Here is a 56580-nt window from a genome sequence, read left to right as displayed (position 1 = left end):
CCTCGACCCCGGTCTGCGCGAGCGCCTGGACAACATGAAGAAGCTGATCGCCAACCTGTTCCAGCTGGTACGTGACGTGGCCACCGCCCTGCGACCGCCGATCCTGGATGCCGGCATCGCCTCGGCCATCGAATGGCAGGCCCGGCGTTTCGAGGCGCGCACGCAGATCCCCTGCCTGGTCGATGTGCCCGAACACCTGCCGCCGCTGAGCGACGCCAAGGCCACCGGGCTGTTCCGCATTCTTCAGGAGGCGCTGACCAACGTCATGCGCCACGCCGAAGCGCATACGGTGACGGTGCGTCTGGAGCTGCTGGGCGACAGCCTGCACCTGTCGATCAGCGATGACGGTCGCGGTTTCGATCCGGCCAGCGTGCGCGCCGATTCCTTCGGCCTGGTCGGCATGCGCGAACGGGTGCTGATGCTCGGCGGACAATTGAGCCTCGACAGCCGGCCCGGCGAAGGTACTCTGTTGCGCGTGCGGGTACCGCTGAGCGAGTGTGCGCCCGATGAATAGGAGGTTGAGCCCGTGATCCGAGTACTGGTGGCCGAAGACCACACCATCGTCCGCGAGGGCATCAAACAGTTGATCGGCATGGCCCGCGACCTTCAGGTGGTCGGCGAGGCGAGCAACGGCGAGCAGCTGCTGGAGACCCTGCGCAGCACGCCTTGCGAGGTGGTGCTGCTGGATATTTCCATGCCGGGCGTCAACGGTCTGGAGGCAATTCCGCGGATCCGCGCGCTGAGCCAGCCCCCAGCGATTCTGGTGCTGTCGATGCATGACGAAGCGCAGATGGCCGCCCGCGCTCTGAAGATCGGCGCTGCCGGGTACGCCACCAAGGACAGCGACCCGGCCCTGCTGCTCACCGCGATCCGCAAGGTCGCCGCTGGCGGGCGTTACATCGACCCCGATCTGGCCGACCGCATGGTCTTCGAAGTCGGCCTGACCGATTCGCGCCCGCCCCATGCGCTGCTGTCGGAGCGCGAGTTCTCGGTGTTCGAGCGCCTGGTGCAGGGCGAGGGCGTCAACGAGATCGCCGCCCACCTGGCGCTGAGCAGCAAGACCATCAGCACCCACAAGGCGCGGCTGATGCAGAAGCTCAACCTGCACTCGGTGGCGGATCTGGTGCGTTATGCGGTCGAGCACAAGCTGGTCTGAGAACCTGTTTAAAGTCTGCTGCGCGTCGGCACTGCCGCGTTAAAAACAGGCTCGGACTGCTCATTTACAGCTCGTAAACTCCGCGTCCTCGCCTGTTTTTGCCTTGCATTGCTCTAGCTCGCGAGACTTTGAACAGGCTCTGAGCGCGCTACTTATCCATCCGCGACAGCCTGCGCCGTGCGGCGCTGCATCATTTAGTGCTCGCCACGCTGGCGCTTATCCAATCGCGACATCGCTGTAGGGATTGCCCTACAAGCGCCTTTCCGCCTGCCTTATAGCAAAGTGTCAGCACGCCCGATTTCCAGGCTCCAACGCCGGTTCTAGTCTTGGCTCACGGTAGAACAACAGGCAGGTGCGGTGATGGGCGACACTTCTTCGAGCGACATCCTGGTCAGCTTTCGTGGCGTGCAAAAAAGCTACGACGGCGAGAACCTGATCGTCAAAGATCTCAACCTGGATATTCGCAAAGGCGAGTTCCTGACCCTGCTCGGGCCGTCCGGCTCCGGCAAGACCACCAGCCTGATGATGCTGGCCGGCTTCGAAACGCCCACCGCCGGTGAGATCACCCTGGCCGGCAAGCGCCTGAACAACGTGCCGCCGCACAAGCGCGATATCGGCATGGTGTTCCAGAACTACGCGCTGTTCCCGCACATGACGGTGGCCGAGAACTTGGCGTTCCCGCTGAGTGTGCGCGGCATGAGCAAGGCCGACGTCGGCGAGAAGGTCAAACGCTCGCTGTCCATGGTGCAGCTGGACGCCTTCGCCGGCCGTTATCCGGCGCAGCTCTCCGGCGGCCAGCAACAGCGCGTGGCCCTGGCCCGCGCCCTGGTGTTCGAGCCGCAGCTGGTGCTGATGGACGAGCCGCTGGGCGCGCTCGACAAGCAGCTGCGCGAACACATGCAGATGGAGATCAAGCACATCCACCAGCGTCTGGGCGTGACCGTGGTCTACGTGACCCACGACCAGAGCGAAGCGCTGACCATGTCCGATCGCGTCGCCGTGTTCCATCAGGGCGAGATCCAGCAGATCGCGCCGCCGCGCGAGCTCTACGAGTCGCCGCGCAACACCTTCGTGGCCCAGTTCATCGGTGAGAACAACCGCTTCGCCGGCGAACTGGTCGAGCGCACGGGCGACACCTGCACCGTGCAGCTGGGGCGCGGTGAAAAGGTCCAGGCCCTGGCCGTCAACGTCGGCCAGCCGGGCGACGCGGTGAGCCTGTCGATCCGCCCCGAGCGCATCCGCCTGAACAACGCGGCCGAGGGCTGCGACAACCGCTTCTCCGGGCGTGTCTCGGAATTCATCTACCTGGGCGACCACGTGCGCGTGCGCCTGGAGGTCTGTGGCAAGACCGATTTCTTCGTCAAGCACCCGATTGCCGAGCTCGATCCCGGGCTCGCGGTCGGTGATGTGATCCCGCTCGGCTGGCAGGTCGAGCACGTTCGCGCCCTCGATCCGCTGTCGGCGGAATGATCGGCGTTTTGCGCTTTACCACAGCACTTGGAGCCAACATAAAAATGTCGAAGCTATTTTCCCTTTCCGCGCTGACACTGGGCCTGGTTTGCGCTGCACAGGTTCAGGCTGCAGACCTCACCGTCATCAACTTCGGTGGCGCCAACAAGGATGCCCAGGTCAAGGCCTACTACCAGCCGTGGGAAGCGGCGGGTAACGGCAAGATCATCGCCGGCGAATACAACGGTGAAATGGCCAAGGTCAAAGCCATGGTCGACACCAACAGCGTGTCCTGGGATCTGGTCGAGGTGGAATCCCCTGAGTTGGCCCGTGGTTGCGACGAAGACCTTTTCGAAGAGATCGACTACGCCGTAGTCGGTGACAAGAAGGCCCTGGTGCCGGGCGCGGCGTCGATGTGTGGCGTCGGCTTCTTCGTGTGGTCGACCGTGATGGCCTACAACGCTGACAAGCTCAGCGCTGCGCCAACGAGTTGGGCAGATTTCTGGGACGTAAAGAAATTCCCGGGCAAGCGCGGCCTGCGCAAGGGCGCCAAATACACCCTCGAGTTCGCCCTGATGGCCGACGGCGTTGCGCCGAAAGACGTCTACAAGGTGCTGGCGAGCAAGGACGGCCAGGAGCGCGCGTTCAAGAAACTCGACGAGCTCAAGCCGTACATCCAGTGGTGGGAGGCCGGCGCCCAGCCGCCACAGTACCTCGCTTCCGGTGACGTGGTCATGAGCTCGGCCTACAACGGCCGCATCGCCGCCACCCAGAAAGAAGGCAGCAGCCTGAAGGTGGTATGGGACGGCGGCATCTATGACTTCGACGCCTGGGCCATCCCGAAAGGCGCCAAGAACAAGGATGAGGCCATGAAGTTCATCGCCTACACCCTGCAGCCGGAAAACCAGAAGACCTATTCGGAAAACATCGCCTACGGCCCGGTGAACCCGAAAGCCGTCGAGCTGCTGGACGCCAAGGTCGCCGCCGACCTGCCCACCGCACCGCAGAACATCGCCAACCAGGTGGCCATGGACGTGGCCTTCTGGGCCGACTTCGGCGAAGTGCTGGAGCAGCGTTTCAACTCTTGGGCCGCCAAGTAACGGCACGCAGCGGGGCAGGGTCTGAGTGCCTTGCCCCTTCGCTTCACGGAGCGCTGGCGTATCGGCGCTCCGGCTTCACCCCCGAATTCTCATTGGCTTCACCGGAGTTATCCCATGGCCCTAGCAGTGCCCAATGCCGAGGTCGCCGGCCCTACGCTCAAGCAGCGGCTGGCGCGCGCCGAGCGCATGAATCGCCTGAAATCCCAGGCGCTGATCCTGCCGTTGGTGCTGTTTCTCGTGTTTACCTTTCTGGTGCCGATCGTGGCGCTGCTCAACCGCAGCGTGGATAACCCGGACGTGGTCGGCTCGCTGCCGCGCACCGTCGAAGCCATCGACAGCTGGGACGGCCGCGGCCTGCCCGAAGAGCCGGTCTACAAGGCGCTGGCGTTGGACCTGGCCGCCGCCCGCGAACAACAGCAGCTAGGCGATCTGTCCAAGCGCCTGAACATGGAGCTGGCCGGCTACCGTAGCCTGCTGGCCAAGACCGGCCGCTCGCTGCCATTCGAAGCCGAGCCTGCTTCCTACAAGGATGCGCTGGAATCCTTCGACGAGCGCTGGGGCGACCCTGCCTACTGGCAGGTAATTCGCCGCAACAGCAGCTCGTGGACGTCCTACTACCTGCTCGCTGCGCTGGACCATCGCGTCGACGACTCCGGCGCCGTGGTCAAGACCACCCCGGACCAAGCCATTTATCTCGACATCTTCGCCCGCACCTTCTGGATGGGCGCGGTGATCACCGCCATCTGCCTGGCGCTGGCCTATCCGCTGGCGTATCTCTTGGCCAACCTGCCGACTCGCCAGGGCAACCTGCTGATGATCATGGTGCTGCTGCCGTTCTGGACCTCGATCCTGGTGCGCGTGGCGGCCTGGATCGTGCTGCTGCAGTCGGGCGGGCTGATCAACTCGGCGCTGATCAAGCTGGGGTTGATCGACCAGCCGCTGGAGCTGGTGTTCAACCGCGCCGGGGTGTACATCTCGATGGTGCATATCATGCTGCCGTTCATGATCCTGCCGATCTACAGCGTCATGAAGGGCATTTCGCCTACCTACATGCGCGCCGCGATTTCCCTGGGCTGCCACCCGTTCGCCAGCTTCTGGCGGGTGTACTTCCCGCAGACCCTGGCCGGTGTCGGCGCCGGTTGCCTGCTGGTGTTCATCCTGTCTATCGGCTACTACATCACGCCTGCGCTGCTCGGCAGCCCGAGCGACCAGATGGTCAGCTACTTCGTCGCCTTCTACACCAACACCACAATCAACTGGGGCATGGCCACCGCGCTGGGCGGCTTGCTGCTGGTCGCCACGCTGCTGCTCTACGTGGTGTACAGCTGGCTGGTGGGTGCGGGTCGCCTGCGTCTGGGCTAACGGATTACTGGAGATAAAGAAATGCTGAGCCCCTATATGTCTCCCGTCGAGCGCGCCTGGCACTACGGCCTGCGTCTGCTCTGCGGCCTGGTACTGCTGTTCCTGGTGTTGCCGATCCTGGTCATCGTGCCGCTGTCGTTCAACTCCGGCACCTTCCTGATCTACCCCATGCAAGGGTTCTCGATGCGCTGGTACGAGGACTTCTTCGGCTCGGCCGGGTGGATGCGTGCGCTGAAGAACAGCATGATCATCGCTCCGGCGGCGACCGTGCTGGCGATGATCCTCGGCACCCTGGCGGCCATCGGCCTGACCCGCTCGGAGTTTCGCGGCAAGGCGCTGGTGATGAGCCTGCTGATCTCGCCGATGGTGGTGCCGGTGGTGATCGTCGGTGTCGCCAGCTACCTGTTCTTCGCACCGCTGGGCCTGGCCAACGGCTACCTGTCGCTGATCGTGGTGCACGCGGTACTGGGTGTGCCCTTCGTGATCATCACCGTGTCGGCGACGCTGCAGGGCTTCAACTACAACCTGGTGCGCGCTGCCGCCAGCCTCGGCGCCTCGCCGATCACCGCGTTCCGCCGGGTGACCCTGCCGCTGATCGCACCGGGCGTAATCTCCGGCGCGCTGTTCGCCTTCGCCACCTCGTTCGATGAGGTGGTGGTCACCCTGTTCCTCGCCGGCCCCGAGCAGGTCACCCTGCCGCGGCAGATGTTCAGCGGCATCCGCGAGAACCTCAGCCCGACCATCGCCGCCGCGGCGACGCTGCTGATCGGCTTCTCGATCCTGCTGCTGCTGACCCTGGAGTGGCTGCGCGGGCGCAGCGAGAAGCTGCGCACCCAGGTCAACGAATAAGCGCTTTCACGGCCTAGCCGTAACCGCCGCAGCCCCTTGGGTTACGGCGGTTTTTTTATGCCGCCACTACCGGCCAGGCCGCCGGCTTGCTGCCCGCCTTTGTCATGCCTTTCGTCGTCTGCGAGTACACTCCCGGGTTTTCTGCCCGGTCCTGGAAAGCCCATGGATTTCAACGATCCCAGTTTTCGCGAGTTGCTCGACGCGCTGCACGACGGCGTCTACATCACCGACGCCGATGGCATCACCCTCAAGGTCAACGGTGCCTACGAACGGCTGACCGGCCTGCGCAGCGAGGATGTGGTCGGCCAGCACATGCAGGCGTTGGTGGAGCAGGGGGTGATCTCCCAGTCGGTGTCCCTGCGGGTGCTCAAGGAGGGCAGGGCGCTGTCGCTGATGCAGAGCGTCAGCCAGGGCAAGCGCCTGCTGGTCAGCGGTACGCCGATTCTCGATGCGGCCGGCCATGTGCGCTACGTGGTCAGCACGGTGCGCGACATGACCGAACTGCTGCGCATCAAGCACGAGCGTGACGAGTTGCAGCAGCTCAAGCAGTTGCGCAACAGCACCGCGAAGCTGCACGCCGGCCAGCGTGACGATTTGCTCGACGCCTCGCCGGTGGCCAAGCTGCCGGCTTCGGGGCGCCTGTTCGCCCAGGCCCGGCAGGTGGCCGCCAGCGACGTCAAGGTGCTGCTGCAAGGCGAAACCGGCGTTGGCAAGACGCTGATCGCCCAGTACATCCACAAGCGCAGCCCGCGCGCGGCCCAGCCGTTCCTGGCACTCAACTGCGGCGCGCTGCCGGAGAACCTGATCGAGGCCGAGCTGTTCGGCTACGTGGCGGGCGCCTTCACCGGCGCCGGCAGCAAGGGCAAGCGCGGGCTGCTCGAGCTGGCCCATCACGGCACGGTGTTTCTCGACGAGATCGGCGACCTGCCGCTGGCCCTGCAGGTCAAGCTGCTCAAGGTGATCGAGGAGAGCCGCTTCATTCCCGTGGGCGGCCTGGAGCTCAAGGAGGTGGACGTGCGCATCATCACCGCCACCCACCATGACCTGCGCCAGATGGTCGCCGACGGGCGCTTTCGTGCCGATCTCTATTACCGCCTCAACGTGGTGCCGATCCATATCCCGGCCCTTCGCGAGCGGCCCGACGAGATCCAGCCGCTGCTGGACTTCTATCTGGCCGAATTCAATGGCCGTTATGGCCGCGCGCTGACCTGGGAGCTGGAAGCCCTCGATGCGCTCACCGACTACGCCTGGCCCGGCAACATCCGCGAGCTGATCAACCTGGTCGAGCGCCTGGTGGTCACTTGCGTGGGCGAGGCCGTGGAACTGTTCGACCTGCCCGAGGAAATGCGCGCGCCTGCCGCGGAGGCAGGCAATGAAAACCTGCCATTGCGCAAGCAGGTCGAGCAGCTCGAAAGGCGGTTGATCCGCAAGGCGCTGGTGCAGCACAAGACCACCCGCGAGGCGGCCAAGGCCCTTGGCCTCAGCCAGGCGACCCTGGTACAGAAGATGAAGCGCTGGGAACAAGGTTGATTGGGAAATGGATCAAACAGCTGGCCCCTGATCCATTTGTTGATCGCCAGTCCATCTCGGTAACCTGTGACATATCGACGCAACCCTTCTACAGCGAGGGTTTCGCCAGGCTGGCACAGGAATCGCTATGACAGGCCCGAACCCGTCCGCAAGACAATGCATAAAAGGGCCTGATGATGATTACCTCCGCCTTCAAGATCGCCAACAAGCTGCTCACCGGCCAGGGTGCCGTCGAGCAGCTGGCGCACGAGCTGCCCCGCCTGAACATCAGCAATCCATTGATCGTCACCGACGCCATCCTGATCAAGTCGGGCACCGTCGATCACGTCCTTAAACAACTCGGCGCCTATGGCATCTTCGATGGCGTCGAGCCTGAGCCGGAAATCGCCATCGTCGAAGCCTGCGCCAAGGTCTATCGAGACGGCGGCCACGATGGCCTGATCGGCGTCGGCGGCGGCAGCGCCATCGACATCGCCAAGGCGGTGGCCGGCTATGTCGGTCATGACGGCGCCCTGGAGACGCTGTTCGGCGTCGACCAGATCAAGCGCAAGGGCCCGCCGCTGATCGCCATCCCCACCACCGCCGGCACGGGGTCGGAAGTGACCAACGTGTCGATCCTGTCGGACAAGCAGGCGCAGCTGAAAAAGGGCATCGTCAGCGACCATCTGCTGCCCGACGTGGCCCTGGTCAGCCCGGTGATGACCCTGACCTGCCCGCGTAGCGTGACCGCCGCCAGCGGCGTCGATGCCCTGGTGCATGCCGTGGAATCCTACCTGTCGGTGAATGCCTCGCCGATCACCGACGCCCTGGCCATCGGCGCCATCAAGCTGATCGCCAAAGCGCTGCCCAAGGCCTACGCCAACCCGGCTGATCTCAAGGCGCGCGAAGACATGGCCACCGCCAGCCTGATGGCCGGCATGGCCTTCGGCAACGCCGGGGTCGGCGCCGTGCATGCCCTGGCTTATCCATTGGGCGGGCGCTTCAACATCGCCCATGGGGTCAGCAACGCCTTGCTGCTGCCCTACGTGATGGCCTGGAACAAGCTGGCCTGCGTCGAGCGCATGGCCGAGATCGCCGCCGCCCTTGGCGTGCAGACCTTTGGTCTGAGCGACAAGGTAGCTGCCGACCTGGCCGTCGAAGCCATGGCCGAGCTGTCCGCCGGCGTCGACATTCCCAAGGGCATGCGCAGCTTCAACGTGCCCGAGGAGGCCATCCCGGCCATGGCCGAGGAGGCCAGCAAGATCGACCGGCTGATGCGCAACAACCCACGGCGCCTGACCGCCGGCGACATCGAGCAGATCTACCGCGCCGCTTACTGAATCCGTTTCACATCCCTGACTAACAGCCCCGGCCCGCCCGGGGCTCGCTGCTTACAACTCTAATAACATTGGGTGATTCACATGTCCGAACCGCATCAACAAGACCTGGGCGTCGAAGCCCCCTATTGGCCGATTGGGCCATTCAAGTTGCGTCTGCCTTTCATTCATTACCGCTTCGAAGTCTCCGACTACATGCAAGGCCTGCTCATGTGCGCGGTGGATCTGGCGGCGATCCCCTTGATGACCGAGTTCCTCGGCATGCCGTTCGAGGTGGCGCTGGCGGTGGTCATGCTCAACGGCCTGCTGTACCTGACTCACCATCTGTTCGGCGATCCGGTGGTGCCGGGCTGGATCACACCGGCGATCCCCCTGCTGATGGCCTACTGCAGCCAGTTCCCGGAGGGCCCTGAGCGGGTGCATGCGCTGATCGCCTTCCAGCTGATGCTGGGGATATTTTCCATTGGCCTGGGCATGACCGGCATGGCGCGCAAGGTGGTGTCGCTGGTGCCTTCTGCGCTCAAGGCCGGCATCATCATGGGCGCCGGTCTCAGTGCAGTGGTCACCGTATTCAAGGAGGGCGGGCGCTTTGACGCCTTTCCCTGGACCATCTCCATCGCGGTCGGCATCGCCTTCTATCTGGTGTTCTCCCTGCACTTCCAGCAACTCAAGAAGCGCAGCCGCTTCTGGTGGAATTTCGCCAAGCTGGGCATCTTCCCGATCATCCTGCTGGCCGTATTCGTTGCGCCGATCTTTGGCGAGGCGCCGTGGCCAACCATCGAGTGGGGCATCAGCAAGCCGGACTTCGTCACCCTGTGGCGCGAATACACCGTGTTCGGCCTCGGCATGCCGCCGTTGATGATGTTCGTCACCGCGCTGCCCACGGTGCTGGCCGCCTACCTGGTGGTGTTCGGCGACGTGCTCAGCAACAAGGCGATCCTCGAGGAAGGCGGCAAGGTGCGCACTGACGAGAAGATCGATTTCAACCCCAACCGCTCGCACCTGATCTTCGGTGGGCGCAACGCCTTCATGAGCGTATTCGGCCCCGACGTGGCCATGTGCGGGCCGCAGTGGGCGGCCATGCAGGTGGTGATCACCGAGCGCTTCAAGGGCGGCGCCCAGGCGATGAAGTCCATCTACGGCGGTGTCGGCTCGTTCCGCTGGGGCACCAACACCGGGCTGTTGCTGCTGCCGGTGGTCACCCTGCTGCAGCCGATTCTCGGCGTGGCGCTGGCGCTGACCCTGCTGATCCAGGGGTACGTCAGCGTGCGCCTGGGCATCATGGAAGCGCGTAGCCAGCGTGACCTGGGCATCGCCGGGGTGATCGGCGCGGTGCTGGCGATCAAGGGCGCCAGCTGGGCCTTCGCCATCGGCGTCGGCCTGTGCGCGCTGATCTACGGAGCGCAGATGTTCCGCGGCGAGAACGACCAGACCTTTACCAAGGATCTGCCTCCCGGCGAGTGATCCTTGGAGCGCTTGAGTCTGGGATAGCCCGGGTCGAGCGCATCGACACCCGGGACTGCCCTGGGTATCGCTGCGTGCAACTGCAGGCTACGCAGTGCCAGGCTGAGGCATTTGCGCGCGCCGCCGTCAGGCGGCGCTGCCATCCAGCGCATCTGCCGTTACAATGCGCGCCACCGTGACCCAGCACTCAGAGGTGCGCCATGCAACCCTTCGCCATCGCCCCGTCGATCCTTTCCGCCGACTTCGCCCGCCTGGGTGAGGAGGTGGACAACGTACTCGCCGCCGGGGCGGACATCGTGCATTTCGATGTCATGGACAATCATTACGTGCCCAACCTGACCATCGGCCCGATGGTCTGCTCAGCGCTGCGCAAGTACGGCATCACCGCGCCCATCGACGCGCACCTGATGGTCAAGCCGGTGGATCGCATCATTGGCGACTTCATCGAGGCCGGCGCTTCGTACATCACCTTCCACCCGGAAGCCAGTGAGCACGTCGACCGCTCCCTGCAACTGATCAAGGCCGGTGGCGCCAAGGCCGGCCTGGTGTTCAACCCGGCTACCCCGCTGGACGTGCTCAAGTACGTGATGGACAAGGTCGACATGATCCTCTTGATGAGCGTCAACCCCGGTTTCGGCGGGCAGAAGTTCATCCCTGGCACCCTCGACAAGCTGCGTGAAGCCCGTGCGCTGATCGACGCCAGCGGCCGCGAGATCCGCCTGGAGATCGACGGTGGCGTGAACGTGCAGAACATCCGCGAGATCGCCGCAGCGGGCGCCGACACCTTCGTTGCTGGCTCGGCGATCTTCAACCAGCCGGACTACAAAGCGGTGATCGACGCCATGCGTGCCGAACTGGCCGGGGTGCGTGGATGAAACCGCTGCGCGCGCTGTGCGCCGGTGAGCTGCCGCGCCTGGTGATGTTCGACCTGGACGGCACCCTGGTCGACTCGGTGCCGGACCTGGCCACCGCCGTCGACCGCATGTTGGTCGAGCTAGGCCGCGAGCCTGCCGGTGTCGAGCGCGTGCGCCACTGGGTCGGCAATGGCGCCCGTGTGCTGGTGCGTCGTGCCCTGGCCGGTGGCCTGGATCATTCGGCGGTGGGCGAGGCTGAAACCGAAGAGGCGCTGGCGCGCTTTCTCGATATCTATGCCGATTGCCACGAGCTGATTACCCTTTACCCGGGCGTGCACGAGCTGCTCGAAGCCCTGAGCACCGCTGCCGTCGAACTGGCGGTGGTGACCAACAAGCCGGAGCGTTTCGTCGCGCCGCTGCTGGAGCAGGTCGGCCTGGGCGGTTATTTCCGCTGGATCATCGGCGGTGATACCCTGCCGCAGCAGAAGCCCGACCCGGCTGCCCTGCTGCAGGTGATGCGCCTGGCCGGTGTCAGTCAGGAACAGTCGCTGTTCGTCGGTGATTCGCGCAGCGACGTGCTGGCCGCCCGTGCGGCCGGCGTACCCTGCGTGGCGGTCAGTTACGGCTACAACCACGGTCGTCCGGTGGCTGAAGAAGCGCCGCAGCTGGTGGTCGATAGCCTCGCCGAATTGCTCTAACGAATCCTTAGCTGTGCCATTCGGCTTTTGTGGGAGCGGATTTATCCGCGAAACCGGCGATAAAGATCGCGGATAAATCCGCTCCTACAAGCTATCGCTTTGCCCCGCTTGCAGCGCTTGGCGTGTAGCTGCTACTTTGGCCGCTCTCCTTATTCCCCCGCCTGTCGAGATCACACCGTGGTGGTTAGCTGCAAACTCTGGATGAAAGTCATCAAGGCCCTGGCCCGTTGGCGCTGGCGCGCCTGACATTCCCTGCCGCTGCGCGCGGCCCGTTTGCACCTGACCGATTTTTCACGCCACGAGGCTGATCATGATCCACGAAGAATTCCTGCGTTTGGCCGCCGAAGGCTACAACCGCGTTCCGCTCGCCTGCGAAACCATCGCCGACTTCGACACCCCGTTGTCGATCTACCTGAAGCTCGCCGATGCGCCCAACTCCTACCTGCTCGAATCGGTACAGGGCGGCGAGAAATGGGGCCGTTACTCGATCATCGGCCTGCCGGCGCGCACCGTGCTGCGAGTGCATGGCCACCAGGTGGTGATCACCACCGATGGCGTGGAAGTCGAGCGTCATGACTGTGCCGACCCGCTGGCCTTTGTCGAGGAGTTCAAGGCGCGCTACAAGGTGCCGACCATCGCCGGCCTGCCGCGCTTCAATGGCGGCCTGGTCGGCTACTTCGCCTACGACAGCGTGCGTTACGTCGAGCCCAAGCTGGCCGATGGGGTGAATCCCGATGCGCTGGGCACGCCGGATATCCTGCTCAACGTCTCCGATGCGGTGGTGGTGTTCGACAACCTGGCCGGCAAGATGCACGCCATTGTGCTGGCCGACCCGGCCGAGGCCGATGCCTTCGCCCGTGGCCAGCAGCAGTTGCAGGACATCCTGCACAAGCTGCGTCAGCCATTCACACCGCGCCTGGGGGTAGATCTGAACAAACCGGCGGGCGCGGAACCGGCGTTTCGCTCCAGCTTCAGCCGCGAGGATTACGAACGTTCGGTGGACGCCATCAAGGATTACATCCTGGCCGGCGACTGCATGCAGGTGGTGATTTCCCAGCGCATGTCGATCCCCTTCAAGGCCGCGCCCATCGACCTGTACCGCGCGCTGCGCTGCATCAACCCGACGCCGTATATGTACTTCTTCAACTTCGGCGACTTCCACGTGGTCGGCTCGTCGCCCGAGGTGCTGGTGCGCGTCGAAGACAACCTGGTCACCGTGCGGCCCATCGCCGGCACCCGCCCGCGCGGCGCCACCGAGGAGCAGGACCTGGCGCTGGAACACGACCTGCTGGCCGATGCCAAGGAAGTCGCCGAGCATCTGATGCTCATCGACCTGGGCCGCAACGACACCGGCCGCGTCTCGGAAATCGGCTCGGTGAAGCTGACCGAGAAGATGGTCATCGAGCGTTATTCCAACGTCATGCACATCGTCTCCAACGTCACCGGCGAGCTGAAGCAGGGCCTGACCTCGATGGACGCCCTGCGCGCTATCCTGCCGGCCGGCACCCTGTCTGGTGCACCGAAGATTCGCGCCATGGAAATCATCGACGAGCTGGAGCCGGTCAAGCGCGGCGTCTATGGCGGCGCAGTCGGTTACTACGCCTGGAACGGCAATATGGACACCGCCATCGCCATCCGCACCGCGGTGATCAAGGACGGCGAGCTGCACGTACAGGCTGGTGCCGGCATCGTCGCCGACTCGGTACCTGCGCTGGAGTGGGAAGAAACCCTCAACAAGCGCCGCGCCATGTTCAGGGCCGTGGCCTTGGCGGAGCAGGGCACGCTCTAAGCGACACCGATAGAAAGAAAGGGCAGCTCAGGCTGCCCTTTCTTTTGAGCGCCAGACGCGTGTTGTCTCCATCCTGTGGGAGCGGGCCATGCGCGCGAAATTGCGGGCATGGCCCGCTCCCACGGGTTTAGCCCGGGTGGAGCGTAGCGATACCCGGGGCTGATCTCAGCCTTCCAGCTTGGCCAACGCCGCCCCGGCCTCCAGATAAGCCCCGGCCTGTTCGCGGATGCGCAAGGTGCCGTTCCCCGGCGAGGTGACCTGGGTTTCCATCTTCATCGCCTCCATCACTGCGATCACCTCACCGGCTTTGACCTGAGCGCCGTCCTCGACCAGCCAGGCGTGCAGGTTGCCGGAGATCGGCGCGCTGACCAGGCCTTCTTCGGCAGCCGGTGCAGCGGCGCCAGTTGCTGCCTGAGCCACCTGGGCGCTGCCGCCCAGCGGCGCCAGACCTTGCAGCAGGGCGCTCGGCAGGCCCAGTTCGTGGCGCTTGCCGTCGATCTCGATAAAGGTACGCAGCACCGCCTCGCCGGCCACCGGCAAGGTACGCGGTGCCAGGGTGATCTGCTCGGCGAAGTCGGTTTCGATCCAGCGCGTGTGCACGGCGAAGCCCCCGCCGGTGAAGTCCTCGTGATCCATCACCGCGCGGTGGAAGGGCAGTACCGAGGCGATGCCCTCGATCTGGAACTCGACCAGGGCGCGGCGCGCACGGGCGATGGCCTGCTCGCGGGTGGCGCCGGTGACGATCAGCTTGGCCATCATCGAGTCGAAGGTGCCGGGCACGCTGGAGCCGCTTTCCACGCCGCTGTCCAGGCGCACGCCCGGGCCACTCGGTGCGCGGAATTCGCTGATCTTGCCCGGGGTGGGCAGAAAGCCCTTGCCGGCATCCTCGGCGTTGATGCGGAATTCGAAGCTATGGCCGCGCGGTGTCGGCGTCTCCCTGAACGACAGCGGCAGGCCATCGGCGACACGCAACTGTTCGATCACCAGGTCGACGCCAGCGGTTTCCTCGGTCACCGGATGCTCGACCTGCAGGCGGGTGTTCACCTCCAGGAACGACAGGGTACCGTCGGCGCTGAGCAGGTATTCCACAGTGCCGGCGCCGACATAGCCGGCCTTGGCGCAGATGTCGTGCGCGGACTGGTGAATGCGCTGGCGTTGCTCGTCGCTGATGAAGGGGGCCGGCGCTTCCTCCACCAGCTTCTGGTTGCGGCGTTGCAGCGAGCAGTCGCGGGTGCCGACCACCACCACGTTGCCGTGGCTATCGGCGATCACCTGGGCTTCGATATGGCGCGGGCGGTCGAGGAACTGCTCGACGAAGCACTCGCCGCGGCCGAAGGCGGCCTCGGCTTCACGCACCGCCGAGGCATACAGCTCGGCCACTTCGTCCATGCGCCACGCGACCTTCATGCCGCGCCCACCACCGCCGAACGCGGCCTTGATGGCGATCGGCAGGCCGTGCTGCTCGGCGAAGGCCAGCACTTCGGCGGCGCTCTGCACCGGGCCGGGGGTGCCGGCCACCAGGGGCGCGCCAACCTGCTGGGCGAGTTTGCGGGCCTCGACCTTGTCGCCGAGCACGTCGATGGTTTCCGGGTTCGGGCCAATCCAGATCAGCCCGGCGCCTTGTACGGCACGGGCGAAGTCGGCGCGCTCGGAGAGAAAACCGTAGCCGGGGTGCACGGCATCGGCGCCGGCACGCTTGGCGATGGCCAGCAGCTTTTCGATATTCAGGTAGGTGTCGGCCGGGCGCTCGCCGTCCAGCCCATAGGCTTCGTCGGCGTGGCGTACGTGCAGGGCATCGATATCGGCATTCGCATACACGGCCACGGAGGCCACACCGTGGTCGCGGCAGGCGCGGGCGATGCGCACGGCGATTTCACCGCGGTTGGCGATCAGGACTTTTTTCATGGTTGGTTCTTCGCATCGGCAGTGAGAAGGGAGGCGTCGGGCTCGAGCTCGACGAACGCCTCGATCGGGTTGAAGCGGATCTGCGCGTTGACGGGGATTTGCCCGGCCAGATCCAGATGGTGGCTGGCCACGGCGGCGATCACCGGGTAGCCGCCGGTCAGCGGATGGTCGGCGAGAAACAGCACCGGCTGGCCGCTGGCGGGCACCTGGATGGCGCCCAGTGAGGTGCCTTCGCTGGGCAGCTCATCATGGTTGCAACGCTCCAGGGGCACCTCGCCTTCGAGGCGAATGCCGACCCGGTTGGATTGCGGGGTGACGCGCCATAGCTGGCTGCTCAGGCGCTCGATGGCGGCCCGGGTGAACCAGTCGCTGCGCGGCCCCATGACCACATCCAGGGTGATCACATCCTTGGCAGTCGGCAGTTCAAAAGCCGGATCTTCCGCTATCGAAACGCTGGTGCCCGCGCTGATTTCATTGAAGCCCAGCCGGTCGCCGGCTTTGAGCGGCGGCGGGCCGACCTGGGCCAGGCTGTCGTAGGACAGGCTGCCCAGCACCGGCGCCACCTGAAAGCCGCCGCGAATCGCCAGGTAGCTGCGCAGCCCGGCCTGAGGGGCACCGAAGCTGACGCGGTCGCCGTCATCCAGTTCGATGGGTTGGTAATTACCGGGCTGCCATTGCAGGCCACTGGCGGTGGTCACGGTGACGGGCGTCTGCGCCCCGGTGACGGCGATAATCGTGCGGCTGTGGCAGACGAAGCTCAGGCCACCGAGCACCACTTCCAGGCAGGCGAGGGCCGAGTCGTTGCCCACCGCACGGTTGGCGGCGCGCAGGGCACCACGATCCAGCGCGCCGGACATCGACACGCCCTGGTCGGTATGGCCGGCGCGGCCCAGGTCCTGCAACACCGTTTGCAGGCCGGGGCTGAGAATTTCCAGGTGGGCACCGGCCGGCGGCTCGCTGGCCGTCGTTTGTTCATGGACTGGCAGGCCACCAGTCGGCAGCGGGCCGGCATCCTGGAAGCGCACCTTGTAGCCGGGGCGCAGCAGGGCAGGCTCGTCGCGGCCCAGGTTCCACATCTGCAACGGCGTGACGCCGATGATCTGCCAGCCACCGGGGCTGGCCTTGGGGTAGATGCCGCTGAAATTACCGGCCAGGGCCACGGCACCGGCAGGAATGCGCGTGCGCGGGGTCTGCCGGCGCGGCACCTGGAAGTCGGCGCCGCCGGTCAGGTAGCCGAAGCCGGGAGCGAAGCCGCAGAAGGCCACTTCGTAATCGGCGCCGGTGTGGCGGCGCACCACTTCTTCACGGCTTATGCCGAGCAGGCTGGCGACTTCGTCGAGGTCCTCGCCGTTGTAGTGCACGGGAATTTCCACGCGGCGGCTTTCACGGGCGCTGCGCTGGCTCAGGTCGCGGCGGGCGAGATCCTCGATCAACGCCTGGCGGTCGACGGCGCTGGGCCGATACTGGATCAGCAGGGTACGGGCCGCTGGGACGATTTCCTCGACCCCGGCGATAGGCTCGGCCTGCAGCGCAGCGAACAGCGCCAGGGTTTCGTCGAGATCCTGCAGCTCGACGAGCAGCGTATCGAGGTTGGCTGGGAGAAAACGCACGGGCTTGTCCTATACGTGGTACGTGCTGTCAGGCACGTCGGTGATAAACATATGGCCTGGCGAATGGGTGATCGCGAAGGGCACGCCGGAGGCCATGACTGCCGCCTGGGGCGTCACGCCGCAGGCCCAGAACACCGGCACTTCGCCGGGCTCGATGCGCACCGCGTCGCCGAAATCCGGCTTCTGCAGGTCTTTGATGCCCAGGCGCTGCGGCTCGCCGATATGCACCGGGGCGCCGTGCACAGAGGGGTAGCGGCCGGAAATACCGGCCGCCTCGGCGACGCGATCCGCCGGGATCGGCCGCATCGACACCACCATCTCGCCATGCAGGCGGCCCGCCGGGCGGCAGGCGCGGTTGCTGCGGTACATCGGCACGTTGCAGCCGTCGGTGATATGCCGCACGTCGATGCCGGCCTCCTGCAGGGCAGTCTCGAAGGTGAAGCTGCAGCCGATCAGAAAGGTCACCATGTCCCTGTGCTCCGCCCAGGCGGCGGTGGCGTCGCTGACTTCCTCGGCCAGCTTGCCATCACGCCAGATGCGGTACAGCGGCAGATCGGTGCGCAGGTCGGCACCCTCGGCCAGCACGGTGGTCGGGCTGCCGGCGTCGCTGACGTCGAGCACCGGGCAGGCCTTGGGGTTGCGCTGGGCGTAGAGCAGAAAGTCGTAGGCCCAGTCGCGGGGCAGGGCGATCAGGTTGGCCTGGGTCATGCCCGGGGCGATGCCGGCTGTGGGGGCGACGCGGCCGTTGCGGTACTCGGCGCGGGCCTGGCGGGCGGCGGTAATGGCGGCCTGTTGGGCGCGTTGGATGGCGTTCATCGGGAGGCTCCAGCGAAGGCTTGCAGGGATACGCCGGATTGCTCCAGCAACTGGCGCACTTCGCGGGCCATCTGGATGGCGCCGGGGCTGTCGCCGTGCACGCAGATCGAATCGGCTTCGACGCGAGTGATGCTGCCGTCGATCGCCTCGACCTCGCCGCTCTGCACCAGGCGCAGCATGCGTTGGGCCACCTGTTCAGCGTCGTGCAGCACGGCGCCCGGCTCACGACGTGACACCAGGGTGCCCTGGGTCGTATAGGCGCGATCGGCGAAGGCTTCGGCGGTGCAGGTCAGGCCTTCGCGGCGGGCCAGCTCGATCAGCGGCGAGCCGGCCAGGGCGACCAGTACCAGGCGCGCATCGACGGCGCGGATCGCCTTGATCACCGCCAGGGCCTGGCGCGTGTCGTGGGCGATGGTGTTGTACAGCGCGCCGTGGGGCTTCACGTAGCGCACCTCGGTGCCGGCGGCGGTGGCCAGGGCCTGCAGGGCGCCGATCTGGTAGATCACGTCGGCAGTCAGCTCGTCGCTGGACGGGTCCATATTGCGGCGGCCAAAGCCGACCAGATCCGGGTAGGCGACGTGGGCGCCGATTGTCACGCCCTTGGCTGCGGCGGCCTTGAGGGTGCGCAGGATGCCGGCCGGGTCACCGGCGTGGAAACCGCAGGCGACATTGGCGCTGGTGACGATATCGAGCATCGCGGCATCGTCGCCCATGGACCACTGGCCGAAGCTCTCACCCAGGTCGCTGTTGAGGTCGATGGTTGGCATGTCGGGTCTCCTAGAGTCAGGCGATGAAAGCGAAGATCGGGCCGATGGACTTGGCGGCCATGTACCAGGTCAGCACGCAGGTGAGGGCGCCGAGGGCCAGCAGCCAGCGTGGATAGTGGTAGCCCTCCATTAGGTCGGCGCGGCGCCAGCCCACGTAGATGAAGATGGTCAGGCCGATCGGCAGGATCAGGCCGTTGAAACCGCCGGCGAACAGCAGCAGGCCAGCGGGCGGGGTGCCGAGCATCAGGTAAACGCCCAGGGATATTGCGATGAACACCACGGTCGCCAGGTTGCGGCCGCGCTCGGTAATCGATTTGTTGAACACGGTGATGAACGACATCGAGGTGTAGGCCGCGCCGATCACGCTGGTGATGCCCGCTGCCCAGAGAATCAGGCCGAAGGCGCGCAGGCCGAGTTCACCGGCCGCTGCCTGGAACGCCTGGCCGGCAGGGTTGGCGCCCTGGCCCGAGGTGTCGATCACCACGCCGCTGGCGACCACGCCAAGAATGGCCAGGAATAGGATATAGCGCATTACCCCGGTGACCATGATGCCGCTCAGCGCCGCCTTGGAAACCTCGTCGATGTTCTCGACGCCGACCGTGCCGCGGTCCAGCAGGCGATGAGCGCCGGCGTAGGTGATGTAGCCGCCGACGGTGCCGCCGACGATGGTGGTGATGGTCGCGAAGTTGATCTCGTCCGGCCATACGGTCTGGCGCAGCGCTTCGCCCAGTGGTGGGTTGGAGGCGAAGGTCACGAACAGCGTGAGGCCGATCATCATCAGGCCCAGGACCACCATGATGCGGTCCACCGCGATACCGGCGCGGTGCGACATGAAGATGCCGATGGCCACCAGGGCGCTGAGTGCGCCGCCCCATTTGGTGTCCAGCCCCATCAGCGCATTCAGGCCCAGGCCGGAGCCGGCGATGTTGCCGACGTTGAATACCAGCCCGCCAAAGATCACCAGCACTGCTAGCAGATAACCGCTGCCGGGAATTGCCGCGTTGGCGATGTCCGAGGCACGCATGCGGGTCAGGGTAACGATGCGCCAGACGTTCAACTGCACCACGAAGTCGATCAGGATCGACGCCAGGATGCCGAACGCGAAAGCCGCGCCCATGGTGGCCGTGAAGGTGGCGGTCTGGGTGATGAAACCAGGGCCGATGGCCGAGGTGGCCATCAGGAAGATGGCCGCGATCAGCGATGAGCGGCGTGAGCGGGCGAAATCGCCGGTGGTCTGGGCCTGCATGGAGCACTCCTGGGACAGGGTAACGGGTGCAGGTGTAAGGCAATCAACATGCCACGTGACGAGAAATTAGTGCGATCTGTTGATTCTATGCGGGTTTATTGTTCAACAATCAATTTTTAATTGATGATGTATCTGCACCGTTTTGTTACTTCGATACCCATTGATGACTCACCATGGTGCGCACGGTGACAATCCAAACCCTTGCCTGCAACGCGCCACTCGGTAACCATCGGCGCATTCGGCTAGGCGCAAAAGAGCCCCGGCCATGTTCTGGTGATTCGCTAATGAACAACCCTGTGTCTGATAACCCACGAACGCTTGGCGAGACGGTGACCGCGGAAATTCGCCGCAAGCTGGTCGACGGCGAGCTGGTGCCGGGTCAGCGGCTGTCCGAAGCGGCGCTGAGTGAAAGCCTGGATATCTCGCGTAATACCCTGCGCGAAGCCTTTCGCGTGCTGACTCAGGAGGGCCTGCTCAAGCACGAACCCAACCGTGGCGTGTTCGTGTCAGTGCCGGACATGGCCTCGATCATCGAGATCTACCGGGCGCGGCGTTTCGTCGAATGCCAGGCGCTCGCCCAGGCGTACCCCAAGCACCCGGCGGTCAAGCGCATGCGCGAGGCGGTGAAGGCGGCGCAGCACAGCGCTGGGGTAGCCGACTGGGGCGCGGTGGGTACGGCCAACATGGCCTTTCACGCGGGCATCGTCGAATTGGCCGACAGTCAGCGGCTGAATACCTTCTACGGGCACCTGTCCGCGGAGCTGCGCCTGGTATTCGGGCTGCTCAATGACGCGGAATTCCTGCACGCACCCTACATCGACATGAACGCGGCGATTCTCGAACACCTGGAAGCCGGCCGCCCGCAGGACGCCGCCAAGGCGCTGGATGCCTACCTGGTGCAATCGGAACGCACCATTCTGGCGGCTTACGCGCGGCGCGGTTCCTGAGCCTGCTCCAGGTGATAGCCGCCTTGCGCTTCGGCGCATAGGCTGGCCTCGCCATTGGCGGCACTGGCGCAGCTGTCGATATAGGCGGCCAAGTGGTGCAGTTCGATGAACTTGGGCGCCTTGGCGCTGCTGTCCAGGGTGGTGATGGGCAGGTTCAGGCGGCCGCAGGCGATGGCACGGATGAAATTGTCCGGGCTCAGGTGACGGAAATACACCGTGCGCACGCGGTCGATGGGCACCAGCACGTCGCCGTGGGTGCGGAACAGGAGCTCCAGCGTCTGGAGCGGCAGGTGCGGCTCAGGCTGAGTGTTCATGATTGGGCTCGGTAGCGGGGTCAGGTCTCGTGGTCTGGGTTGATTCGGCGCGTGGTCATTCTTCGGTGAAGCGCGACGATTTGAGGATGCCGCCCACCAGGTGGATCTTGATGACGTTGTCCTGGTGGATATGGATGGGCGGATGGTTCTGGTTGACGCTGTCGAAGCGATACATGCCGTCGCGCAGGTAGATGTACTCCTTGATCATCGCCTGGCCGTCAAGGGTGCGAACCATCACCTCGTCACCGGCGTGAAAGGCTTTATTCGGCTCGATTAGCACGTATTCGCCGTTCTTGATCCGCGGGTGCATGCTGTCGCCATTCACCCGCAGGCCGTAGGCATTGGGGTCGTCACTGTGAATGCGCAGGTAGCCGTCGCCATGGCCGACCGGAAAGTCGATCTCCTCGAAATAACCATGGGTGCCCAATTGCGCATGCCCGACCACCGGCACCGCGCCGCCACGGGCATGGCCGACGCTCAGGGTATCGGCGGGCGGTGCCTCGGACAGCTCGTCGGTGCCGGCCAGCTCGGCAAGGCTGACGCCCAGTGCCGGCGCTAGCACCAGCAGGTCGGACAGACCCGGTTCGCGCAGATCGCTTTCGTAATTGCCGATACGTGACTGTGACGACCAGCCGCAGGCCTCGGCCAGCTGCTGCTGGCTGAGGCCCTTGCTCTTGCGCAGGTGTTTGATGCGTTGTCCCAGGGTTTCCATCATGCCTCTCCGCTAATCACGTTGTGAAATATTTATAGCGCAGTTTCTGGCTTGAATAAAACACGATACGTGATTATTTTTAAGATGACGACAATCGGTAAGGTGCCGGGCGCGACCTGAGGTTTAACCTTCGCTTGCCCGGACAGATTGACATCTAGGCCATTTGAGATGGCAGGAGGCAGACCATGATTCCCTATATAGACGAGGCGCTGCAGCGTTGGGCCGAAGCGCAGGCAAGCGAAGCGGATTGCACATCGAACATGGGCAACAGCGTGATCGCTTCGCTGATGGCATCACAAGGTGTGCTGAATCGTGCTGCCCGTGGTAGCCGCGTGCTGGTCAACAGAGTCACCGAAATCGGCTGGATACTCAGCAAGCACCTTTCCCCCGAGCAGCGGCAGGTGGTCATCGAGCAGTATTGCAGCAACCTGCCTCAGCGTGAGAAATGGGTAGCCTGCGGGTGTAGTCGGGCGCAGTTCTATCGACGACTGGGCCAGGCCCACAGGGCCATCGAGTCGCAACTCCTGAAGCGCGCCGTCTGAGCGCGCTTTTCATTTCTGCCGGCAGCGGTTCTCGCGGTTCGGCCTGTTTCCCTTGTTGAAAACTGCACCCTTGTGCCAGGCACAGGGCGCCTTTGCATGCGTCTGTTTGCAGGGGGCTGCCAGCCTGAGTTTGTTGTATGTCCGCTGATTTTCCATTGCGTTGGCGCTGATTCGCCCAGTGCCCTTGAGACCCCGAGAATCGGCGGTTATACATGAATCACCGTCACAGAGGTGGGCAAGCAGTCAGCCAGCCTCCTGACTATCCATTGCTACCCACTGCGCCTCACGGCGCGTTGCAACACACCGACCTTCCTTTAACAGAGCCCCGCCCGTGCGGGGCTCTGTCGTTAAGGGGGCGGCATAACCTCAATGTCGTCGGGGCCGTCGGCCTCGGGGAGTACGATAACAATGACTGAATTCAGCAGCGCCGTGCTGTTCGGCGTGCTAGGTGAGCACCTTGCAGCCCTGATCGCTTCCATCAATGGCGAGGCTGCCGTCGGCGCCTTGTGTGGGGCGCTGGTGTACTTCACCACTACGCAAAACCTGCCCATGTGGAACCGGTTGGCGTTCTTTTTGACGTCAACCGTGATGGGGTATCTCTGTGCCCCGGCGATCACCGACTTCGAGCTGCACGGCATCCACCCCTTCGCCTATCCGGGGCCTGCCGGTTTCGCCGGCGCCGGTTTGGTGGTGACGCTGATGCTGGCAGCGATTCGCCGGCGCACAGATGCTCTGCGCGACAAACCGCCGGGTAACCGAGACGCCTGACTCGGCCGCCGGGCTGCAACCGGCAACAACCGCTACCTGAACCCGTACGGCGGCGCATTCCGTGCCGTCGTACTCACCCTGGCCCGCCATCGTGCGGGCTTTTTCATGTCTGGAGGAAACACCATGGCTATCAAGACCTTTGACCAAATGGCCGCTGCCGGCGAATTCCCGCTGATCGGTTTCAACGCCGCGGGCCTGGGCAACAACCCCTATGTCGACGCCATCGCCACCGCGCGATTGGACACCCACTACGTGACCGTGGCGCCCCGCGGCCATCAACCGGACTACATCAAGGCCTATGCCGGTGGCCTGGACGGCAAGCCCTTTGCGGTGCGCTTGCCATTCGCCGGCGAGCGCATCGCCATTCTCGATGGCGCCGGCGGCTTCACCTTGCGCCAGAGCTATGTAGAGGAGATCCGCCGCGCGATCCGCCACATCCACAGCTGGGGCGGCTTTTCGCTGCTCGACATGCACAACTACTGCCGCTGGTACGTGCGCGCCAATGGACCGGTCAGCGGGCGTGTCGTGCAGGCCTGGAACGGCGGCTTCGCGTTGTGGACGGCCATCGGCGCGCCTGATTGCCCGGTCAACTATCCATTGTTGGCGCGCATCTGGGCGGCTATCGCTCGCGAGTTGCGCGACGAGCCCGGGGTATTCGGCTACGGCCTGATGAACGAGCCGCACAACCTGGGCAGCGTGCCTGACGGTGGCGTCAACGTCGAAACCCTGTGGAGCAACAACGTGCAGCAGCTGATCACCGCCGTGCGCGAAGTCGACCCACGGCACTTCATTACCGTGGCCGGCAATGCGTTCGCCTCGGCACTGGATTGGCCGCGGCGCTCCGACGTGCTCAAGAACCTCCAGGATCCTGGAGGCCGGCTGCTCTACGAGGCCCACCAGTATCCCGACAAGAACGGCCAGGGGGGCGGCAAGTGGAATCAGGCCGCTGACTCGATCACCTACCGGGATCGGGTGGCCGACTGGTATCCCTATATCGACTGGCTCAAGGCCAACGGCAAGCGGGGCATCGCCGGCGAGTTCGGTGGCCCGGATCACGTGCCGGGCATGCGTACCTATTTCACCGAGCTGCACAAGTACTTCGATGCCAACCACATCCTGCGTTTCCAGTGGCTGGCTGGCCCCGGCGATGACGACGACAACCCGAACGGCATGGACCGCAACGACGGCACGCTCAAGCCCAACACGCGATCGCTGATGGCGCGCATCGGCAACACCACCACCGCCTACGGGCCCCGCTGAGCCACCCCAATGACCCGCTTCGGCGGGTCATTCCTTTCATGACACTGGAGAATTCCCATGGCCCGACTTACTGCCACCCAGGCGGGTGGCCACAACGTACTCGCCTTTCTCGACATGCTTGCCTGGAGCGAAGGCACCTCGACCGTCGCCGAGAGCGACGACGGCTACAACGTACTGGTGGGCGGCAGCCTGTTCGACGATTACAGCGCGCATCCGCGTCGCTTGATCGAGCTGCCGCGCTACGACATTCAGTCCACGGCGGCAGGTCGCTACCAGTTCCTGGCCGGCACCTGGGACGCCATCGTCGAACTCTACAAGTTTCGCGGCCGCTTCACGCCAGAGGCCCAGGATCTGGCCGCGGTGAAGTTGCTCGAAGAGTGCGGTGCACTCGCGTCCATTCAGGCCGGCCGGGTGGCCGAAGCGATCAACGCGGCTGCGCCCATCTGGGCCAGCCTGCCGGGCGCCGGCTACGGCCAACGCGAGCACGACCTAGGCGCGCTGCTGCGTATCTATCGCCAGGAGCTGGCCAGTCAGGCCCGCGCCGAGGATGACCTGCTCGCCATGTTCATCGCCTGCGGCGGGCAGGTGGCGGCATGAGCCTGCTGGCATTGATTCCCGCCCGCTACCGCTGGCTGGTCACGGGTGGGTTGATTGTGGCGCTGTTGCTGGGCGCCGTCAGCCTGGGTTGGGTCGTGCAGGGTTGGCGCCTGGGTGAGGCGCTGGCCGCACGCGACCAGGCCCATGCCGACACCCTGGCTCGCCTGCACGACACCGCCGCCCGTGACATGCGGCGCGCCCACGACCGACGCGTGACCCTCGAGCAGCAGCTGCATGCGTCTTCCCAGACCCAACACAGGAGGCTTACCGATGCCGAAGAGAAAACTGCGCGCCTGCGTGATCGCCTTGCCACTGCTGAGCTACGGCTGTCAGTCCTTACCGCCGAACCCGCAGATGCCGACACCGATCAGCACGCCCAACTGCCCCTCGCCGCCCATGCCGGACGCCTGGTGGATGGAGCCCGAAGAACCGACATTGACCGAGCAGTTGCTCAACGAATTGTCGACATTACCCAACGCGGCGACCGCGCCATCATCGCCCTAGGCATGTGCCAGGAGTATGTGCAGACGATCAGCGAAGCGCCTTAGACGCTCGTTGATAGCCTCGTGGTGCCAGAGAGTCAGCCGCTCTATGGCTATTCACGTTGCCAGCCCATGACCCGTTCCGGGTGTCCGCTGTGCGGATCGCTCTGCTCGGCTACGACGGCAAAGCCGCAGGCCTGATAGAAGGCGCACGCCTGGGTGTTGGCGCTGTACACACTGAGCTCCAGCACGTTGCGCCGGCGCTTCGCTTGGTCGAGCAGGCGTTTGCCGCGCCCTTGCCCCTGGGCGCTTGGGGCGATGAACAGGGCGGCCAGGCGCTGTTCGTGCAATGACGCGAAACCCAGGATCTGGCCGTCTTCTTCGAGCACCAGTGTCTCGGCCTGGGGCAGGTAGATATCGCGCATGGCGCCCAGCCGATCGCGCCAGAACGACTCGGCGATAAAGGCATGGGCCTGGATCGACGCGGCGAGCCAGATGTCGAGCACGGCGTTGGCGTCGTTGGCATGATAGGGGCGAATCATGATGAATTCCTTTCGTGGAGGATGTCGATCCATGGCGGTACGGTTACATGTATTCGGGGCGTCCGGCGCTGGCACGACCACCCTGGCGGCAGCGCTGGCCGAACGGGCCGGCTGGTTGCACCTGGACACCGACAACTTCTACTGGCTGCCCAGCGAGCCACCTTATCGTTTCAAGCGCGAACCGCAACAGCGTGTGGAGCAGATCCGCGCGTGCGCGGCGCAGTCGAGCGACTGGGTACTCAGCGGTTCGCTGTGCAGTTGGGGCGAGGCGCTGGTATCGCAGTTCACCCACGCCGTGTTCCTGCAACTGGAGGACACCAAGCGCATGCAACGGCTGCGTGCCCGCGAGCAGCAGCGCTACGGCAAGAGGGTGCAGCCGGGTGGTGACATGCACGCGCAGCACCAGGCCTTTCTGGAGTGGGCCGCCGGCTATCAGCACGGCAATCTGCAGACCCGCAGCCTGCGCATGCACGAGGCGTGGATCGAGCAGCAACTGCGTTGTCCGCTACTGCGTCTGGACAGTACCCACGCGTCGCCCGAGCAGCTGGCCGAGCAAGTGCTCGCCTGGCTGGCTCCGCAGATGTAGCTCGCCACGCCGGTGGCTCCGCGGCCCCCAGCCACCGATCTTTCCTGCCCGCAAGAGGCGTTATGCCAGTTGCACGCCAAGGCTCTGCTGGGCTACTGTGCCCGGAGATAAACGCGAGACCTCCTTCGTGAACGCAAGCAGCACCCTTCTGATGCGCCTCATCAAAGCCCACGCCCGCTGGCGTTGGCGCGCCTGATCTTTTCTATCCGGCCACGCCGGACGATTCTCTCTGCCTTGCTCGATCCCTGAACATACATTCTCCCAGCATGAAAAAAACTGCGGGTACGAATAGGGGGATCGAAACCAGGGCGATTGGCTGAAGAGCAGTAAATCAAAGGGTTAAATCTAAAATGCTGCTGATGATCGACAACTACGATTCCTTTACCTACAACGTGGTGCAGTACCTGGGCGAGCTGGGTGCCGATGTCCACGTCATCCGTAATGACGAACTGACCATTGCCGAGATCGAGGCGCTCAAGCCCGAGCGCATCGTCGTATCGCCAGGCCCATGCACGCCGACCGAAGCCGGCGTGTCCATCGAGGCCATCCTGCATTTCGCCGGCAAGCTGCCGATCCTCGGCGTCTGCCTGGGTCACCAGAGCATCGGCCAGGCCTATGGCGGCGACGTGGTGCGCGCCCGCCAGGTGATGCACGGCAAGACCAGTCCGGTTTTTCACGAGAGCAAGGGAGTGTTCGCCGGCCTGGCGATGCCGGTGACCGTGACCCGCTACCACTCGCTGGTGGTCAAGGGCGAGACCCTGCCGGATTGCCTCGAGGTGACCGCCTGGACGCAGCACGAAGACGGCACCGTCGACGAGATCATGGGCCTGCGCCACAAGACCCTGAACGTCGAGGGCGTGCAGTTCCACCCCGAGTCGATCCTTACCGAGCAGGGCCACGAACTGTTCGCCAACTTCCTCAAGCAGACCGGAGGCGTGCGCGCATGAACATCAAGGAAGCCCTCAACCGCATCGTCGCCCAGCTCGACCTGAGCACCGAGGAAATGCGCGATGTGATGCGCGAGATCATGACCGGCCAGTGCACCGACGCGCAGATCGGCGCGTTTCTGATGGGCATGCGCATGAAGAGCGAGACCATCGACGAGATCGTCGGCGCCGCCAGCGTGATGCGTGAACTGGCCTCACCGGTGGAGATCGCCGCCGAGCGCCTGGTCGACACTTGCGGCACCGGTGGCGACGGCATGAACATCTTCAACGTTTCCACCGCCGCGGCCTTCGTCGTCGCCGCTGCCGGCGGCAAGGTGGCCAAGCATGGCAACCGCGCGGTGTCCGGCAAGAGCGGCAGTGCCGATCTGCTCGAGGCTGCCGGTGTGTACCTGGGGCTCACCCCGGTGCAGGTGGCGCGCTGCGTCGAGACCGTCGGCGTGGGCTTCATGTTTGCGCCGTCCCACCATGGCGCCATGAAGCATGCCATCGGCCCGCGCCGCGAGCTGGGGCTGCGCACGCTGTTCAACATGCTTGGCCCGATGACCAATCCGGCCGGCGCCAAGCACCAGGTGGTGGGCGTGTTCAGTCAGGCGCTGTGCCGTCCAATGGCCGAAGTGCTGCAACGCCTGGGCAGCGAGCACGTACTGGTGGTACATGCTCAGGATGGACTCGACGAGATCAGCCTGGCGGCGCCGACCTTCGTGGCTGAACTGAAGAACGGCGTGGTCAGTGAGTACCGCATTCAGCCAGAAGACTTCGATATCAAGAGCCAGAGCCTGATCGGTCTGACCGTCGACGGCGCCGGGCAATCGCTGGAGCTGATCCGCGATGCCCTGGGCCGCCGCAGGACCGACGCCGGCCAGAAAGCCGCCGACATCATCGTGCTCAATGCCGGCGCGGCGCTTTATGCTGCTGACCATGCCGACAACCTGCAGGGTGGCATGAGCCTGGCCCACGACGCGCTGCATACCGGCCTGGCCCGGGAAAAGATGGAAGAGCTGGTGTCCTTTACCGCGGTATTCAAACAGGAGAATGAAGGGTGAGCATTCCCACCGTTCTGGAAAAGATCCTCGCCCGCAAGGCTGAAGAAGTAGCCGCCCGCCGTGCCGTGGTCAGCCTCGCCGAGGTGGAGCGCGAAGCGCGGGCTGCCGACGCTCCGCGGGGTTTCGCCAATGCGCTGATCGAGCAAGCCAAGAGCAAGCAGCCTGCGGTGATCGCCGAGATCAAGAAGGCGTCGCCGAGCAAGGGCGTGATTCGGGAGAACTTCGTGCCGGCGGAAATCGCCCAGAGCTATCAGGACGGCGGGGCGACCTGCCTGTCGGTGCTTACTGATATCGACTTCTTCCAGGGTGCCGATCGTTATCTGCGCGAAGCACGCAGCGCGTGTTCGCTGCCGGTGATCCGCAAGGATTTCATGATCGATCCCTACCAGATCGTCGAATCGCGGGCATTGGGTGCCGACTGCGTGCTGCTGATCGTCTCGGCGCTGGCCGATGCGCAGATGGCCGAGCTGGCCGCCACCGCCAAGGCATTCAATCTCGATGTGCTGGTGGAGGTGCACGACGGCGACGAACTCGAGCGTGCACTCAATGTCCTCGATACGCCGCTGGTAGGGGTCAACAACCGCAACCTGCATACCTTCGAGGTCAGCCTGGAAACCACCCTCGACCTTCTGCCGCGCATCCCGCGAGACCGCCTGGTAGTCACCGAGAGCGGTATCCTCAATCGCGCCGATGTCGAGCTGATGGAAATCAGCGAGGTGCATACTTTCCTGGTCGGCGAAGCCTTTATGCGTGCCGACAATCCGGGTGTTGAACTTGGGCGGTTGTTCTTTCCCGAGCGCAAGCGGTTTGTCAGCAGCCCCGATGTGGACTGACTGATATGAAAAACGGCGCCCTTGAGGCGCCGTTTTTCATTCGCCAGGAGTTTTACAGCGACAGGCGCATCGACAGATCCACGGCCTTGACGTCTTTGGTCAGCGTGCCGATGGAAATGTAGTCCACGCCCGTCTCGGCAATGCTGCGCAAGGTGCTTTCGTTCACGCCGCCCGATGCTTCGAGCTTGGCGCGGCCGGCATTGATGGTCACCGCGCGGCGCATGTCATCCAGCGACAGTTCGTCGAGCATGACGATATCGGCGCCTGCAGCCAGGGCCTGCTCCAGTTCGTCCAGGCTTTCCACTTCAACCTCCACCGGTTTGCCCGGTGCGATGGTGCGCGCCGCCGCCACCGCGGCCGCGATCCCGCCGCAGGCAGCAATATGGTTTTCCTTGATAAGGAAGGCATCGAACAGACCGATGCGGTGATTGTGGCAGCCGCCCTGGGTCACCGCGTACTTCTGCGCCAGGCGCAGGCCGGGCAGGGTCTTGCGGGTGTCGAGCAGTTTCACCGCGGTACCCTGCACCAGTTCCGCGTAGTGCTGGCAGCGGGTGGCAACGGCCGACAGCGTCTGCAGGAAATTCAGTGCGCTGCGTTCGCCGCTCAGCAACGCCCGCGCCGGGCCTTCCAGGTGGAACAGCGCCTGGTTCGGCACTGCCCGCTGGCCGTCCTGTACCTGCCAGTGCACGGCGACCCGGGCGTCGAGCTGACGGAACACTTCGTCGACCCAGGCGGTACCGCAGATAACGGCGTGCTCGCGGGTGATCACCGTCGCACTGGCCAGGCGTGACTCGGGAATCAGCTGGGCGGTGATGTCGCCGCTGCCGATGTCTTCACGCAGGCTGCGACGGACATTGGCCTCGATTTCGGCGCGAAGCTGGCTAAGCTGTAGGTTCGGCATGCGGCCTCCGATTGGCTGAGGCGGCGATTATAAGGGCAGTGACCGCTCCTGTTACGTCCGTCGGGTAAAAATGAACCCTGGAGGTAACGCTTGGTCACATGTGCAGTCGAGTAGCAGCCCGTCCGAGGGGCTGTGATGCATTTCATATCTGCAGGAAATTGCTTTGGCATCTCCAGCAGCAATCCGATATGTTTTAATACGGAAGTATTGACGTCATACCCTTGACGTTGAAACGGTGTCCACATTCCTGTTTCAGTTTGCTTCGCCAGCGCTCTGCGCAGGAGACCTTGATGAAGAACGATGCCAACGTGGTGCATCTGAACAAGATGGTATCTGAAGCGGCCAACCCGGCAGCTGCCAGATTGCCGGCATCGCTCATTGAGGTTCGTGACCGCGCCGCAGCCCAGCTCAAGCAGGCTCTGCAGGCCCTGTTCGACAACGCCGACGACACCCTGTTCGACATGGCCGATCGCGCTACCAGCAACGCCGAGCAGAATGCCTTCTTCGAAGCCATGCGCGACCTGCGCCTCAAGCGCAAGGGTATCGAGCGTGGCTTCCTGCAGCGCGTCTTCGAATCCTTCTCCAGCCTCAATCAGCATGTCGTCGGCAAGGCGCCTAGCCTGGATGCGGTGTCCTTCGACAGCCTCTCGCTGGTGCAGAACGACGAACTGGAAGAAACCGTCGCGCTCGATTCCATGATCGCCAAGGTGCTGAGCCGCGACCATGTGGCGCTCACCCATCTGACCACGCGCCTGAATGCCGTGGTCAGCAAGAAGCTCGACGACAAGTCCAATCCACTTGGTCCGGTATCGCTCAGTGAGTTGTTCCTCGAGTCTTGCAGCGGGCTGGGTGTGGAGATCAAGGTCAAGCTGATCATCCTCAAACTGTTCGAAAAGTACGTTCTCAGCGGCCTCGAACAGCTGTACGGCGATGCCAATGGCATTCTGGTCGAAGCTGGCGTGCTGCCTGAACTCAAGACCGCGCCGCCGCGCCGTAGCCCCACCCAGGCACGCCCTGAGCTCGCCGAGCCGGTCGACGGCTTCGAACGTTCCGCGGGATTCGCCGATGACGACGTGCGCGAGATGTTTGGCGCGCTGCAGGAATTGCTGTCGCAGACACGCGAAGGCATTGCGCCACGTCGGCAGGCGCCGGCCAATGCCATGCCGATTTCCACCAATGACTTGATGCGTCTGCTTTCCCACCTGCAGCAGCGCGCACCGATCCAGGCGCCGATGGATGTCGACCTGCGCGCCCAGCTCGAGCATCTGCTGACCCGGGCCAGCGCCAAGAGCGGTCGAGTACGGGTTGTCGGTGAGGTCGATGAAGATGTCATCAACCTGGTGTCGATGCTCTTCGAATTCATCCTCGACGACCGCAGCCTGCCGGACTCGCTGAAGGCGCTGATCGCCCGTCTGCAGATTCCCATGCTCAAGGTCGCGGTACTCGACAAGACCTTCTTCAGCCGCGGCAGCCACCCGGCGCGTCGCCTGCTCAACGAGATCGCCACCGCCGCCCTGGGTTGGGGCGAGCACGACAGCAACCAGCGTGACAGCCTGTATCAGAAGATCGAGCAGGTCGTGCAGCGGTTGCTCAACGATTTTACCGATGACCCGGCGATCTTCTCCGAGCTGCTGGCCGATTTCCTGGCCTTTACCGGCGATGAGCGGCGTCGCAGCGAACTGCTCGAGCAGCGTACCCGTGACGCCGAGGAAGGCAGTGCACGTGCCGAGATGGCGCGCCGCGAGGTCGAGCAGGCATTGAACGACCGCCTGCTCGGCAAGACCCTGCCGGAAGTGGTGGTGCGTCTGCTGCGCGAAGCCTGGAGCAAGGTCATGATGCTGACCTGCCTCAAGCACGGTACCGAGTCGGAGCAGTGGCAGGGCGCGCTGGCTACCATGGACGAGCTGATCTGGAGCGTGGAGCCCCACGACAACCCGGAGGCGCGCCTGCGCCTGCTCGAATTGGTGCCGGGACTGCTGAAAGCCTTGCGCGAAGGTATGGCCAGCGCGGCGTTCGACCCGTTCTCCACCAGCGAATTCTTCAGCCAGCTCGAGGCGCTGCACGTTCACGCGTTTCAGCGCTTCAAGCGGGCGATTCCGGATGTCGAGCGCGCTGCGCCGACCGAGTCCGATGAGGTACAGCGCTCTGCGCTTTCCGCGGTCGGTATCGAGTTGCCGCTGCTCGACCTGCCACCCGAGGAGGAAGGCGGCGTCGCCGCGATGGTCGAGGTCGTCGAGGAGATTGTCCTCGAGGCGCCGGGCCAGCCGCGCATCGAGCAGGACGAGACGGTACTGGCCGACGATGACGAGGCGCTGGTGCAGGTCGATGCCTTGCGTGTCGGTAGCTGGGTCGAGTTCCAGGAAGACGAAGAGCACAAGTTGCGTTGCAAGCTGGCGGCGATCATCAAACCGACCGGCAAATACATCTTCGTCAACCGCACCGGAATGAAAGTGCTCGAGAAAACGCGCATGGGCCTGGCCCTGGAGTTTCGTCGCAATGCGGTACGGCTGCTCGACGATGCGCTGCTGTTCGACCGTGCCCTGGAGTCGGTGATCGGCAATCTGCGCCGTCTCAAGGGTGCCTGAGGCAACTGCGCTTGCTCGTCCAGCACTCACGGCCCGTCAGGGCCGTGAGTCGTTCTGGCCTCCCTCGAACGCATCGGCCATGGCCATGACTTGCGCCTAAAGCTGATCAGCCCCTAGAGTGTGCGCTCGTTCGAGGAGCACCTATGCACAAGCAACTCGAAGACGGCTGGTATCAGGGGATTCAGCACTGTCCTTCGCCTAATTTCAACGAGCGCCCCCAGGGTGAGATTTCCCTGCTGGTCCTTCACAACATCAGCTTGCCGCCTGGCCAGTTCGGTACCGGTCAGGTGCAGGCGTTCTTCACCAACTGCCTGCAGGCCGATGCGCACCCCTACTTCACCGGGATTGCCAGCATGACGGTTTCGGCGCACTTCCTGATCGAACGCGACGGTACTCTCGTGCAGTTCGTGTCCTGCCTGGATCGCGCCTGGCATGCCGGCGTCTCGTCGTTCGAGGGGCGCGAGAACTGCAACGATTTCTCGCTGGGCATCGAACTCGAGGGCACGGATCATTTACCGTTCACCGATGCGCAGTACGCTGCGCTTGTCGATCTGACGCGAGCGCTGCAGGCGGCTTACCCGGCCATCACCGCGGCACGCATCTGTGGGCATAGCGATATTGCCCCGGGCCGCAAGACCGACCCCGGGCCGGCATTCGACTGGGCGCGGCTGCGCTCGGCATTGATGACTGATAAGGAGGCATCATGAGTTTCCTGGTGTTGCTGCTGGTGTTGTGGGTCGAGAAGTTCTCCTCCTGGCGCCAGCGTATCCAGCACGACGAGCCCTGGCTGCGTGCACTGGCGCGGATGGAGCGGGGTGGCACCACCAGCGATTCACCCTGGCTGGCGATCATGCTGCTGGTCGGTGTACCGCTGCTGGTTGTGGCGGTGCTGTTGAAGTTGCTCGCGCCGCTGGCCTATGGCTGGCTGTTGTTGCCGGTGCATCTGCTGCTGGTGATCTACAGCCTGGGTCGTGGCGATCTGCTGACCGCCCTTGGCCCATTTCGCGATAGCTGGCGGCGTGGCGACAGCGAAGCCGCCTACCTGGTGGCCCAGCGTGATCTCGGGGTGCAGGCAGAGGGCGAGGCGAGCTTGCTGCCGAGCGTGCAGACCTACATGGTCTGGCAGGCCTACCAGAGTTTCTTCGCAGTCATCTTCTGGTACGTGCTGCTCGGCCCGCTCGCGGCATTGGCCTACCGTTTGCTGGCGCTGATCGTCGAACACGGCCAGTCCGATGCGCTGCGCGAGCGCGCTGGGCAACTGCGGCACGCCTTCGACTGGTTGCCGGTGCGGGTGCTGGCGGCCAGTTTCGCGCTGGTCGGCAACTTTATCGCGGTGAGTCGGGCGCTGCTCCACGAGCTGCTCAGCTGGGACATTTCTGCCGCGCAGCTGGCCGCCGGTGCGGCACGCGCCGCCGCCGAAACCCCGGAGCCGGCGCCGGGTGAGCTTGGCGTGCAGGCACTGGATAGCTTGTGGCAGTTGTCGGTGCGTGCGGCGATTCTCTGGTATGCGGCCATCGCCCTGTGGACCTTGCTGTTCTGATCCGCTAGTCGCAACGCCAGCCAAACAGCTGGCTGGCGTTGCGGCTGCTGGCTGCGGCCAGCGTTTCTGGCGTTATCCCGAACAGCGTCGCGAGCTCGCGGCAGATGGCCGGCAGGTGCACCGGGCTGTTGCGGATATGTGGATACATGGCCGGCGCCATGTCCGGTGAATCGGTTTCCAGCACCACGGCGTCGAGCGGCAGGCGGGGGATCACCTGGCGCAGGCGCCTGGCCTGTGGCCAGGTCGCGGCACCGCCGAGGCCCAGTTTGAAACCCAGCTTCAGGTACTCGCGTGCTTCCTCGTAGCTGCCGGCGAAGGCGTGGATGATGCCCGCCCGTCGTAGCTTGAAACGTTTCAGGGTGGCGATCACCTGGGCGTGTGCACGCCGCACGTGCAGCAGTACGGGCAGATTCAGGCGCTGGGCAAGTTCCAGCTGCGCTTCGAAGAGCAGCTGCTGGCGTTCCCTGTCCAGCTCCGGCAGGTAGTAGTCCAGCCCGAACTCGCCCACCGCACAGAGTTTCTCGTCACCCTGCAGGTCGTTCAACCATTGCTCCAGCACTTGCAGATCCTGCGGCCGATGGCTATCCAGGTAGACCGGATGCAGGCCGAAGGCGGCGTACAGCCCGTCGTGTGCCTGTACCTGATCCCACAGGCGTTGCCAGTTGCCATGCTCGACCCCCAGCACCACCAGCTTGTCGACGCCCAGGGCGCGTGCTTCGGCGAGCACGCCGGGGCGGTCTCTATCGAAGTCGGGAAAGTCGAGATGGGTGTGGGTGTCGATCAGCTGCATGGTGCCCGCCAGGGGTCGAGGTTGTATGGACGGCAGGTTTGTACACCTGCATGGCAACATTCTGTGAGTCATTCGCGGCGTTGGCCAGTCGAACTGTGAGGGACGGTGGTTGTGGGGATCGCCGATAAACAGGGGCCGCCGCATGATGCGTGTTCGCAAGATACTCTGCTGGTGCCTTGCCAGTCTCCTGCTGCTGATCGCAGCGCTGATGTTGTTTCTGGTGCTGTTCGACTGGAATCTGCTCAAACCCACCCTCAATGCACGGGTCTCCGAAGCGCTCAATCGCCCCTTTGCGATCGAGGGCAACCTGGCCGTCACCTGGCAGCGCGAGTCCGACGAGCCCGGCCTGCGTGCCTGGGTGCCCTGGCCGCATGTGTCCGCCGAGCGGCTTAGTCTGGGCAACCCCGAGTGGACCAAGGGTGAGCACTTCGTTTACCTCGAGCGTGTCGAAGCCAGCCTTTCGCCCGTGCCGCTGCTGTGGAAAACCGTGTCGATCCCACGTATCCAGCTGACTGGCGCCGACGCCGCGCTGGAGCGCCTGGCGGACGGCCGAGCCAACTGGACCTTCGACCTCGGGGAACAGGAGCAGCCGCAGGCGGAAGACGCCGCGCCCTGGGTGATGGACATCGGCACCATCGGCTTCGACAAGGCGCAGGTAAGCGTCGATGATCAGGTCTCCCAGGCTGGCGTGAACCTGCAGGTCGAGCCGCTTGGCGAGCCCATCGCCTTTGCCGAGATCGTCGGCAAGACTGCCGGGCAAGCGGACGAGCGCGCTGCACAGCCACAGGATTACGCCTTCGCCTGGCAGGCCAAGGGCCGTTACAAGGGGCAGGCGCTAAACGGCAGCGGGCGTATCGGCGGGTTGCTGGCGCTGCAGGACGCGCGCCTGCCATTTCCAGTGCAGGCCGACGTTCGCGCCGGTACCACCCGTGTGCAGGTTGCCGGCACGCTGACCGACCCGAAGAACCTCGGGGCTCTGGATCTGCGCCTGCGTTTGTCGGGATCCAGCCTCGGCAACCTGCACCCGCTCACGGGTGTCACCTTGCCGGATACGCCGGCCTACTCCACCGATGGGCGGCTGGTTGCCCAGCTGCAGGATGCGGACGGCCCGCTGTTTCGCTATGAGCAATTCAATGGCCGTATCGGTGACAGCGACATTCACGGCGACCTCACCTTCGTGGCGCGCAAGCCGCGGCCCAAGCTGTCCGGCACCCTGGTGTCCAACCAGCTGCGTTTCGCCGATCTGGCACCCTTGATCGGCGCCGATTCCAATGCCGAAAAACAGCAACGCGGTGCGGCCAGCGTGCAGCCCGGCAACAAGGTGTTGCCCGTCGAGGCATTCAAGACCGAGCGCTGGCGCGACATGGATGCGGATGTCAGCTTCACCGGCAAGCGCATCGTGCATAGCGAGCAATTGCCCTTTACCGACCTGTTCACCCATGTGCTGCTCGACGACGGCAAACTCAGCCTGGAGCCGCTGCGTTTCGGTGTGGCGGGAGGGCGGCTCGACTCCACGCTGCGCCTGGACGGCAGCGCCACCCCGCTCAGGGCACAGGCTCAGCTGCGCGCGCGCAATTTCCGCCTGCGCCAGCTGTTCCCCAGTGTCGAGGTGATGCAGAGCAGCCTGGGGGCGCTGAATGGCGATGCGGCCATCAGCGGCACCGGCAACTCGGTCGCCACCCTATTGGGCAGTGCCAATGGCCAGGTCAAGCTGCTGATCAACGATGGGCGGGTCAGCCGCAACCTGATGGAGATCGCCGGGCTCAACGTCGGCAATTACCTGGTGGGGCGGCTGTTCGGCGACAACGAAGTGGAAATCAACTGCGCCGCCGCCAACCTGGACATCAAGCAGGGCGTCATGCGGCCACAATTGATGGTGATCGACACCGAGAACGCGCTGATCGGCGTGGACGGCACGGTGAATTTCGGCAGTGAGCAGCTGGACCTGACCATCACGCCCGAGTCCAAGGGGCTGCGGATCTTTTCCCTGCGCTCGCCGCTTTACGTGCGCGGCACCTTCAAAAATCCCAATCCTGGCGTGAAAGCCGGCCCGCTGGCCCTGCGCGGCGCCGGCATGCTGGCCCTGGGCGCGCTGGTCGCGCCGGCCGCCGGTCTGGTCGCACTTATCGCGCCAAGCGGCGACCAGCCCAACGAGTGCGAGCCACTGTTGCAACAGATGCGTCAGGGGCGCTAGTTGCCGAAACGAATCTTCAGGCCACGCTCGATGGCATCCAGGCCGGGGTGGTAGCTGCCGTCCAGGGCATCGAGCAGGCGATCGAATACGCGTTCGGCGATGCGCTCGTGCTGCTGGGAGATGGCATTGACGCGCAGGGGCAGGAAGTCCAGTAGCTGCGCATCGCCAAAGGTGCCGAGGCGCAGGTTGCTGGTATCCAGTTCAGGGTGCTCGTGCAGGGCATCGAGCACCCCTTCGAGCAATACGTACGCGGTGGTGACCAGGACGTCCGGCAGGCCGCCCTGGGTCATCAGTTCGCGCATCTGCCGATAGCCCCATTGGCGGCTGAACTGCTCGCCGTGGCTGATGCTGATCAGACCATCGAAAGCCGCCAGCGCCTCGCGGAAACCCTGTTCACGAGCCTGACTGATCGGCAGTTCCAGGCGCGCGCCGATCAGCGCGGCCTGGCGCTGTCCCGGTTGCACCAGGCTGCGGGTCAGCTGCTCGCCGGCCTGGCGGTCATCGCTGACCACCGAATACAGGTGCTCGGGATCCAGGGCGCGGTCGACGGCGATCACCGGGGTACCGGCGGCGACCAGCTGTTGGTAGTCGGCGGCGCCCTGGGGCAGGCAGCTGGCGACGATCAGCGCATCGCAGCGGCGTGAGCGAAACAGCTCCAGCAACTGCCGCTCGCTGTCCGGCTGGTCGTCGGAGCTGGCGATCAGCAATTGGTAGCCGGCTGCCCGGGCACGCTGTTCGAGAAGCTTGGCGAGTCGCGCGTAGCTCGGGTTTTCCAGGTCGGGGAGGATGAAGCCCAGGCAGCGACTCTCGCCGCGGCGCAGGCCGACGGCCTGGGTGTTGGGGCGGTAGTCGTATTTCTCCACCACTTCGAGCACCCGCTCGACGGTGGCGGCGCTGATGCGGCGTTTTTCGGCCTGGCCGTTGATCACATAACTGGCCGTGGTCAATGAAACACCCGCCAGGCGGGCGATATCGGTCAACTTCAAATGGCTGTCTCCTCTGCCAGGCTTCAAGGATTACCCATAATCAGGTAACGTGCCAGTGCTAGATGAAACGATTCAGCAAGCGAGTCGACTAAGCTAACAAGAATGTCCGCCAAGCCCGCCTGCAGCCGGTCTTGCTCGAGGAGAAACGTCATGCTCGAACTACACCCTTCGCAAATCCAGATGGGCCGACAGGCCGTCGACAAGCAGCAGGCGCTGGCCCAATTGGCCGACAGCCTGGTCGCTGACGGCCTGGTCGCCGCTGGCTACCTGGAGGGCATGCAGGCGCGTGAACGCCAGGGCTCGACCTATCTGGGGCAGGGCATCGCCATTCCCCACGGTACGCCGGAAACCCGTGACCAGGTGTTCCAGACCGGCATGCGCCTGATCCAGTTTCCCGAGGGAGTGGACTGGGGCGACGGCCAGCGGGTGTTCCTGGCCATCGCCATCGCCGCGCGTTCCGACGAGCACCTGCACCTGCTGCAGATGCTCACCCGCGCGCTGGGCGAGGGCGACCTGAGCCAGGCGCTGCGCGAGGCGCAGGATGCCGAAGCCGTTCTCGCCCTGCTGCAGGGCGCCGCGCCCGAGCTGGCGCTAGATGCGCAGTTGGTGAGCCTGGGCGTTGAAGCCGAGGATCTGGACGAGCTGACCTGGCAAGGCGCGCGTTTATTGAAGAAGGCCGGTTGCTCGGCAGCCGGTTACGCCGCCAGCCTGGTGCAGGCTGAACCCCTGCCGCTGGGTAATGGATTGTGGTGGCTGAGCAGCGAGCAGGGCGTCGAGCGCCCGGGCCTGGCGTTCGTCACCCCGGCCCAGCCGCTGCTGCGCGGTGGCCAGCCGGTGGCAGGACTGTTCTGCCTGGCATGCCTGGGCGAGGGGCATCGCCAGGTGCTCGAGCGCCTGTGCGACTTGCTGATCGCCGGGCAGGGCGAGGTGCTCACCCAGGCTACCAGCAGCCGTGGCGTGCTCGAGGCGCTGGGCGCCGAGCTGCCCGCCGACTGGCCGGCGCTGCGCATCACCCTGGCCAATGCCCATGGCCTGCATGCACGCCCGGCGAAGACCCTCAGTGAAATTGCTCAGGGCTTCGCAGGGGACATTCGCGTGCGCCTGGTCGACGGCGCTGCAACGACCGTATCGGCCAAGAGCCTGAGCAAGCTGCTGGCGCTTGGTGCACGACGCGGCCAGGTGCTGGAATTCAGCGCCGATCCAGCCATTGCCGAGCACGCCTTGCCAGCCATCGAGGCGGCGGTACGTGCCGGCCTGGGCGAGGAGGTCGAACCGCTGCCCGCCCACGCCGAGCATAGCGCCGAGCCGGCTGCCGAGGCGCCGGTCACGGACACTGTGGCCGCCCCGGTTGCCGGCGCTCGTGTGCACGCCGTGGCGGCGTCGCCCGGTATCGCCAGCGGCCCAGCGTTCGTGCGGCGCATGCCGCGCCTCGACTATCCCCAGCGCGGTGAAGGAGTGGCTGCCGAGCGTCAGCGCCTGGAAGCCGCACTGCAGCACATCGATGGCGAAATCCAGCGTTTGGTCGAGCGCAGCAGCGAGGCCAGCATCAAAGAAATTTTCGTCACTCACCAGGCGATGCTCCGCGACCCGGCCCTGCGCGAGGACGTCGACGCCCGCCTGGCCAGCGGCGCCAGTGCCCAGGCGGCCTGGATCGGTGAAATCGAAGCGGCTGCCGTGCAGCAGGAGTCCCTGCACGACGCCTTGCTGGCCGAGCGCGCGGCAGACCTGCGGGATGTCGGGCGCCGGGTGCTGGCCCAGCTGTGCGGCGTCGAGGCCCCGCAGGAGCCGGCCGAGCCCTACATTCTGGTGATGGGCGAGGTCGGCCCCTCGGATGTCGCCAGTCTCGACCGTCAGCGGGTGGCCGGTATCGTTACCGCGCGCGGCGGCGCCACTGCCCATAGCGCGATCATCGCCCGGGCGTTGGGCATTCCCTGTGTGGTCGGGGCTGGCGAGAGCCTGCTGTTGCTGGAGCAGAGTACTCGCCTGTTGCTCGATGGCGACCGGGGCCAGTTGTGGGTCGAGCCAGACGAAGCGACGCTGGCGCAGGCCGAGCGCGAGCGGCAGGCCAGCGAGCAGCGCCGCGAACGTGCCCACGGCGAGCGCATGCTGCCAGCGCGCACCCGTGACGGTCATGCTGTCGAGGTGGCCGTCAATATCGGCGCCAGCGGTGAGGCGGCCGGCGCCGTGGAACTGGGTGCCGAGGCGGTGGGGCTGCTGCGTACCGAGCTGGTGTTCATGGATCACGCCCAGGCGCCCGATGCCGGGACCCAGGAAGCCGAGTACCGACGGGTCTTCGATGCCCTGCAGGGCCGACCGTTGGTGGTGCGTACGCTGGATGTCGGTGGCGACAAGCCGCTGCCGTACTGGCCGATGCCGGCAGAGGAAAACCCCTTTCTTGGGGTGCGCGGCATCCGCCTGACCCTGCAGCGCCCGGACATCATGGAAACCCAGTTGCGCGCCTTGCTGCAGGCCGCCGAGGGTCGACCGCTGCGCATCATGTTCCCGATGGTCGGGCAGGTGGAGGAGTGGCGCGCGGCGCGGGAAATGGTCGAGCGGCTGCGCAGCGAGATTGCGCTGAGCGATCTGCAGTTGGGCATCATGATCGAGGTGCCATCCGCGGCATTGCTGGCGCCGGTGCTGGCCCGCGAAGTGGATTTCTTCAGCATCGGTACTAACGACCTGACCCAGTACACCCTGGCCATCGACCGTGGCCACCCGACGCTATCGGCCCAGGCTGACGGCGTGCACCCATCGGTGTTGCGCCTGATCGGCATGACCGTCGAGGCGGCCCATGCCGAAGGCAAGTGGGTCGGTGTCTGCGGTGAATTGGCCGCCGATATGCTCGCAGTGCCGCTGCTGGTCGGCCTGGGAGTCGACGAGCTGAGCGTGGCCGCGCGCAGCATCCCGCTGGTCAAGGCGCGGGTGCGCGAACTGGATCTTGCCCATTGCCAGGCGCAGGCCCGCCAGGCGCTGCTGCTGCCCAGTGCAACGGCGGTGCGCGCTCTGGTCGAGGAGGTACAGTGATGGCGCGGATTCTTACTCTGACCCTCAACCCGGCACTGGACCTGACCGTCAGCCTCGACACCTTGCAGCCAGGCAACGTCAACCGCGGCCTGGGCATGACCAGCCATGCGGCGGGCAAGGGGCTCAACGTCGCCCAGGTGCTGGCCGACCTCGGTCACAAGGTCACGGTCAGTGGCTTTCTCGGCCAGGCCAATGCGGCACCCTTCGAGCAGCTGATGCACCGCCGCGGTTTCATCGACGCCTTCGTGCGCGTGCCGGGCGAGACCCGCAGCAACATCAAGCTCGCCGAAGGCGACGGCCGCATCACCGATCTCAATGGGCCGGGCCCCGAGGTGGACGAGGCCCACCAGGCCCAACTGCTCGCCCGTTTGGAAGAGATCGCCGCCGGTCATGACGCGGTGGTGGTGGCCGGCAGCCTGCCGCGGGGTGTAGCGGTCGAGTGGTTCGCCGCCCTGCTGCGCCGCCTGACGGCGCTCGGTCTGCCGGTGGCGCTGGATACCAGTGGCGCGGCGCTGCGTGCCGGGCTGGCGGTGGCCCCCTGGCTGATCAAACCCAACGAAGAGGAACTGGCCGAAGCCTGCGAGCTGGAGCCGGCGTCCGCCGAGGGGCTGAACGTCGCCGTCGACAGGCTGCGTGAAGCTGGCGTGGAGCATGTGCTGCTCTCGCGCGGCTCGCAAGGCGCCGACTGGTTCGGCCCCCACGGTGTGGTCAGTGCCCAGCCGCCACGCGTGGACGTGGCCAGCACCGTGGGCGCTGGCGACTCGCTGCTTGCCGCCACGCTGCACGGCCTGCTCAGCGGCTGGCCCGCCGAGCGCACCCTGCGCCTGGCTACCGCCGTGGCCGCCCAGGCGGTCACGCAAATCGGTTTCGGAATTCACGATCGGCAACAGCTCGCCCGCCTGGAAGCGGCCGTGACTGTCACGTCGAAACAATAATTAGAGGTTGCTGCAATGAATGTGCTGATCGTTACTGCCTGCCCCAACGGCCAGGTCACCAGCGTGCTGTGCTCACGGTTGCTGCAGGCGGCAGCCGAGCGCTTGGGGTGGGCTACCCAGGTTGAAGTACACGATGCCAAGGCCATCGGCTCGCCCCTGAGCACTGCCGCGATCGAAGCGGCCGAACTGGTGCTGGTGGTCAAGACCGGTGAGCTTGATCTGCAGCGTTTCGTGGGCAAGCGCGTGATGCAGTCCACGCCGTCCGAAGCCCTGGCCGATCCACAACAGTTTCTGCGCACTGCCGCCGAGCAGGCGCAGGTTCTCGAGCAGGCTGCGCCTGCGGTCGCAGCGGCTTCTGGCAAGCCGAAGCTGGTGGCGATCACCGCCTGCCCTACCGGGGTGGCGCATACCTTCATGGCGGCCGAAGCGCTGCAGCAGGCGGCCGAGCAGTTGGGCTTCGACCTGAAGGTGGAAACCCGCGGTTCGGTCGGTGCGCGCAATCTGCTCGACGAGGCGAGCATCGCCGCGGCGGACGTGGTGCTGCTGGCCACCGATATCGAAGTGGAAACTGACCGCTTCGCCGGCAAGAAAGTCTATCGCTGCGGTACCGGGGTTGCCCTCAAGCAGCCCAAGCAAACGCTGCAGAAGGCGCTGGCCGAAGGCGTTCTGCAACAGGGCGCAGGGCAGCCACAGAGCACCGAGAGCGGCAAGTCCGCCACCAAGAGCGGCCCCTACAAGCACCTGTTGACCGGGGTGTCCTTCATGCTGCCGATGGTGGTGGCGGGCGGTTTGCTGATCGCCCTGTCGTTCGTGTTCGGCATCGAGGCGTTTAAAGAACCGGGCACGCTGCCGGCTGCGCTCATGAAGATCGGTGGCGATGCCGCCTTCGCCCTGATGATTCCGGTACTGGCCGGCTATATCGCCTACTCGATTGCCGACCGTCCTGGCCTGGCGCCGGGCATGATCGGCGGCATGCTGGCCAGTGCCCTGGGCACGGGGTTTCTGGGTGGCATCATTGCCGGCTTTCTGGCGGGTTACCTGGCCATGGGGCTGACCCGCTGGCTGCGCCTGCCGCAGAGCATCGAGGCGCTCAAACCGATCTTGCTGATTCCGCTGCTCGCCAGTCTGGTTACCGGCCTGGCGATGATCTATGTGGTGGGTACCCCGGTTGCCGGCATCATGGCGTCCCTGGAGACCTTCCTGCAGAACATGGGCACCACTAACGCCATCCTCCTCGGGCTGTTGCTCGGCGGCATGATGTGCGTGGACCTCGGTGGGCCGATCAACAAGGCTGCCTATGCGTTCTCGGTCGGCCTGCTGGCATCGCAGAGCTACGCGCCGATGGCTGCGACCATGGCCGCCGGGATGGTGCCGCCCATCGGCATGGCCATCGCCACCGTGCTGGCCAGGCGCAAGTTCAGCCAGACCGAGCGCGAGGCCGGCAAGGCTGCTGGTGTGCTGGGGCTGTGCTTCATCTCGGAGGGGGCGATTCCATTCGCCGCGAAGGATCCGCTGCGGGTCATTCCGGCCAGCATCGCCGGTGGTGCGCTGACCGGTGCGCTGTCGATGTACTTCGGCTGCAAGCTGATGGCGCCGCACGGGGGCCTGTTCGTGCTGCTGATCCCCAACGCGATCAACCATGCCCTGTTGTATCTGCTGGCTATCGTGGCCGGTAGTATGGTGACCGGCGTCGTCTATGCGCTGATCAAGCGGCCTGAGGTCGAGCCCCTGGCGGTGGCCGCCAAGGCGTGAAACAAAAAACGGGGCATCGATTGATGCCCCGTTTTGGTTTCAGCGGGTGCCGAACACCACCATGGTCTTGCCTTTCACGAATACCAGCCCCTGTTCTTCCAGGGACTTGAGTACGCGGCCGACCATTTCCCGCGAACAGCCGACGATGCGGCCGATTTCCTGGCGGGTGATCTTGATCTGCATGCCGTCCGGATGGGTCATGGCATCGGGCTGCTTGCACAGGTCGAGCAGGGTACGCGCCACGCGCCCGGTCACGTCGAGAAACGCCAGGTCACCGACCTTGCGGGTGGTGTTGCGCAGGCGTTCGGCCATCTGCGAGCCCAGGGCGAACATGATGTCCGGATCCTGCTGGGTCAGTTCGCGGAACTTGGTGTAGCTCAGTTCGGCCACTTCACACTCGGTCTTGGCACGCACCCAGGCGCTGCGCTCTTTCTCGGCGCCTTCCTTGCAGAACAGCCCCATCTCGCCAAAGAAGTCGCCAGGGTTGAGGTAGGCGATGATCATCTCGCGGCCATCATCGTCCTCGATCAGGATGGTGACCGAGCCCTTGACGATGAAGTACAGCGTTTCACTGCGGTCACCGGCGTAGATGATGGTGCTCTTGGCGGTATAGCGACGGCGGTGGCAATGAGCGAGCAGCTTGTCGAAGTTTTTGACTTTGGGCGTGAGAGTGATAGCGACCATGCCTGAATTCCAATAGGTGAAGATAGGCCTGTGACAGGCGTAATTAGGTGACGCTGTCCAGCTCCAGTGCGGCTCGACTGCAACGCGCCGGCACAGGATGAATACCTTGTTCTTATTAATTGAGAACGTCGTCATGCCTCATAAGGCGTGATTGTGCCATTAAAACGGCATCATCATGACCCTGGGCACTTGCCGGTGGTCTGATTTGTGAGTCATTGCACGTTCTTCCGGGAACTCTACCAGCATCTGCGACTCGCGGTACAAATGTCGCCCTGTGTTAAGCTGCCGGGCTTTTGATACTGGAGCGGCAACCATGAAAGCTCGCGTTCAATGGGCAGGTGAAGCGCTGTTTCTCGGCGAGTCAGGTAGCGGCCACGCCGTGGTGATGGACGGGCCGCCGGAGAATGGCGGACGTAACCTAGGCGTGCGTCCTATGGAAATGCTGTTGATCGGTCTGGGCGGCTGCAGCAACTTCGATGTGGTGAGCATCCTCAAGAAATCCCGCCAGCCGGTCGAAAGCTGCGAAGCCTTTCTGGAAGCCGAACGTGCCAGTGAGGATCCCAAGGTATTCACCAAGATCCACCTGCATTTCGTGGTCAAGGGCCGTGGCTTGAAAGAGGCGCAGGTCAAGCGGGCAGTGGAGCTTTCCGCGGAAAAATACTGCTCGGCCTCGATCATGCTCGGCAGGGCTGGCGTGGAAATCAGCCACGATTACGAAATCGTCGAACTGGGTGCCTGAGCCGGCAGGGCGATCGAGTCGCCCTGCGCATGCCTTGCTCAGATGCGGTAGGTAGTCTTGGTCATGACCTTGGACAGCAGGGTCATGCCCAGCTTGACCGGCGCGGGAAAACGCACCCCACCGGCATCCAGCGCGCTGTTGGCGTGCTCCAGCTCATCGCTGCGCATCTGCTCCAGAATGGCCCGTGACTTGGCGTCCTGTTCGGGAATCTGCTGCAGGTGCTCGTCCAGGTGCTTGACCACCTGATCCTCGGTCGCGGCGACGAAGCCCAGACTGACCCGGTCGCTGACCAACCCGGCCACCGCGCCCACCCCGAACGACAGCCCGTAGAACAGCGGATTCAGCACGCTGGGATGGCTGCCCAGTTGGCGGATGCGCTGCTCGCACCAGGCCAGGTGGTCGATTTCCTCATTTGCGGCATGTTCCATGGCCTCGCGCACCCGCGGCAGCCTGGCGGTCAGTGCCTGGCCTTGATACAGCGCCTGGGCGCAGACCTCGCCGGTATGGTTGATACGCATCAGCCCGGCGATATGGCGGGTTTGCCGGGCATCGAGCTCGGTTTCCTGCTCGACGACGGCGGGGGAGGGGCGAGAGGGTTGGCCGCTGAAGGGCAGCAGCGTGCGCAGCGCCATATCGGCTTGCAGCAGCAGGCGGTCGACGGGCAAATAATGGCGGTCGTTGGCCATGCGGTTTCTCCGGCGATGACATGAGTGGGCAGTCTACCGCAAATGGCGTCGCCAGGTCGTGAGGCCGGCAGCGGCGCGCAAACGTGCGGCACGTCTACCGTCAGCCATCGACTACTTGCTCGCCTGGCCCGTTGGCAGGACTATTGGCGGCCGCTTGGGCATAAGGAGTTGCTGTGAAGAACGATATTCACGACCTGGGGCTGGTGCTCGATTCCAAGGTCAAGCTGGTACTGATCGAGTCCTGGGATGAGCGGCGCGTGCTGGAAACCCTTACCGGCCTGGCGGTGCGCCGCGGACTGAGTCTGTTCACCTGGTCGATCACCGAAGGCCTGCGGCGTGGCGGTTTCGCGGGCGAGGTGTTTGCCGAGAGCAACAGTCACGAGCCCGAGGCGGCGTTGCGGCTGATCAAGGCCGATCCACAGGCGAGCCTCTACGTGCTGTGCGACCTGCATCCGTTTCTCGACGACAACCCGAAGCTGGTGCGCCTGCTCAAGGAGGTCGCCATGGCCGATGCGGCCCAGGCGCCAACCCTCGTACTGGTCTCCCATGCCTGCAAGTTGCCGCCAGAGGTGCAACGCTACGCCGCGCGTTTCAACCTGGCGCTGCCGGGTGAAGACGAACTGCTGGCCATCGTTCGCGAGGAGGCCGCGCGCTGGAGCGAGCGCAACCGCAATCGCCGGGTGCGCACCGACAACCGCACGTTGCAGCAGGTGGTCAAGAATCTGCGCGGCATGAGCCACGCCGAAGCGAGGCTGCTGGCGCGCAACCTGATCTGCGACGACGGCGCCATCACCCAGGAAGACCTGCCGGAGTTGAACAAGGCAAAGTTCGAATTGCTCGACCTCGACGGGGTGCTCAGCTATGAGCACGATACGGCCCGTTTCGCCGATGTTGGTGGGCTGGCCAACCTCAAGCGCTGGTTGGGCGAACGTCAGCACATCTTTGCCGCCGGTGAGGGCGTGGATATTCCCAGGGGCGTGCTGCTGGTCGGCGTGCAGGGTTCCGGCAAAAGCCTGGCAGCCAAGGCGGTCGCCGGCTTATGGGGCCTGCCGTTGCTGCGTCTGGATTTCGGCTGCCTGTACAACAAGTTCTTTGGTGAAACCGAGCGCAACCTGCGTGAAGCGCTGGCGCTGGCCGAACAGATGTCGCCCTGCGTGCTGTGGGTCGACGAGATCGAGAAAGGGCTGGCCAGTGGCGACCAGGACGGCGGCGTCAGCCAGCGTGTACTCGGTACCCTGCTGACCTGGATGGCCGAGCGCAAGACTTCGGTGTTCATGGTGGCCACCGCCAACGTGATCGACCGTCTGCCGCCGGAGCTGGTGCGCAAGGGGCGTTTCGACGAGCTGTTCTTCGTCGACCTGCCGGAGGCCGAGATCCGCGCGGAGATCTTCCGCATTCACCTGCAGCGCCGCGAGTTGGAACCCTCTGCGTTCGACCTGGCGCAACTGGCGGCCGCGTCCAGTGGCTTTTCCGGCGCCGAGATCGAGCAGGTGGTGGTCAGTGCGCTGTACGCCGCCCAGGCGCGGCAACAGCCGGTCGATCACGGCATGCTGCTGCACGGTATCCAGGCCACCTCGCCGCTGTCGGTGATCATGGCCGAGCGGCTGGCGGAGTTGCGAGCCTGGGCGCGCGGGCGGACGGTCAGCGCCAACTGAGTCAGGCGCGGCCAAAGCGGCGATTGATGCGCGCCGCGATCCGTCGCACCAGCCAGCGCGGAAACAGCCGCGGCGCCATCGTCAGCAGGCGGTTGCGCCAGCCCGGCACGATGATCGCGCGGTTACGCTCCAGGCCGCGCACGGCGATCAGCGCCACTTCTTCGGCGCTCAGCATCAGCTTGCCGCGTTCAAGCGCCGTGGTATCGAGCTGCGCATTACGAAAGAAGGCGCTATGGGTCGGGCCGGGGCAGAGCACCGAGACCTTGACGCCATGGGGGCGCAGTTCTTCACGCAGCCCTTCGGAGAAATGCAGCACATAGGCCTTGCTGGCGTAGTAGCTGCTCATCCAGGGGCCGGGCTGGAACGCGGCGATCGACGCAATGTTGAGAATCTGCCCGTGCCCGCGCGCCGCCATGACCGTGCCGATGGCATGGCACAGCCGCGCCAGGGCCAGCACATTGACCTCCAGCAGCTGCTGCTCACGGCGCCAGTCCTGGGCCACGAACGCGCCGCCGCTGCCCAGCCCCGCATTGTTCACCAGCAGCTCGATGACCTGGCCGTTCTGCTCCAGTTCGTGCAACAGCCCCGATAGCTGCAGGGGCTCGCTGAGGTCGCAGACACGAAACAGCACGTCCACGGAAAAGCGTTGGGTCAGCTCGTAAGCGATGCTTTCCAGCGCGTCGCGCTTGCGTGCTACCAGGATCAGGTTACGCCCGCGACGGGCCAGCGCTTCGGCCAGGGCGAGGCCGATGCCGCTGGAGGCACCCGTGACCAGGGCATAACGTGACATGAGGTTCTCCAGAGCACTTCGCAGATGTATAGCCTATCCGCAACTGGGCTGTCGGCGCTGCACCCGCAGCGCCGGCGAAGAAAATAAAATGCTCAGCGCGCGGCGTATCAGCTGCTGCCCAACAGTTCCCCGAACAGGCCGCCGAAGATGGCGAGCATGGCAAAGCCGCTAAGAAACATCATCAGCAGGCCGCCGATCAGCAGGATCAGAAAGATCCCCGCCACCAGGTTGACGGCGAGGCTGTTGGGCGGCGGCGGCGGGCCGTAGCGGTTGCCGCCGGCAGGGCCCGGCACCACCAGCATGACGATCCAGAACACACTGCTGATGATCGGCACCACATTGAGCAGCCACAACCAGCCGGAGCAGCCCATGTCATGCAGGCGCTGCACGCCGATCTGTGCGCTTATCACCAGCATGCCGATCACCGCGGCGACCATCAGGATGCTGCCAAGGGTGTCCGCCACCATCGTGATGGCCGAGATGCCGGCCATTATGGCGACAAAGATGAACAGCAAGGCGAGCGACCAGGCCAGGTAGCGCATACGGCCGATACGACCCTTGAACGAGTTGATCTTCAACTCGCCAACCTGGCCGGCCTGGGGATCGATATCCGCTCTGGGAGGCGAGTAGGGGGTTTGTTGCTGGACAGACGCCGTCGCGGTCTGTGGCGGTTGGCTACTTTCCGGCGCCGCGGCCTGGCGGGCCAGGTATTTCTCGATGATCACCCCGCAGGCCGAGCATTCGGCCGCAGTCAGTTGTTGATGACCACATTTCGGGCAGCTCATGGATGTTTGCGGTTGTACGGTCGGCTCAGCCCTGGCGGCCTTTTCTTCATCCGTCTCCACGAGACTCAACGCCGCGGCCAGGTCCGGTTCCTTGCGGACGCGGGCGCCGGCACGTTGCAGTGCGCTCAGGTACTGCTCGGCCTGGGTTTCTTCCAGGTCTCGCTTGATGGCCACCGGGCCGCGGCCAAACAGGGCGTCGATGCGTGCGCGATCGCTTTTGAACAGGCTGGCCAGATTGGCCTTGACCTCGTCCAGCGAGGTGTCGGGCATCAGGCTGCCATCGAAGACGATCTTGTAGCGGAGCTGGCTCATGCGCGTCCTTGTCTGCACGGAGGGAAGTGGTCGCCGACCCTACCCCGCGGCCGTTCGTTCGGCAAGGGGGCGAGGGTTGGCCGGCAGCGCTGTTGAGCGGTGGTTCTCAGCTTGACGAGGGGGAGCGGTCCGAGTGCCTAGAATGGCCTGACCACGACCAGGATGACGATGGCGATCAATATCAGCACCGGCACCTCGTTGAACCAGCGGTAGAACACATGACTGCGTTTGTTTTCGCCACGGGCCAGGCGCTTGTACATCGCGCCGCACATGTGGTGGTAACCGACCAGCAGGATCACCAGGGCCAGCTTGGCGTGCATCCAGCCCTGGCTCATCCAGGCGGGGGCCAGCATCAGTAGGCCCACACCCAGTACCAGCGTGGCGATCATCGCCGGGGTCATGATGCCCCGATAGAGCTTGCGTTCCATGATGCTGAAGCGCTCGCGACTTGGCGCATCTTCACTCATGGCGTGGTACACGAACAGCCGGGGCAGGTAGAACAGACCGGCAAACCAGCAGACCATGGCGACGATATGCAGGGCTTTGATCCACAGATAAAGCATTGCCGTTCCTTTTCTGAGTTGGGGCTTGCGATACTAGTGCCCATGCCCTCAATAGTCATCAAGACGGTTGGCCGCAGGCGGGGTGGGCCTTATCATCGGTTCTTCGTCGAACGATTCAGAGGCATCCGATGCGCGGCTTTTCCACCTTTGCGATTTCACCGCCTTCCAGCGGTTGCCGTGTGCCAGGGCATCGACCCTGATGACAGGTTGGGAGGTTCGCCCCAGCAACCGCGCCCAGGAGCGGCGCCTGCGGGTTGCGCTGGTGGTGCTATTGATCGCGCTGCCGCTGGCCTTCTACGCTGGCAACTGGTGGCAGGCGCGTGCCAACCAGGGGCAGGCACAGGCATTTACAGCGATGCAGGGGCAGGTTGAGGAGCAGGCCCGCGAACTCGATGAGCTGCGTCAGCGCATGGCCGTACTGAGCAGCGGCGAACAGTTGGCACAGCAGTCCAACGAGCAAAGTCGTCAGACCATCAAGTTGCTGGAAGAGCAGAACTTCAAGCAGCAACAGGAGCTGGCCTTTTACAAAGGTGTGCTGGCGCCGGACAGCAAGGTCAACGGCCTGCTGATTCGCAGTTTCGATATCCACGCGACGGAAACACCGGGTCTCTATCGTTTCAAACTCATGCTCAGCCGCATCGGCAAGGACGACAAGCCGCTGCAAGGGCGTTTGAACGTGCAGTTGGAGGGCAGCCTGAACGGTAAGGCGAAGAACCTGCCGCTGAGCCAGTTGAGTGGCGATCTGCCTGACGGCTCGACCGACAAGGCAATCCCCTTCGCCTTCAAGCATCTGCAGGCGATTCCCGACGGTGGACGCTTGGGTGAACTGCGAATTCCCGAGGGCTTTGCGCCCAAACGCATACGTATCAAGGCTGATGTCGAGGGTGGAAAAGCCGTCGAGCGTCAAATCGAGTGGACTGACGGATAGGGGAAGGCTCGCCATGTGGAATAAAGGCAAGGGCAAGGCAGACATGCAGCGCTTCACGGGCAAGACCAGCTTGATCGCTGCAGGTGCGGTATTTCGTGGCGATCTGGAGTTTCAGGGCGCCGTGCAGATCGACGGCAAGGTGCTCGGCGATATCCTCACCGAACAAGGCCTGGTGCGGGTCAGTGCCGAAGGGCAGGTTGAAGGTGAGGTGCGTGCGCCCCAGGTAGTGATCGATGGCGAAATCATCGGTGATGTATACGCCAGTCAGCACGTCGAGTTGGGGGCAAAGGCGCGGGTGCGCGGCAATCTTTATTATGGCTTGATGGAAATGGCCATGGGCGCCCAGGTCGAGGGTGGCTTACGGCCGATCAGAGAGCAGGACCGACCGTTGGAGCTACCCGAGAGCCTTGACGATGCGCAATAGTTGACCGCTTTTCTAGGGTAAGCGGATAATATAGCGCTATTACGCAGTATGGGCGCCTGGCGCCGGGAGATAGAACATGAGCGTCGAAACCTTCACCCCCGCCGCAGCGATGCAGTTCACGCAGGGTGCGGCCAGCAAGGTTAAGAGCCTGGTTGATGAAGAGGGCAATCCGCGCCTGAAGCTGCGCGTGTTCGTCACCGGAGGCGGTTGCTCCGGCTTCCAGTACGGTTTCACCTTCGATGAAGAAGTCGCCGATGACGACACCATCGTCGAGCGCGAGGGCGTCAGCCTGGTCGTCGACCCGATGAGCTTTCAGTATCTGGTCGGCGCGGAAGTGGACTATCAGGAAGGCCTCGAGGGCTCGCGTTTCGTGATCAAGAACCCCAACGCGACCACCACTTGCGGTTGCGGCTCGTCGTTCTCGATCTGAGTATTGCCGTTCACGGAAAACGCCGCGCACTGCGCGGCGTTTTTCGTTTGTGCGTTGGCTCAGGCTGGGTAGATGGCGCCAAGCACCCGCAGGCCTCGCGCCCCGGTCACTTCGGGACGGTTGCCGGGAATGCCGTTGACACAGCAGTGAGCCAGCCAGGCAAAGGCCATGGCTTCGACCCAGTCGGCCGGCACGCCGTGATCATCGGTGCTGCTCACCTCGGTAGCAGGCAGCAACGCCTGCAAACGTGCCAGCAGCGCCTTGTTGTGCGCGCCGCCGCCGCAGACCAGCAACTGACTGCAGGCTGGTTGCGCCTGCTGCAATGAGCTGGCGATGCTGGTGGCGGTCAGCTCCAGCAGGGTGGCCTGTACATCCTGCGGCTGATAGGCCGGCTGCGTGCTCAGGTGCTGCATCAGCCAGGGCAGGTTGAACAGCTCGCGCCCGGTGCTCTTGGGCCCGGTGGTCTGGAAGAAGGGATCCAACAACAGCGCCTTGAGCAACGCAGGTTGCGCCACTCCGCTGGCTGCCCAGTCGCCATCCCGGTCATAGGCATGGTCGAGATGATGGTGAATCCACGCATCCATCAGCACGTTACCCGGGCCGCAGTCGAAGCCTTTCGCAGGCTTGCCCTCTTCCAGCAGGCTGAGGTTACTGAAACCGCCCACGTTGAGAATCGCCCGGGCAGCGCCCGGGCTTGCGAACAGTGCCTCATGGAAGGCCGGTACCAGGGGCGCACCCTGACCGCCGGCGGCCACGTCGCGGCGCCGGAAGTCGGCCACCACGGTGATGCCGGTCAGTTCGGCCAGTAGGGCGGGGTTGCCGATCTGGATGGTAAAGCCGCGCGCGGGTTCGTGGCGTATGGTCTGGCCGTGGCTGCCGATGGCGCGAATGGCATCCGGCTGCAGGTTCTGCTGGCGCAACAGGCTGTTGATGCCCTCGGCCACCAGGCGAGCCCACTCTTTTTCGGCAAGGGCTGCACGAGCGAGTTCGTCCGCACCAGAGCTGCACAGATCGAGCAGCTGCTGGCGAAGCGCGTCGGGAAGGTCTTGGTAGTGATGGGCGAGCAGTCGGGTGCGCTCGCCTTGCTCGACAAGGGCGATGTCCAGCCCATCGAGACTGGTACCGGACATCACTCCGAGATAGAGCACGGGATCAGCGCTTGTTGAGGGCGAGCATGGTGGCTTTTTCCTGATCCATGCGCGCCATCAACGGTTTGCTCTGCTGCAGGAAACGTTGCTTTTCCTGGCGCGCGATCGGATCGGACATCGGCAGCTTCTGGCTCAGCGGGTCGACGTGGGTGCCGTTGACCTGGAACTCGTAGTGCAAGTGTGGGCCGGTCGACAGGCCGGTGGTGCCGATGTAGCCGATGATCTGGCCCTGCTTGACGCTGCCGCCGGTGCGTACGCCCTTGGCGAACCCCTGCATGTGCGCATAGAGGGTGCGGTAGCGGCTGCCATGTTGCAACACGATGGTATTGCCGTAGCCGCCCTTGCGGCCGGCCAGGATGACCTTGCCATCGCCGGCTGCCTTGATCGGCGTGCCGCGCGGCGCCGCATAGTCGACGCCCTTGTGAGCGCGGATCTTGTTGAGGATCGGATGCTTGCGGCCATTGGAGAAGCGCGAGCTGATGCGGGCGAAATCCACCGGGGTACGGATGAATGCCTTGCGCATGCTGTTGCCGTCGGCGTCGTAATAGCTGACGTTGCCTTGCTTATCGGTATAGCGCACGGCTGTAAAGGTCTTGCCGCGGTTGGTGAAGCGGGCGGAAAGAATGTTGCCGGTGCCGACCGACTTGTCGCCGACTTTCTTGTTCTGGTAGATGACTTCGAATTCGTCGCCTTCACGAATATCCATGGCGAAGTCGATGTCGTAGCCGAAGATGTTGGCCAGGTCCATGGTCAGGTTGTGGGACAGGCCGGCACGTTTGGCGGCTACGAACAGCGAGCTGTTGATCACCCCGTGGGCGTAGGACTCGTGAACATCCGGCTTGACCATCTCACGCTTGAAGTCATAACCGCTTTCGGTCTTGCTCAGGCTGATGCTTTCCAGGTCGCTGAGCTGGCTGTGCAGGCTCTCCAGCTGGCCATCTTCGCCGAGCTGGAACTGCAGTTCCTGGCCCACCTTGAGGCGGCTGAGCTGCTTGGCTTCCTTGCTGCTTTTGATCACTTCATGCAGGGTGTTGGAGCTCAGCCCCACCTTGCTGAACACCGTGGAGAGCGTGTCGCCATTGGCCACGGTGACCGTCTTGTTACGCGGATCCTCAGGCGCTTGCTCGGCGATTTCCGGCTCTGCGTCGAGTTCGGCATTCTGCGAATCATCGTTGCCTTCTATTTGCGCGAACGGCGAGTCGACGTCTTGCTGAGCGGCAGCGTCCTGATTGCTCTGCAGATTCTGCTGGGCCTGTTCGGCGCCGTTGTCCATGTCCAGGTTGAGGAAAGTCTTCTTTGCTTCTACTTCGCGGGAGGGAAACACCAGCAGGGCAAGGCTGAGGAGGGCGGCGACGCCGCTTGCTGCAATGATGTGGGTCTTTGGATAGAGCGGCGGCGCTTTAGTTGTAGAGGTCATAGGGCTGCTTTTTGAAGTGAAAAGATGAAGAGGAAAAAGAATAAACTGATGAATATGCAGTAACTGTATAAAATATAACCAAATCTACCTTGAGGCAACCCCGCAGATGATGGCCGGTGCCTGTTCGCCAAGGTGCTGGGCAAAACTTGTCATTTGTTGGTGATCTTGTATGGTTGGTTCCCCTTTAAATCTGGTGGCTGTGAGTCCTATGAAGTCGGTTGAAGAGCAGCTCGCGCTGATCAAGCGCGGTGCGGAAGAAGTCCTGGTTGAAGCTGAGCTGATCGAGAAGCTCAAGCGCGGTGAGCCGCTGCGTATCAAGGCTGGCTTCGATCCGACTGCGCCGGATCTGCATCTGGGGCACACCGTACTCATCAACAAGCTGCGCCAATTCCAGGAACTGGGGCACCAAGTGATCTTCCTGATCGGCGACTTCACGGGGATGATCGGCGATCCTAGTGGCAAGAGCACCACGCGCCCGCCACTGACCCGGGAGCAGGTACTGGAGAATGCCGAGACCTACAAGGCTCAGGTATTCAAGATCCTCGACCCGGCCAAGACCGAGGTCGCCTTCAACTCCACCTGGATAAACGAGCTGACACCGGCCGACTTCATTCGGCTGGCTTCGCAGTACACGGTGGCGCGCATGCTCGAGCGCGACGACTTCGACAAGCGCTACACCGGCAACCAGCCCATCGCCATCCATGAGTTCCTGTACCCGCTCGTGCAGGGCTACGACTCCGTGGCGCTGCGTGCCGACGTCGAGCTGGGCGGCACCGATCAGAAATTCAACCTGCTGATGGGGCGCGAGCTGCAGCGTGCGTACGGCCAGCCGTCGCAGTGTGTCGTCACCATGCCACTGCTCGAGGGGCTGGATGGTGTCAAGAAGATGTCCAAGTCCCTGGGTAACTACATAGGTATCCAGGAAGCGCCGGGCGTGATGTACAGCAAGCTGGTGTCCATGCCCGATGCGCTGATGTGGCGTTACTTCGAGCTGCTCAGCTTCCGGTCCATAGAAGAGATCGAGCAGTTCAAGAGGGATGTCGAGGCGGGGGCCAATCCACGTGACATCAAGATCAAGCTGGCCGAAGAGATCGTCGCGCGTTTCCATGGTGACGAAGCCGCTGCCACCGCGCACCGCTCTGCCGGGAACCGTATGAAGGAAGGCGAGCTTCCAGAGGACTTGCCTGAGATCGAGCTGGCTGCCTCCGAAGACATGCCGGTCGCAGCACTCCTTAATAAGGCTGGGCTGGTGAAGAACTCCGCAGTCGCTCGCGACCTGCTGAGCTCTGGTGGTGTGCGTGTCGATGGCCAGGTCGTCGACCGTTCCTTTATATGCAAGCTGGGAACGACCCATGTGTTCCAGGCCGGTAAGAAGGCTTTTGCACGTATTACCCTGAAATCCGAATAAACCGTAAATAAACGGTTGACCTGAGTTTCAGGGGGCCTATAATGCGCACCACTTCCGGCGCAGCCTGATCTGAAAACTCCTTGTAGATCAACGAGTTAGACGAAAATAAAGGTTGCACGGACGGCGAATTCGAGTAGAATGCGCCGGCATCGACAGGGTGGTTTGAGTGGTTCTGTTGATGGTTCGATCAGGTTTGATCGAAGGCGGTAAAGAGGGTGTTGACAGCGGTTTGTAACGCTGTAGAATGCGCCTCCCGCTGGAGAGAAGATGATCTGGTCGGGCGCTGCAAGGTGTTGAGAAGAAAGAAAAAAATTCTTCAAAAACAACTTGACAGCAAATGAGGGTGCTGTAAGATGCGCGCCTCGGTTGAGACGAAAGACCCAGCCAATCGTTCTTTAACAACTGAATCAAGCAATTCGT

Annotated in this window: 52 protein-coding genes and 1 pseudogene (1 of these 53 only partly in view); 35 read left to right on the top strand and 18 right to left on the bottom strand. The window is 64.2% G+C overall.

Annotation, left to right across the window (positions count from 1 at the left end):
- The 12 genes and pseudogenes from BM154_RS20840 to trpE form a co-directional block, all read left to right on the top strand.
- On the top strand, window positions 1–514 hold the 3' end of the coding sequence (locus tag BM154_RS20840) for a PAS domain-containing sensor histidine kinase (RefSeq protein ID WP_074888927.1). 1889 nt of this gene lie to the left of the window's left edge; 514 of the gene's 2403 nt are visible here — the last part of the coding sequence; the start codon falls outside the window, past its left edge; it ends in the stop codon at window positions 512–514.
- Window positions 515–526: 12 nt separating this feature from the next.
- Window positions 527–1156 (top strand): response regulator, encoded by a 630-nt coding sequence (locus tag BM154_RS20835; protein ID WP_074888924.1) that lies wholly within the window; start codon window positions 527–529, stop codon window positions 1154–1156.
- A 360-nt stretch (window positions 1157–1516) separates the two neighbouring features.
- A complete protein-coding gene (locus tag BM154_RS20830; protein WP_074888919.1) occupies window positions 1517–2626 on the top strand; it encodes an ABC transporter ATP-binding protein in 1110 nt (369 codons plus the stop codon).
- 44 nt (window positions 2627–2670) lie between these two features.
- Window positions 2671–3705: an ABC transporter substrate-binding protein gene (locus tag BM154_RS20825; RefSeq protein WP_074888915.1), complete on the top strand. Its 1035-nt coding sequence runs from the start codon at window positions 2671–2673 to the stop codon at window positions 3703–3705.
- 114 nt (window positions 3706–3819) lie between these two features.
- Window positions 3820–5067 (top strand): ABC transporter permease, encoded by a 1248-nt coding sequence (locus tag BM154_RS20820; protein ID WP_074888913.1) that lies wholly within the window; start codon window positions 3820–3822, stop codon window positions 5065–5067.
- Window positions 5068–5088: 21 nt separating this feature from the next.
- Window positions 5089–5916: an ABC transporter permease gene (locus tag BM154_RS20815; RefSeq protein ID WP_074888910.1), complete on the top strand. Its 828-nt coding sequence runs from the start codon at window positions 5089–5091 to the stop codon at window positions 5914–5916.
- A 162-nt stretch (window positions 5917–6078) separates the two neighbouring features.
- Window positions 6079–7446 carry a sigma-54 interaction domain-containing protein gene (locus tag BM154_RS20810; protein ID WP_074888909.1) on the top strand — a complete coding sequence of 456 codons (1368 nt, stop codon included), beginning with the start codon at window positions 6079–6081 and terminating at the stop codon, window positions 7444–7446.
- A 176-nt stretch (window positions 7447–7622) separates the two neighbouring features.
- Window positions 7623–8765, top strand: coding sequence for an iron-containing alcohol dehydrogenase (locus BM154_RS20805; RefSeq protein WP_074889254.1), 1143 nt, complete (start codon window positions 7623–7625; stop codon window positions 8763–8765).
- Between the two features lie 81 nt (window positions 8766–8846).
- Entirely contained in the window at window positions 8847–10226 is a 1380-nt protein-coding gene (locus tag BM154_RS20800; RefSeq protein ID WP_074888907.1) for a hypothetical protein, read from the top strand.
- Between the two features lie 200 nt (window positions 10227–10426).
- The gene (rpe, locus tag BM154_RS20795) at window positions 10427–11101 is read left to right on the top strand and encodes a ribulose-phosphate 3-epimerase (protein WP_074888905.1); all 675 of its coding nucleotides are present in this window, start codon (window positions 10427–10429) and stop codon (window positions 11099–11101) included.
- Window positions 11098–12024, top strand: a pseudogene (locus BM154_RS20790) (phosphoglycolate phosphatase). The gene rpe and the pseudogene BM154_RS20790 overlap by 4 nt, the downstream one beginning before the upstream one ends.
- Before the next feature lie 64 nt (window positions 12025–12088).
- Window positions 12089–13567, top strand: a complete 1479-nt coding sequence (gene trpE, locus BM154_RS20785; protein ID WP_074888900.1) for an anthranilate synthase component I — start codon at window positions 12089–12091, stop codon at window positions 13565–13567.
- Between the two features lie 165 nt (window positions 13568–13732).
- Here the strand turns inward: trpE and BM154_RS20780 are convergent, their stop codons facing one another.
- From BM154_RS20780 to BM154_RS20760, 5 genes are read right to left on the bottom strand one after another with little or no spacing between them, the layout of a single operon-like run.
- The gene (locus BM154_RS20780; protein WP_074888897.1) at window positions 13733–15472 is read right to left on the bottom strand and encodes an acetyl/propionyl/methylcrotonyl-CoA carboxylase subunit alpha; all 1740 of its coding nucleotides are present in this window, start codon (window positions 15470–15472) and stop codon (window positions 13733–13735) included.
- Complete coding sequence (locus BM154_RS20775) at window positions 15469–17082, bottom strand: 5-oxoprolinase subunit B/C family protein (RefSeq protein ID WP_074888894.1); 1614 nt, start codon at window positions 17080–17082, stop codon at window positions 15469–15471. The genes BM154_RS20780 and BM154_RS20775 overlap by 4 nt, the downstream gene beginning before the upstream one ends.
- 9 nt (window positions 17083–17091) lie before the next feature.
- Window positions 17092–17898, bottom strand: coding sequence for a putative hydro-lyase (locus BM154_RS20770; RefSeq protein WP_074888890.1), 807 nt, complete (start codon window positions 17896–17898; stop codon window positions 17092–17094).
- Window positions 17895–18665 (bottom strand): LamB/YcsF family protein, encoded by a 771-nt coding sequence (locus tag BM154_RS20765; protein WP_074888888.1) that lies wholly within the window; start codon window positions 18663–18665, stop codon window positions 17895–17897. Before BM154_RS20765 ends, BM154_RS20770 begins: the two co-directional genes overlap by 4 nt.
- A 16-nt stretch (window positions 18666–18681) precedes the next feature.
- Window positions 18682–19911: an NRAMP family divalent metal transporter gene (locus BM154_RS20760; protein WP_074888885.1), complete on the bottom strand. Its 1230-nt coding sequence runs from the start codon at window positions 19909–19911 to the stop codon at window positions 18682–18684.
- Window positions 19912–20195: 284 nt separating this feature from the next.
- Between BM154_RS20760 and BM154_RS20755 the strand changes: the two genes are divergently transcribed.
- Window positions 20196–20858: a GntR family transcriptional regulator gene (locus BM154_RS20755; protein WP_074888882.1), complete on the top strand. Its 663-nt coding sequence runs from the start codon at window positions 20196–20198 to the stop codon at window positions 20856–20858.
- Here BM154_RS20755 and BM154_RS20750 read toward each other — a convergent pair.
- The gene (locus BM154_RS20750; RefSeq protein ID WP_074888880.1) at window positions 20837–21172 is read right to left on the bottom strand and encodes a pyocin activator PrtN family protein; all 336 of its coding nucleotides are present in this window, start codon (window positions 21170–21172) and stop codon (window positions 20837–20839) included. The genes BM154_RS20755 and BM154_RS20750 overlap by 22 nt on opposite strands.
- Window positions 21173–21227: 55 nt before the next feature.
- A complete protein-coding gene (locus BM154_RS20745) occupies window positions 21228–21884 on the bottom strand; it encodes an XRE family transcriptional regulator (protein ID WP_074888877.1) in 657 nt (218 codons plus the stop codon).
- Between the two features lie 185 nt (window positions 21885–22069).
- On the opposite strand from BM154_RS20745, the gene BM154_RS20740 reads away from it, so the two are divergent.
- The 5 genes from BM154_RS20740 (at window position 22070) to BM154_RS24230 (ending at window position 25599) form a co-directional block, all read left to right on the top strand.
- Complete coding sequence (locus tag BM154_RS20740) at window positions 22070–22426, top strand: PA0613 family protein (protein ID WP_074888874.1); 357 nt, start codon at window positions 22070–22072, stop codon at window positions 22424–22426.
- Window positions 22427–22834: 408 nt separating this feature from the next.
- The gene (locus tag BM154_RS20735) at window positions 22835–23194 is read left to right on the top strand and encodes a putative holin (RefSeq protein WP_074888872.1); all 360 of its coding nucleotides are present in this window, start codon (window positions 22835–22837) and stop codon (window positions 23192–23194) included.
- A 123-nt stretch (window positions 23195–23317) separates the two neighbouring features.
- Window positions 23318–24454 carry a glycoside hydrolase family 5 protein gene (locus BM154_RS20730; RefSeq protein ID WP_074888869.1) on the top strand — a complete coding sequence of 379 codons (1137 nt, stop codon included), beginning with the start codon at window positions 23318–23320 and terminating at the stop codon, window positions 24452–24454.
- A gap of 57 nt (window positions 24455–24511) precedes the next feature.
- Window positions 24512–25051, top strand: coding sequence for a glycoside hydrolase family 24 protein (locus BM154_RS20725; protein ID WP_074888866.1), 540 nt, complete (start codon window positions 24512–24514; stop codon window positions 25049–25051).
- Window positions 25048–25599 (top strand): hypothetical protein, encoded by a 552-nt coding sequence (locus BM154_RS24230; RefSeq protein ID WP_074888863.1) that lies wholly within the window; start codon window positions 25048–25050, stop codon window positions 25597–25599. Before BM154_RS20725 ends, BM154_RS24230 begins: the two co-directional genes overlap by 4 nt.
- A gap of 47 nt (window positions 25600–25646) precedes the next feature.
- Here BM154_RS24230 and BM154_RS20715 read toward each other — a convergent pair whose 3' ends face one another.
- Window positions 25647–26075 (bottom strand): N-acetyltransferase, encoded by a 429-nt coding sequence (locus tag BM154_RS20715; protein WP_074888860.1) that lies wholly within the window; start codon window positions 26073–26075, stop codon window positions 25647–25649.
- 31 nt (window positions 26076–26106) lie between these two features.
- Here BM154_RS20715 and BM154_RS20710 point away from each other — a divergent pair, with 31 nt between their 5' ends.
- The 4 genes from BM154_RS20710 (at window position 26107) to trpC (ending at window position 29484) form a co-directional block, all read left to right on the top strand.
- On the top strand, window positions 26107–26661 hold the full coding sequence (locus BM154_RS20710; protein ID WP_074888857.1) for an AAA family ATPase: 555 nt from the start codon (window positions 26107–26109) through the stop codon (window positions 26659–26661).
- Between the two features lie 350 nt (window positions 26662–27011).
- Complete coding sequence (locus BM154_RS20705) at window positions 27012–27608, top strand: aminodeoxychorismate/anthranilate synthase component II (protein WP_074888854.1); 597 nt, start codon at window positions 27012–27014, stop codon at window positions 27606–27608.
- Entirely contained in the window at window positions 27605–28651 is a 1047-nt protein-coding gene (gene trpD / locus BM154_RS20700; protein ID WP_074888851.1) for an anthranilate phosphoribosyltransferase, read from the top strand. Before BM154_RS20705 ends, trpD begins: the two co-directional genes overlap by 4 nt.
- Window positions 28648–29484 (top strand): indole-3-glycerol phosphate synthase TrpC, encoded by an 837-nt coding sequence (gene trpC, locus BM154_RS20695; RefSeq protein WP_074888848.1) that lies wholly within the window; start codon window positions 28648–28650, stop codon window positions 29482–29484. The genes trpD and trpC overlap by 4 nt, the downstream gene beginning before the upstream one ends.
- A 52-nt stretch (window positions 29485–29536) precedes the next feature.
- On the opposite strand, the gene nadC is transcribed toward trpC, so the two are convergent.
- Window positions 29537–30385 (bottom strand): carboxylating nicotinate-nucleotide diphosphorylase, encoded by an 849-nt coding sequence (gene nadC / locus BM154_RS20690; protein ID WP_074888846.1) that lies wholly within the window; start codon window positions 30383–30385, stop codon window positions 29537–29539.
- Window positions 30386–30675: 290 nt separating this feature from the next.
- Here nadC and BM154_RS20685 point away from each other — a divergent pair, with 290 nt between their 5' ends.
- The 3 genes from BM154_RS20685 (at window position 30676) to ampE (ending at window position 34510) form a co-directional block, all read left to right on the top strand.
- Entirely contained in the window at window positions 30676–32970 is a 2295-nt protein-coding gene (locus BM154_RS20685; protein WP_074888843.1) for a DUF1631 domain-containing protein, read from the top strand.
- Between the two features lie 143 nt (window positions 32971–33113).
- Window positions 33114–33677 (top strand): 1,6-anhydro-N-acetylmuramyl-L-alanine amidase AmpD, encoded by a 564-nt coding sequence (gene ampD, locus BM154_RS20680; RefSeq protein WP_074888841.1) that lies wholly within the window; start codon window positions 33114–33116, stop codon window positions 33675–33677.
- The gene (ampE, locus tag BM154_RS20675; RefSeq protein WP_074888838.1) at window positions 33674–34510 is read left to right on the top strand and encodes a regulatory signaling modulator protein AmpE; all 837 of its coding nucleotides are present in this window, start codon (window positions 33674–33676) and stop codon (window positions 34508–34510) included. The genes ampD and ampE overlap by 4 nt, the downstream gene beginning before the upstream one ends.
- Window positions 34511–34514: 4 nt before the next feature.
- On the opposite strand, the gene BM154_RS20670 is transcribed toward ampE, so the two are convergent.
- On the bottom strand, window positions 34515–35300 hold the full coding sequence (locus BM154_RS20670) for a TatD family hydrolase (protein ID WP_074888835.1): 786 nt from the start codon (window positions 35298–35300) through the stop codon (window positions 34515–34517).
- Between the two features lie 142 nt (window positions 35301–35442).
- Here BM154_RS20670 and BM154_RS20665 point away from each other — a divergent pair, with 142 nt between their 5' ends.
- Window positions 35443–37494 carry an AsmA family protein gene (locus BM154_RS20665; RefSeq protein ID WP_074888833.1) on the top strand — a complete coding sequence of 684 codons (2052 nt, stop codon included), beginning with the start codon at window positions 35443–35445 and terminating at the stop codon, window positions 37492–37494.
- Here the strand turns inward: BM154_RS20665 and cra are convergent.
- Window positions 37491–38480: a catabolite repressor/activator gene (gene cra / locus BM154_RS20660; RefSeq protein ID WP_074888830.1), complete on the bottom strand. Its 990-nt coding sequence runs from the start codon at window positions 38478–38480 to the stop codon at window positions 37491–37493. The two genes, BM154_RS20665 and cra, sit on opposite strands and share 4 nt — an antisense overlap.
- A gap of 150 nt (window positions 38481–38630) precedes the next feature.
- Here cra and ptsP point away from each other — a divergent pair, with 150 nt between their 5' ends.
- Genes ptsP through BM154_RS20645 form a run of 3 tightly spaced genes read left to right on the top strand, consistent with a single transcriptional unit; the run spans window position 38631 to window position 44191 of the window.
- Window positions 38631–41504: a phosphoenolpyruvate--protein phosphotransferase gene (gene ptsP, locus BM154_RS20655; protein ID WP_074888827.1), complete on the top strand. Its 2874-nt coding sequence runs from the start codon at window positions 38631–38633 to the stop codon at window positions 41502–41504.
- Window positions 41504–42439, top strand: coding sequence for a 1-phosphofructokinase (pfkB, locus tag BM154_RS20650; RefSeq protein ID WP_074888824.1), 936 nt, complete (start codon window positions 41504–41506; stop codon window positions 42437–42439). Before ptsP ends, pfkB begins: the two co-directional genes overlap by 1 nt.
- A 15-nt stretch (window positions 42440–42454) precedes the next feature.
- On the top strand, window positions 42455–44191 hold the full coding sequence (locus tag BM154_RS20645) for a fructose-specific PTS transporter subunit EIIC (RefSeq protein WP_074888821.1): 1737 nt from the start codon (window positions 42455–42457) through the stop codon (window positions 44189–44191).
- Window positions 44192–44230: 39 nt separating this feature from the next.
- Here the strand turns inward: BM154_RS20645 and crp are convergent, their stop codons facing one another.
- Window positions 44231–44875 (bottom strand): cAMP-activated global transcriptional regulator CRP, encoded by a 645-nt coding sequence (gene crp / locus BM154_RS20640; protein ID WP_074888818.1) that lies wholly within the window; start codon window positions 44873–44875, stop codon window positions 44231–44233.
- Between the two features lie 313 nt (window positions 44876–45188).
- On the opposite strand from crp, the gene BM154_RS20635 reads away from it, so the two are divergent.
- The gene (locus tag BM154_RS20635; RefSeq protein WP_074888815.1) at window positions 45189–45614 is read left to right on the top strand and encodes an OsmC family protein; all 426 of its coding nucleotides are present in this window, start codon (window positions 45189–45191) and stop codon (window positions 45612–45614) included.
- Between the two features lie 38 nt (window positions 45615–45652).
- Here BM154_RS20635 and coq7 read toward each other — a convergent pair whose 3' ends face one another.
- Window positions 45653–46300 (bottom strand): 2-polyprenyl-3-methyl-6-methoxy-1,4-benzoquinone monooxygenase, encoded by a 648-nt coding sequence (gene coq7 / locus BM154_RS20630; RefSeq protein WP_074888813.1) that lies wholly within the window; start codon window positions 46298–46300, stop codon window positions 45653–45655.
- 173 nt (window positions 46301–46473) lie between these two features.
- Here coq7 and BM154_RS20625 point away from each other — a divergent pair, with 173 nt between their 5' ends.
- Complete coding sequence (locus BM154_RS20625; protein ID WP_074888810.1) at window positions 46474–47955, top strand: AAA family ATPase; 1482 nt, start codon at window positions 46474–46476, stop codon at window positions 47953–47955.
- 1 nt (window position 47956) lies between these two features.
- On the opposite strand, the gene BM154_RS20620 is transcribed toward BM154_RS20625, so the two are convergent.
- From BM154_RS20620 to hemJ, 3 genes are all read right to left on the bottom strand, one after another.
- Complete coding sequence (locus tag BM154_RS20620) at window positions 47957–48745, bottom strand: SDR family NAD(P)-dependent oxidoreductase (protein ID WP_074888807.1); 789 nt, start codon at window positions 48743–48745, stop codon at window positions 47957–47959.
- A gap of 107 nt (window positions 48746–48852) precedes the next feature.
- Window positions 48853–49842, bottom strand: a complete 990-nt coding sequence (locus BM154_RS20615) for a DUF805 domain-containing protein (protein WP_074888804.1) — start codon at window positions 49840–49842, stop codon at window positions 48853–48855.
- A 137-nt stretch (window positions 49843–49979) separates the two neighbouring features.
- Window positions 49980–50405, bottom strand: coding sequence for a protoporphyrinogen oxidase HemJ (gene hemJ / locus BM154_RS20610; protein ID WP_074888801.1), 426 nt, complete (start codon window positions 50403–50405; stop codon window positions 49980–49982).
- A gap of 67 nt (window positions 50406–50472) precedes the next feature.
- On the opposite strand from hemJ, the gene BM154_RS20605 reads away from it, so the two are divergent.
- The 3 genes from BM154_RS20605 to erpA all read left to right on the top strand — a co-directional run bounded on the left by BM154_RS20605 (window position 50473) and on the right by erpA (window position 52187).
- Window positions 50473–51333, top strand: coding sequence for a DUF6776 family protein (locus BM154_RS20605; protein WP_139225500.1), 861 nt, complete (start codon window positions 50473–50475; stop codon window positions 51331–51333).
- Window positions 51334–51346: 13 nt separating this feature from the next.
- On the top strand, window positions 51347–51757 hold the full coding sequence (locus BM154_RS20600; RefSeq protein ID WP_074888795.1) for a bactofilin family protein: 411 nt from the start codon (window positions 51347–51349) through the stop codon (window positions 51755–51757).
- A gap of 76 nt (window positions 51758–51833) precedes the next feature.
- Complete coding sequence (erpA, locus tag BM154_RS20595) at window positions 51834–52187, top strand: iron-sulfur cluster insertion protein ErpA (protein WP_013789740.1); 354 nt, start codon at window positions 51834–51836, stop codon at window positions 52185–52187.
- A 59-nt stretch (window positions 52188–52246) separates the two neighbouring features.
- Here erpA and BM154_RS20590 read toward each other — a convergent pair whose 3' ends face one another.
- The gene (locus BM154_RS20590; RefSeq protein WP_279626236.1) at window positions 52247–53335 is read right to left on the bottom strand and encodes an anhydro-N-acetylmuramic acid kinase; all 1089 of its coding nucleotides are present in this window, start codon (window positions 53333–53335) and stop codon (window positions 52247–52249) included.
- A 4-nt stretch (window positions 53336–53339) separates the two neighbouring features.
- Window positions 53340–54752: a peptidoglycan DD-metalloendopeptidase family protein gene (locus BM154_RS20585; RefSeq protein ID WP_074888788.1), complete on the bottom strand. Its 1413-nt coding sequence runs from the start codon at window positions 54750–54752 to the stop codon at window positions 53340–53342.
- Between the two features lie 208 nt (window positions 54753–54960).
- On the opposite strand from BM154_RS20585, the gene tyrS reads away from it, so the two are divergent.
- Window positions 54961–56160: a tyrosine--tRNA ligase gene (tyrS, locus tag BM154_RS20580; protein WP_074888785.1), complete on the top strand. Its 1200-nt coding sequence runs from the start codon at window positions 54961–54963 to the stop codon at window positions 56158–56160.
- The last annotated feature ends 420 nt before the right edge of the window (window positions 56161–56580 follow it).

The sequence above is a fragment of the Phytopseudomonas argentinensis genome, assembly GCF_900113905.1.
In the GTDB taxonomy this organism is placed as follows: Bacteria; Pseudomonadota; Gammaproteobacteria; order Pseudomonadales; family Pseudomonadaceae; genus Aquipseudomonas; species Aquipseudomonas argentinensis.
This window is presented reverse-complemented; position numbering and strand designations above follow the sequence as displayed.

Bases quoted from the DNA above. Each gene is read 5' to 3' on its own strand.
- BM154_RS20600 (WP_074888795.1), top strand. From the start codon at position 51,347: ATGTGGAATAAAGGCAAGGGCAAGGCAGACATGCAGCGCTTCACGGGC.
- trpE (WP_074888900.1), top strand. From the start codon at position 12,089: ATGATCCACGAAGAATTCCTGCGTTTGGCCGCCGAAGGCTACAACCGC.
- BM154_RS20770 (WP_074888890.1), bottom strand. From the start codon at position 17,898: ATGAACGCCATCCAACGCGCCCAACAGGCCGCCATTACCGCCGCCCGC.
- BM154_RS20670 (WP_074888835.1), bottom strand. From the start codon at position 35,300: ATGCAGCTGATCGACACCCACACCCATCTCGACTTTCCCGACTTCGAT.
- ampE (WP_074888838.1), top strand. From the start codon at position 33,674: ATGAGTTTCCTGGTGTTGCTGCTGGTGTTGTGGGTCGAGAAGTTCTCC.
- BM154_RS20645 (WP_074888821.1), top strand. From the start codon at position 42,455: ATGAATGTGCTGATCGTTACTGCCTGCCCCAACGGCCAGGTCACCAGC.
- BM154_RS20755 (WP_074888882.1), top strand. From the start codon at position 20,196: ATGAACAACCCTGTGTCTGATAACCCACGAACGCTTGGCGAGACGGTG.
- ptsP (WP_074888827.1), top strand. From the start codon at position 38,631: ATGCTCGAACTACACCCTTCGCAAATCCAGATGGGCCGACAGGCCGTC.
- BM154_RS20810 (WP_074888909.1), top strand. From the start codon at position 6,079: ATGGATTTCAACGATCCCAGTTTTCGCGAGTTGCTCGACGCGCTGCAC.
- BM154_RS20705 (WP_074888854.1), top strand. From the start codon at position 27,012: ATGCTGCTGATGATCGACAACTACGATTCCTTTACCTACAACGTGGTG.
- coq7 (WP_074888813.1), bottom strand. From the start codon at position 46,300: ATGGCCAACGACCGCCATTATTTGCCCGTCGACCGCCTGCTGCTGCAA.
- BM154_RS20710 (WP_074888857.1), top strand. From the start codon at position 26,107: ATGGCGGTACGGTTACATGTATTCGGGGCGTCCGGCGCTGGCACGACC.
- BM154_RS20730 (WP_074888869.1), top strand. From the start codon at position 23,318: ATGGCTATCAAGACCTTTGACCAAATGGCCGCTGCCGGCGAATTCCCG.
- tyrS (WP_074888785.1), top strand. From the start codon at position 54,961: ATGAAGTCGGTTGAAGAGCAGCTCGCGCTGATCAAGCGCGGTGCGGAA.
- rpe (WP_074888905.1), top strand. From the start codon at position 10,427: ATGCAACCCTTCGCCATCGCCCCGTCGATCCTTTCCGCCGACTTCGCC.
- BM154_RS20750 (WP_074888880.1), bottom strand. From the start codon at position 21,172: ATGAACACTCAGCCTGAGCCGCACCTGCCGCTCCAGACGCTGGAGCTC.
- BM154_RS20685 (WP_074888843.1), top strand. From the start codon at position 30,676: ATGAAGAACGATGCCAACGTGGTGCATCTGAACAAGATGGTATCTGAA.
- erpA (WP_013789740.1), top strand. From the start codon at position 51,834: ATGAGCGTCGAAACCTTCACCCCCGCCGCAGCGATGCAGTTCACGCAG.
- BM154_RS20615 (WP_074888804.1), bottom strand. From the start codon at position 49,842: ATGAGCCAGCTCCGCTACAAGATCGTCTTCGATGGCAGCCTGATGCCC.
- hemJ (WP_074888801.1), bottom strand. From the start codon at position 50,405: ATGCTTTATCTGTGGATCAAAGCCCTGCATATCGTCGCCATGGTCTGC.
- BM154_RS20735 (WP_074888872.1), top strand. From the start codon at position 22,835: ATGACTGAATTCAGCAGCGCCGTGCTGTTCGGCGTGCTAGGTGAGCAC.
- ampD (WP_074888841.1), top strand. From the start codon at position 33,114: ATGCACAAGCAACTCGAAGACGGCTGGTATCAGGGGATTCAGCACTGT.
- BM154_RS20745 (WP_074888877.1), bottom strand. From the start codon at position 21,884: ATGGAAACCCTGGGACAACGCATCAAACACCTGCGCAAGAGCAAGGGC.
- BM154_RS20665 (WP_074888833.1), top strand. From the start codon at position 35,443: ATGATGCGTGTTCGCAAGATACTCTGCTGGTGCCTTGCCAGTCTCCTG.
- BM154_RS24230 (WP_074888863.1), top strand. From the start codon at position 25,048: ATGAGCCTGCTGGCATTGATTCCCGCCCGCTACCGCTGGCTGGTCACG.
- crp (WP_074888818.1), bottom strand. From the start codon at position 44,875: ATGGTCGCTATCACTCTCACGCCCAAAGTCAAAAACTTCGACAAGCTG.
- BM154_RS20825 (WP_074888915.1), top strand. From the start codon at position 2,671: ATGTCGAAGCTATTTTCCCTTTCCGCGCTGACACTGGGCCTGGTTTGC.
- BM154_RS20800 (WP_074888907.1), top strand. From the start codon at position 8,847: ATGTCCGAACCGCATCAACAAGACCTGGGCGTCGAAGCCCCCTATTGG.
- nadC (WP_074888846.1), bottom strand. From the start codon at position 30,385: ATGCCGAACCTACAGCTTAGCCAGCTTCGCGCCGAAATCGAGGCCAAT.
- BM154_RS20760 (WP_074888885.1), bottom strand. From the start codon at position 19,911: ATGCAGGCCCAGACCACCGGCGATTTCGCCCGCTCACGCCGCTCATCG.
- trpD (WP_074888851.1), top strand. From the start codon at position 27,605: ATGAACATCAAGGAAGCCCTCAACCGCATCGTCGCCCAGCTCGACCTG.
- BM154_RS20740 (WP_074888874.1), top strand. From the start codon at position 22,070: ATGATTCCCTATATAGACGAGGCGCTGCAGCGTTGGGCCGAAGCGCAG.
- BM154_RS20635 (WP_074888815.1), top strand. From the start codon at position 45,189: ATGAAAGCTCGCGTTCAATGGGCAGGTGAAGCGCTGTTTCTCGGCGAG.
- pfkB (WP_074888824.1), top strand. From the start codon at position 41,504: ATGGCGCGGATTCTTACTCTGACCCTCAACCCGGCACTGGACCTGACC.
- BM154_RS20815 (WP_074888910.1), top strand. From the start codon at position 5,089: ATGCTGAGCCCCTATATGTCTCCCGTCGAGCGCGCCTGGCACTACGGC.
- BM154_RS20765 (WP_074888888.1), bottom strand. From the start codon at position 18,665: ATGCCAACCATCGACCTCAACAGCGACCTGGGTGAGAGCTTCGGCCAG.
- BM154_RS20715 (WP_074888860.1), bottom strand. From the start codon at position 26,075: ATGATTCGCCCCTATCATGCCAACGACGCCAACGCCGTGCTCGACATC.
- BM154_RS20830 (WP_074888919.1), top strand. From the start codon at position 1,517: ATGGGCGACACTTCTTCGAGCGACATCCTGGTCAGCTTTCGTGGCGTG.
- BM154_RS20620 (WP_074888807.1), bottom strand. From the start codon at position 48,745: ATGTCACGTTATGCCCTGGTCACGGGTGCCTCCAGCGGCATCGGCCTC.
- BM154_RS20805 (WP_074889254.1), top strand. From the start codon at position 7,623: ATGATTACCTCCGCCTTCAAGATCGCCAACAAGCTGCTCACCGGCCAG.
- BM154_RS20585 (WP_074888788.1), bottom strand. From the start codon at position 54,752: ATGACCTCTACAACTAAAGCGCCGCCGCTCTATCCAAAGACCCACATC.
- BM154_RS20820 (WP_074888913.1), top strand. From the start codon at position 3,820: ATGGCCCTAGCAGTGCCCAATGCCGAGGTCGCCGGCCCTACGCTCAAG.
- BM154_RS20780 (WP_074888897.1), bottom strand. From the start codon at position 15,472: ATGAAAAAAGTCCTGATCGCCAACCGCGGTGAAATCGCCGTGCGCATC.
- BM154_RS20725 (WP_074888866.1), top strand. From the start codon at position 24,512: ATGGCCCGACTTACTGCCACCCAGGCGGGTGGCCACAACGTACTCGCC.